This is a genomic window from Nocardia sp. NPDC058058 (genome assembly GCF_042885355.1).
Taxonomy (GTDB): Bacteria; Actinomycetota; Actinomycetes; order Mycobacteriales; family Mycobacteriaceae; genus Nocardia.
Map to the genome: position 1 here is coordinate 1 of NZ_JBHVSA010000007.1, position 56,021 is coordinate 56,021.

The 56,021-nt window shown below is 66.3% G+C and carries 56 protein-coding genes and 4 tRNA genes (1 of these 60 running past the window's edge); 27 read left to right on the plus strand and 33 right to left on the minus strand.

Translation table 11 applies throughout. From position 1 onward, the window contains the following. Positions 1-146 precede the first annotated feature (146 nt). The 11 genes from ACFVUS_RS42445 to rplJ all read right to left on the minus strand — a co-directional run bounded on the left by ACFVUS_RS42445 (position 147) and on the right by rplJ (position 11,440). Positions 147-1,409 (minus strand): MlaD family protein, encoded by a 1,263-nt coding sequence (locus ACFVUS_RS42445; protein WP_387780810.1) that lies wholly within the window; start codon positions 1,407-1,409, stop codon positions 147-149. Then, entirely contained in the window at positions 1,406-2,668 is a 1,263-nt protein-coding gene (locus ACFVUS_RS42450; protein WP_387780813.1) for an MCE family protein, read from the minus strand. Before ACFVUS_RS42450 ends, ACFVUS_RS42445 begins: the two co-directional genes overlap by 4 nt. Continuing rightward, positions 2,665-3,924: an MCE family protein gene (locus tag ACFVUS_RS42455; protein WP_387780816.1), complete on the minus strand. Its 1,260-nt coding sequence runs from the start codon at positions 3,922-3,924 to the stop codon at positions 2,665-2,667. Before ACFVUS_RS42455 ends, ACFVUS_RS42450 begins: the two co-directional genes overlap by 4 nt. Positions 3,925-3,926: 2 nt before the next feature. Then, positions 3,927-4,934, minus strand: a complete 1,008-nt coding sequence (locus ACFVUS_RS42460; protein WP_387780819.1) for an MCE family protein — start codon at positions 4,932-4,934, stop codon at positions 3,927-3,929. Next, positions 4,934-6,022, minus strand: coding sequence for an MCE family protein (locus ACFVUS_RS42465; protein ID WP_387780822.1), 1,089 nt, complete (start codon positions 6,020-6,022; stop codon positions 4,934-4,936). Before ACFVUS_RS42465 ends, ACFVUS_RS42460 begins: the two co-directional genes overlap by 1 nt. Continuing rightward, a complete protein-coding gene (locus tag ACFVUS_RS42470; RefSeq protein ID WP_387780825.1) occupies positions 6,019-7,374 on the minus strand; it encodes an MCE family protein in 1,356 nt (451 codons plus the stop codon). The genes ACFVUS_RS42465 and ACFVUS_RS42470 overlap by 4 nt, the downstream gene beginning before the upstream one ends. Beyond that, positions 7,371-8,237 (minus strand): MlaE family ABC transporter permease, encoded by an 867-nt coding sequence (locus ACFVUS_RS42475; RefSeq protein ID WP_387780828.1) that lies wholly within the window; start codon positions 8,235-8,237, stop codon positions 7,371-7,373. The genes ACFVUS_RS42470 and ACFVUS_RS42475 overlap by 4 nt, the downstream gene beginning before the upstream one ends. Before the next feature lie 3 nt (positions 8,238-8,240). Next, on the minus strand, positions 8,241-8,948 hold the full coding sequence (locus tag ACFVUS_RS42480) for an ABC transporter permease (protein WP_364642997.1): 708 nt from the start codon (positions 8,946-8,948) through the stop codon (positions 8,241-8,243). Between the two features lie 97 nt (positions 8,949-9,045). Continuing rightward, on the minus strand, positions 9,046-10,104 hold the full coding sequence (locus ACFVUS_RS42485; RefSeq protein ID WP_364642811.1) for an ABC transporter ATP-binding protein: 1,059 nt from the start codon (positions 10,102-10,104) through the stop codon (positions 9,046-9,048). A 328-nt stretch (positions 10,105-10,432) separates the two neighbouring features. Beyond that, positions 10,433-10,810, minus strand: a complete 378-nt coding sequence (rplL, locus tag ACFVUS_RS42490; RefSeq protein WP_387780831.1) for a 50S ribosomal protein L7/L12 — start codon at positions 10,808-10,810, stop codon at positions 10,433-10,435. Positions 10,811-10,873: 63 nt separating this feature from the next. After that, positions 10,874-11,440 carry a 50S ribosomal protein L10 gene (gene rplJ / locus ACFVUS_RS42495; protein ID WP_364642815.1) on the minus strand — a complete coding sequence of 189 codons (567 nt, stop codon included), beginning with the start codon at positions 11,438-11,440 and terminating at the stop codon, positions 10,874-10,876. Between the two features lie 371 nt (positions 11,441-11,811). Between rplJ and ACFVUS_RS42500 the strand changes: the two genes are divergently transcribed. After that, positions 11,812-12,078, plus strand: a complete 267-nt coding sequence (locus tag ACFVUS_RS42500; RefSeq protein WP_387780834.1) for a hypothetical protein — start codon at positions 11,812-11,814, stop codon at positions 12,076-12,078. A gap of 77 nt (positions 12,079-12,155) precedes the next feature. Here the strand turns inward: ACFVUS_RS42500 and rplA are convergent, their stop codons facing one another. The 10 genes from rplA to ACFVUS_RS42550 form a co-directional block, all read right to left on the minus strand. Continuing rightward, a complete protein-coding gene (gene rplA, locus ACFVUS_RS42505; RefSeq protein ID WP_364642819.1) occupies positions 12,156-12,866 on the minus strand; it encodes a 50S ribosomal protein L1 in 711 nt (236 codons plus the stop codon). Between the two features lie 79 nt (positions 12,867-12,945). Further along, entirely contained in the window at positions 12,946-13,380 is a 435-nt protein-coding gene (rplK, locus tag ACFVUS_RS42510) for a 50S ribosomal protein L11 (RefSeq protein ID WP_364642821.1), read from the minus strand. 41 nt (positions 13,381-13,421) lie between these two features. Next, positions 13,422-14,201 (minus strand): transcription termination/antitermination protein NusG, encoded by a 780-nt coding sequence (gene nusG, locus ACFVUS_RS42515; RefSeq protein WP_387780838.1) that lies wholly within the window; start codon positions 14,199-14,201, stop codon positions 13,422-13,424. 113 nt (positions 14,202-14,314) lie between these two features. Next, entirely contained in the window at positions 14,315-14,689 is a 375-nt protein-coding gene (gene secE / locus ACFVUS_RS42520; protein WP_387780841.1) for a preprotein translocase subunit SecE, read from the minus strand. A 31-nt stretch (positions 14,690-14,720) separates the two neighbouring features. Continuing rightward, a tRNA-Trp gene (locus tag ACFVUS_RS42525) sits at positions 14,721-14,793 on the minus strand. Positions 14,794-14,967: 174 nt separating this feature from the next. Continuing rightward, positions 14,968-15,975, minus strand: a complete 1,008-nt coding sequence (locus ACFVUS_RS42530; RefSeq protein ID WP_387781370.1) for a fused (3R)-hydroxyacyl-ACP dehydratase subunits HadA/HadB — start codon at positions 15,973-15,975, stop codon at positions 14,968-14,970. A gap of 257 nt (positions 15,976-16,232) precedes the next feature. Continuing rightward, on the minus strand, positions 16,233-16,403 hold the full coding sequence (gene rpmG, locus ACFVUS_RS42535) for a 50S ribosomal protein L33 (protein WP_029925945.1): 171 nt from the start codon (positions 16,401-16,403) through the stop codon (positions 16,233-16,235). A 46-nt stretch (positions 16,404-16,449) separates the two neighbouring features. After that, positions 16,450-16,522, minus strand: a tRNA-Met gene (locus ACFVUS_RS42540). Between the two features lie 73 nt (positions 16,523-16,595). After that, positions 16,596-16,668: transfer RNA gene (locus ACFVUS_RS42545), tRNA-Thr, on the minus strand. Between the two features lie 234 nt (positions 16,669-16,902). Continuing rightward, positions 16,903-16,985: transfer RNA gene (locus ACFVUS_RS42550), tRNA-Tyr, on the minus strand. Positions 16,986-17,124: 139 nt separating this feature from the next. Between ACFVUS_RS42550 and ACFVUS_RS42555 the strand changes: the two genes are divergently transcribed. Then, the gene (locus ACFVUS_RS42555) at positions 17,125-17,616 is read left to right on the plus strand and encodes a YajQ family cyclic di-GMP-binding protein (RefSeq protein ID WP_364642827.1); all 492 of its coding nucleotides are present in this window, start codon (positions 17,125-17,127) and stop codon (positions 17,614-17,616) included. A 109-nt stretch (positions 17,617-17,725) separates the two neighbouring features. Here ACFVUS_RS42555 and htpX read toward each other — a convergent pair whose 3' ends face one another. Together htpX and ACFVUS_RS42565 are read right to left on the minus strand one after the other, a co-directional pair. Continuing rightward, entirely contained in the window at positions 17,726-18,628 is a 903-nt protein-coding gene (gene htpX, locus ACFVUS_RS42560) for a zinc metalloprotease HtpX (protein ID WP_387780845.1), read from the minus strand. Positions 18,629-18,705: 77 nt separating this feature from the next. Next, positions 18,706-19,728: a polyprenyl synthetase family protein gene (locus tag ACFVUS_RS42565; protein WP_375964389.1), complete on the minus strand. Its 1,023-nt coding sequence runs from the start codon at positions 19,726-19,728 to the stop codon at positions 18,706-18,708. A 197-nt stretch (positions 19,729-19,925) separates the two neighbouring features. On the opposite strand from ACFVUS_RS42565, the gene ACFVUS_RS42570 reads away from it, so the two are divergent. Continuing rightward, positions 19,926-21,200 carry a geranylgeranyl reductase family protein gene (locus ACFVUS_RS42570; RefSeq protein ID WP_387780847.1) on the plus strand — a complete coding sequence of 425 codons (1,275 nt, stop codon included), beginning with the start codon at positions 19,926-19,928 and terminating at the stop codon, positions 21,198-21,200. Next, complete coding sequence (locus ACFVUS_RS42575) at positions 21,197-21,616, plus strand: helix-turn-helix transcriptional regulator (RefSeq protein WP_387780849.1); 420 nt, start codon at positions 21,197-21,199, stop codon at positions 21,614-21,616. The genes ACFVUS_RS42570 and ACFVUS_RS42575 overlap by 4 nt, the downstream gene beginning before the upstream one ends. A 9-nt stretch (positions 21,617-21,625) precedes the next feature. Here ACFVUS_RS42575 and ACFVUS_RS42580 read toward each other — a convergent pair whose 3' ends face one another. Continuing rightward, on the minus strand, positions 21,626-23,269 hold the full coding sequence (locus tag ACFVUS_RS42580; RefSeq protein ID WP_387780852.1) for a purine-cytosine permease family protein: 1,644 nt from the start codon (positions 23,267-23,269) through the stop codon (positions 21,626-21,628). A 160-nt stretch (positions 23,270-23,429) separates the two neighbouring features. On the opposite strand from ACFVUS_RS42580, the gene ACFVUS_RS42585 reads away from it, so the two are divergent. Next, positions 23,430-23,867 (plus strand): VOC family protein, encoded by a 438-nt coding sequence (locus tag ACFVUS_RS42585; RefSeq protein WP_387780855.1) that lies wholly within the window; start codon positions 23,430-23,432, stop codon positions 23,865-23,867. Positions 23,868-24,007: 140 nt separating this feature from the next. On the opposite strand, the gene ACFVUS_RS42590 is transcribed toward ACFVUS_RS42585, so the two are convergent. Beyond that, positions 24,008-24,511, minus strand: a complete 504-nt coding sequence (locus ACFVUS_RS42590; protein WP_387780858.1) for a DUF2505 domain-containing protein — start codon at positions 24,509-24,511, stop codon at positions 24,008-24,010. Between the two features lie 126 nt (positions 24,512-24,637). Here ACFVUS_RS42590 and ACFVUS_RS42595 point away from each other — a divergent pair, with 126 nt between their 5' ends. From ACFVUS_RS42595 to ACFVUS_RS42610, 4 genes are all read left to right on the plus strand, one after another. Then, a complete protein-coding gene (locus ACFVUS_RS42595; protein WP_387781373.1) occupies positions 24,638-25,069 on the plus strand; it encodes a DUF3592 domain-containing protein in 432 nt (143 codons plus the stop codon). 9 nt (positions 25,070-25,078) lie between these two features. Continuing rightward, positions 25,079-25,792: a demethylmenaquinone methyltransferase gene (locus tag ACFVUS_RS42600; protein WP_387780861.1), complete on the plus strand. Its 714-nt coding sequence runs from the start codon at positions 25,079-25,081 to the stop codon at positions 25,790-25,792. Positions 25,793-25,908: 116 nt separating this feature from the next. Beyond that, the gene (locus ACFVUS_RS42605) at positions 25,909-30,090 is read left to right on the plus strand and encodes a molybdopterin-dependent oxidoreductase (protein WP_387780864.1); all 4,182 of its coding nucleotides are present in this window, start codon (positions 25,909-25,911) and stop codon (positions 30,088-30,090) included. 95 nt (positions 30,091-30,185) lie between these two features. Next, positions 30,186-31,232, plus strand: a complete 1,047-nt coding sequence (locus tag ACFVUS_RS42610) for an alpha/beta hydrolase (protein ID WP_387780867.1) — start codon at positions 30,186-30,188, stop codon at positions 31,230-31,232. A gap of 6 nt (positions 31,233-31,238) precedes the next feature. On the opposite strand, the gene ACFVUS_RS42615 is transcribed toward ACFVUS_RS42610, so the two are convergent. Then, positions 31,239-32,273, minus strand: coding sequence for an aldo/keto reductase (locus tag ACFVUS_RS42615; protein ID WP_387780870.1), 1,035 nt, complete (start codon positions 32,271-32,273; stop codon positions 31,239-31,241). An 83-nt stretch (positions 32,274-32,356) separates the two neighbouring features. Between ACFVUS_RS42615 and ACFVUS_RS42620 the strand changes: the two genes are divergently transcribed. Further along, positions 32,357-32,995, plus strand: coding sequence for a TetR/AcrR family transcriptional regulator (locus tag ACFVUS_RS42620; protein WP_387780873.1), 639 nt, complete (start codon positions 32,357-32,359; stop codon positions 32,993-32,995). A gap of 55 nt (positions 32,996-33,050) precedes the next feature. After that, complete coding sequence (locus tag ACFVUS_RS42625; protein WP_375964366.1) at positions 33,051-33,284, plus strand: hypothetical protein; 234 nt, start codon at positions 33,051-33,053, stop codon at positions 33,282-33,284. Positions 33,285-33,310: 26 nt separating this feature from the next. Here the strand turns inward: ACFVUS_RS42625 and ACFVUS_RS42630 are convergent, their stop codons facing one another. Then, on the minus strand, positions 33,311-33,811 hold the full coding sequence (locus ACFVUS_RS42630; RefSeq protein ID WP_387780876.1) for a hypothetical protein: 501 nt from the start codon (positions 33,809-33,811) through the stop codon (positions 33,311-33,313). A gap of 338 nt (positions 33,812-34,149) precedes the next feature. Between ACFVUS_RS42630 and rox the strand changes: the two genes are divergently transcribed. Together rox and ACFVUS_RS42640 are read left to right on the plus strand one after the other, a co-directional pair. Next, entirely contained in the window at positions 34,150-35,577 is a 1,428-nt protein-coding gene (gene rox, locus ACFVUS_RS42635) for a rifampin monooxygenase (RefSeq protein ID WP_387780879.1), read from the plus strand. Positions 35,578-35,723: 146 nt separating this feature from the next. Beyond that, positions 35,724-35,921 (plus strand): hypothetical protein, encoded by a 198-nt coding sequence (locus ACFVUS_RS42640; RefSeq protein ID WP_387780881.1) that lies wholly within the window; start codon positions 35,724-35,726, stop codon positions 35,919-35,921. Positions 35,922-36,023: 102 nt separating this feature from the next. Here ACFVUS_RS42640 and menD read toward each other — a convergent pair whose 3' ends face one another. Then, positions 36,024-37,658 (minus strand): 2-succinyl-5-enolpyruvyl-6-hydroxy-3-cyclohexene-1-carboxylic-acid synthase, encoded by a 1,635-nt coding sequence (menD, locus tag ACFVUS_RS42645; protein WP_387780884.1) that lies wholly within the window; start codon positions 37,656-37,658, stop codon positions 36,024-36,026. A gap of 88 nt (positions 37,659-37,746) precedes the next feature. Here menD and ACFVUS_RS42650 point away from each other — a divergent pair, with 88 nt between their 5' ends. Further along, on the plus strand, positions 37,747-38,574 hold the full coding sequence (locus ACFVUS_RS42650) for a siderophore-interacting protein (RefSeq protein ID WP_387780887.1): 828 nt from the start codon (positions 37,747-37,749) through the stop codon (positions 38,572-38,574). Between the two features lie 149 nt (positions 38,575-38,723). On the opposite strand, the gene ACFVUS_RS42655 is transcribed toward ACFVUS_RS42650, so the two are convergent. Then, complete coding sequence (locus ACFVUS_RS42655) at positions 38,724-39,167, minus strand: DUF6918 family protein (RefSeq protein WP_387780890.1); 444 nt, start codon at positions 39,165-39,167, stop codon at positions 38,724-38,726. 354 nt (positions 39,168-39,521) lie between these two features. Here ACFVUS_RS42655 and ACFVUS_RS42660 point away from each other — a divergent pair, with 354 nt between their 5' ends. From ACFVUS_RS42660 to menE, 6 genes are all read left to right on the plus strand, one after another. Further along, positions 39,522-40,415, plus strand: coding sequence for a 1,4-dihydroxy-2-naphthoyl-CoA synthase (locus ACFVUS_RS42660; RefSeq protein ID WP_364642869.1), 894 nt, complete (start codon positions 39,522-39,524; stop codon positions 40,413-40,415). Between the two features lie 13 nt (positions 40,416-40,428). Beyond that, a complete protein-coding gene (locus ACFVUS_RS42665; protein WP_387780893.1) occupies positions 40,429-40,815 on the plus strand; it encodes a VOC family protein in 387 nt (128 codons plus the stop codon). A 75-nt stretch (positions 40,816-40,890) separates the two neighbouring features. Beyond that, positions 40,891-42,126: an anion permease gene (locus ACFVUS_RS42670; RefSeq protein WP_387780896.1), complete on the plus strand. Its 1,236-nt coding sequence runs from the start codon at positions 40,891-40,893 to the stop codon at positions 42,124-42,126. Between the two features lie 10 nt (positions 42,127-42,136). Next, positions 42,137-42,406, plus strand: a complete 270-nt coding sequence (locus ACFVUS_RS42675) for a hypothetical protein (protein WP_387780899.1) — start codon at positions 42,137-42,139, stop codon at positions 42,404-42,406. A gap of 81 nt (positions 42,407-42,487) precedes the next feature. Further along, positions 42,488-42,781: a DUF3349 domain-containing protein gene (locus ACFVUS_RS42680; protein ID WP_387780902.1), complete on the plus strand. Its 294-nt coding sequence runs from the start codon at positions 42,488-42,490 to the stop codon at positions 42,779-42,781. Positions 42,782-42,886: 105 nt separating this feature from the next. Then, positions 42,887-44,023, plus strand: coding sequence for an o-succinylbenzoate--CoA ligase (menE, locus tag ACFVUS_RS42685; protein ID WP_387781376.1), 1,137 nt, complete (start codon positions 42,887-42,889; stop codon positions 44,021-44,023). A 111-nt stretch (positions 44,024-44,134) separates the two neighbouring features. Here the strand turns inward: menE and ACFVUS_RS42690 are convergent, their stop codons facing one another. After that, positions 44,135-45,691, minus strand: a complete 1,557-nt coding sequence (locus tag ACFVUS_RS42690) for a hypothetical protein (RefSeq protein WP_387780905.1) — start codon at positions 45,689-45,691, stop codon at positions 44,135-44,137. A gap of 269 nt (positions 45,692-45,960) precedes the next feature. Between ACFVUS_RS42690 and ACFVUS_RS42695 the strand changes: the two genes are divergently transcribed. The 5 genes from ACFVUS_RS42695 to ACFVUS_RS42715 all read left to right on the plus strand — a co-directional run bounded on the left by ACFVUS_RS42695 (position 45,961) and on the right by ACFVUS_RS42715 (position 49,967). Beyond that, positions 45,961-46,971 (plus strand): ATP-binding cassette domain-containing protein, encoded by a 1,011-nt coding sequence (locus tag ACFVUS_RS42695; RefSeq protein ID WP_387780908.1) that lies wholly within the window; start codon positions 45,961-45,963, stop codon positions 46,969-46,971. Beyond that, on the plus strand, positions 46,968-47,807 hold the full coding sequence (locus ACFVUS_RS42700) for an ABC transporter permease (protein ID WP_387780911.1): 840 nt from the start codon (positions 46,968-46,970) through the stop codon (positions 47,805-47,807). Before ACFVUS_RS42695 ends, ACFVUS_RS42700 begins: the two co-directional genes overlap by 4 nt. An 89-nt stretch (positions 47,808-47,896) precedes the next feature. Further along, on the plus strand, positions 47,897-48,286 hold the full coding sequence (locus ACFVUS_RS42705; RefSeq protein WP_387780914.1) for a hypothetical protein: 390 nt from the start codon (positions 47,897-47,899) through the stop codon (positions 48,284-48,286). A 74-nt stretch (positions 48,287-48,360) separates the two neighbouring features. Next, positions 48,361-49,101, plus strand: coding sequence for a DsbA family protein (locus ACFVUS_RS42710; protein ID WP_387780917.1), 741 nt, complete (start codon positions 48,361-48,363; stop codon positions 49,099-49,101). Further along, positions 49,098-49,967, plus strand: coding sequence for a cytochrome c biogenesis CcdA family protein (locus ACFVUS_RS42715; RefSeq protein ID WP_387780920.1), 870 nt, complete (start codon positions 49,098-49,100; stop codon positions 49,965-49,967). The genes ACFVUS_RS42710 and ACFVUS_RS42715 overlap by 4 nt, the downstream gene beginning before the upstream one ends. 18 nt (positions 49,968-49,985) lie before the next feature. Here ACFVUS_RS42715 and ACFVUS_RS42720 read toward each other — a convergent pair whose 3' ends face one another. Then, positions 49,986-53,555 (minus strand): BTAD domain-containing putative transcriptional regulator, encoded by a 3,570-nt coding sequence (locus ACFVUS_RS42720; RefSeq protein ID WP_387780923.1) that lies wholly within the window; start codon positions 53,553-53,555, stop codon positions 49,986-49,988. 80 nt (positions 53,556-53,635) lie between these two features. Here ACFVUS_RS42720 and ACFVUS_RS42725 point away from each other — a divergent pair, with 80 nt between their 5' ends. Together ACFVUS_RS42725 and ACFVUS_RS42730 are read left to right on the plus strand one after the other, a co-directional pair. Next, a complete protein-coding gene (locus tag ACFVUS_RS42725; protein ID WP_387780926.1) occupies positions 53,636-54,091 on the plus strand; it encodes an SRPBCC family protein in 456 nt (151 codons plus the stop codon). 74 nt (positions 54,092-54,165) lie between these two features. After that, positions 54,166-55,035 (plus strand): 1,4-dihydroxy-2-naphthoate polyprenyltransferase, encoded by an 870-nt coding sequence (locus ACFVUS_RS42730; RefSeq protein WP_387780929.1) that lies wholly within the window; start codon positions 54,166-54,168, stop codon positions 55,033-55,035. A 20-nt stretch (positions 55,036-55,055) separates the two neighbouring features. Here the strand turns inward: ACFVUS_RS42730 and ACFVUS_RS42735 are convergent, their stop codons facing one another. Next, positions 55,056-55,442, minus strand: coding sequence for a phage holin family protein (locus ACFVUS_RS42735; protein WP_364642894.1), 387 nt, complete (start codon positions 55,440-55,442; stop codon positions 55,056-55,058). 65 nt (positions 55,443-55,507) lie between these two features. Then, positions 55,508-56,021, minus strand: the 3' portion of a protein-coding gene (locus ACFVUS_RS42740; RefSeq protein WP_387780932.1) for a Clp protease N-terminal domain-containing protein. 71 nt of this gene lie beyond the right edge of the window; the window shows 514 of its 585 coding nt (coding positions 72-585); its start codon lies beyond the right edge, outside the window; its stop codon occupies positions 55,508-55,510.

Genomic DNA, 56,021 nt, shown 5'->3' on the forward strand with positions numbered 1-56,021 from the left:
GGCACCCCCCGCCACCAACCTTCCCCCCCCCCCCCCCCCCCGGGCCGCTTGGCCCATGCCCCCGCCTGGGGGGTGGCCCATGGGGTTCGATGGCACACGCCGGGGTACTGACGGCGGACGCGCGGCCGGGATTACGGCGCGGCGCGTCACCGCTTGGTGGTCACGCCCATGAGCGTGGCCAGCTGATTGGCGACCGGGTTCAGGTTGAGCTTCTCCGGGTCGTACTTGGGCTTGTCGTCCCACGGCTGCGGAACGCTGGGGTCGGCCGTCTCGGCGTGCGCGCCGCCGCGCACGGCGGTCTCACTGCCTTGCGGCGCGGCGCATTTCGCCTCGGTGTTGAAGGGGAAATCGTCGCGCGAATCGTCGAAGTTGGGGTTCTGCGCCTTCATCTGGTCGATGATGGCCTGGGTGCCCTCGTAGCCGACGGTGCAGGCGGGCGGGTTGTTGGTTTCCAGCACCAGGCCGAAGTGCGTGGTGCCGTCACCGGGGGCCGTCGCGGACGCGCCGATGGACAGCAGCGGCAGCATCTGCAGCACCGGTCCGAGCGCGTAGAACTTGGGCGAGATGGTGAGCAGCAGCGTGCGCAGGTTGGTCAGGTCCTGGGTCAGGGCCGGACCGGATTCCTGGATCAGCTTCTGCAATTGCGCGCCCGCGCTGGTGCTGGTACCGATGAGCCGCCGGATATCCGGGTCACTGGAGCGCAGCTGTGCGGTGAGCTTGTCCAGGCCGTCGCTGAAGTTGCGGATGGCCGGACCCTGCTGGGCCTGGGTGGCGAGCACGCCGCGCGCGTCCCGGATCAGGGCCAGGGTCTGCGGCAGCGAGTCGACGCCGGTGGCGGTGAACTTGTTGAGCGAGTCCACCAGCACCTTGAGGTCATTGCCCTTGCCGTCGAAGGCTTTACCCAGTTCGGTGACCGCGGTGCTGAGCGCGGCGAGGTCGGTGGTCTGGGCGAAGTGGTCGACGCTGGCGAGCAGGTCCTCGACCCGGATGGGCAGCACCGCGCCGGTGATGACCGAACCGTCCTTCAGGTACGGCGCACCGTTGCCGGTGGGCTGCAGATCCACGTACTGCTCGCCGATGGCGGAGCGGTCCGCGATGACGGCCTTGGCGCTGAGCGGGACCTTCGGCTTACCGGAGTCCATTTCGAGCGTGATGATCACACCGTCGGGCGTGATGTCGAGATCGCCGACCCGGCCGACGGGTACGCCGCGGTAGGTGACCTCCGCGCCCTTGGACAGGTTGCCGGTACCCGCGGGCTGGTCGGGGGTGTTGTTGACCTGCAGCGTGACCTTGTAGAGCCCGAAGCCGAGCATATTGTTCAGCCGCACGTACTTGGCGCCGACGAAGGTGACGCCGAGTACCGCGATGATCACGAACAGGATCAGCTGGTTGCGTACCAGACGGCTCATCGCGGACCACCCACTCCCAGCTGGTCGAGAATCGATCCCAGCGGATCGAACGGTCCGGGGGCCCCGGTCGGGCGGGCCACGGTGGGCGGCAGCGGCAGCAGCGAGACGGTGGGCCAGCCACCGCGCGGTCCGTTGCCGTTGTAGTACGGGTTGCTCGGATCGACGTTCACCTGACGCCCGTTGGGCGGCAGGTACACCGGATCCGGTTTGCCCACACCGAGATTCGACAGCAGGGTGCCGACCTCGAGGTCCACCGACAGCCAGGTGTTGACCTGACCGCCGAACGCGGACTTGATCGCCTCGTCCGGGAACGGATAGGTCGGGATGAGCGGGAACGCGGTCACCAGATCGCCCGCGGACTTGCCGAGCTCCTGCAGGGTGGGCCGCAGCGAGCTCAGGTCGGTGATCAGGTTCTCCTTGGAGTGATCCAGGACGTCGAATCCGGCCTGGCCCACCCGATCCAGCTGGGTGAGCAGCTGAATCAGTTGCGGCCGTTGCTCATTGAGGATTTTGATGCCCTGCGGCAGTTCGTCGAGGATCTTGCCGATCTGCTCGGTCTGCTGACCGACCCGGCTGCCGAGGGTGTTGAGCCCGTCCAGCGCGCGGGTGATGTCGTCGACCTGCTGATTCAACCCGTTGATGAGGGTGTTGGCCTGTTCCAGCAGCGAGCGCACCTTGGCGTCGCGGCCGTCCAGGGCCTTGTTCAGCTCGACCACGATGGGCTGCAGCTGGGCAACGCCGCCGCCGTTGAGCAGCAGGGAGAGCGCGCCCAGCACCTGCTCCACCTCGGTGGCGGTGCGGGTGTTCTCGACCTTGATGGTGGAACCGTCCTTCAACCGCGCCTGATCGGGATCGTTTGCGGGAGCGGACAATTCGACGAACTTCTCGCCGAGCAGATTGGACTGGCGCACCTCGGCCCGCGCGTTGGCGGGCAGGTTCACCGATTTGTTCACCACGGCCTTGATGCTGGCGGTCCAGCCGTCCGGCGCGAGTTCGATCTTGTCGACCCGGCCGACGGCGACGCCGTCCACCTTCACCGTCGACTGCGGAACCAGGTCCAGCACATCGGAGAAGCGGATATCCAGGTGCATGGGGTGATCGCCCACGTCCGCGCCGCCGGGCAGCGGCACGCTGAAGGCGCCGTTGCCACAGCCCGCGACCGCGAAGGTCGCCGCGCCGAGCGTCGCCGCGAGCGCGACGGTGCTGCGGCGCGCCAGGGCGGCGGTGCGTGCCCGAGCGGCAATGCGCTTGCGGCTCATCGCTGTCCACCTTCCTGCGTCGACGGCGGCTGCTGATCGGACGGCACGCCCGGCACCGAGCCCGGCACCGTATTGCGCTGGATATTGTCACCGCTGAGGATGCCGAACGGCAGCACCAGCGACGGCGTCTTCACGCCCGCGGTGAGCTGATCGGTGAGGATCCCGCAGTTGTCCAGAATCGGCTTGAGCTGGCGCGAGATGGCGTCGAACTTGGGATCGCCCGGTCGCAGTTTGCCCAGATCCAGCATCTTGCAGATCACCCCGAACGGGTTCTGCAGATCGGTGAAGTTGGGCCGCATGTCCAGGGTGCCGGTCTCGCCGTTGTGCACGTTGATCAGGTTGCTCAGCGCGGTCGGGATGAGCGGCAGCGCCTTGGCCAGATCGTCGCGCTGATCGGCGAGGGTCTTGGTGAGCGAGGTCAGCGCATCGGCGTTGGACTGCACCAGTTCCCGATTGTTGTCGATGAACCGGGCGACATCGCCGAGCGCGACGGACAGCAGGCTGAGCGCGTCACCGAGATCGCGGCGCTCATCGGCCAGGAATCCGGCCAGCGAGGACAGCTGCGAATTGAAGGTCCGCACCTGCGCGTCGTTATCGGAGAGCATGCGCACGAACGATTGCAGGTTCTTCACCGTGTCGAAGATGTCGGTGCGTGAATCCGACAGCGTCGCAGCGGCTTTGGACAGCTGCGTGAAGCTGTTGGCGAGCGCGTCGCCATTACCGGCGAGGTTCTGCGCGGCGGTGCGGGCGAGGTCGTTGACCGCGCCGTCCTTGTTCGCGCCGTTGGGGCCCAGGGCATCGGAGAGTTCGGTGATGCTCTTGTACAGCCGATCCACCTCGACCGGGGTCGCGGTGCGATCCTTCGGGATGGTGGCGTCGCGCCCCATCTTCGGACCGCCCTTGTAGGCGGGCGCGAGCTGGATGTACCGGTCCGAGACCACCGACGGGGTGATCTGCGCGGCCTTGGCGTCGGCGGGCACGTCGTATTTGCGGTCGACGTGCAGCACGACCTTGACCTGCTCACCTTCGGGGGTCACCGAGGCGACCTTGCCGACCGGCACGCCGAGGATGCGGACGTCCGAACCCTCGTAGATGCCGACCGACTTGTCGAAGTACGCGGTGATGGTGGTGGTGTTGAGCTTGTCCAGCCCCCACCACACCAGTCCGGCGGCGAGCACGGCAAGTACGGCCACACCGGCGATGAGCTTGCTCTTGGTACTGGACGCCTTAAGGGCGGTCAGCGGATTGGTCGCCATCGCTAGCCTCCCATCTTTCGGATCGGCGCACGGTCGCCCGGCACATCGGGCAGGGCGGGCGGGATCAGGTTGGTGATCACCGCGTCGAACCAGCGGCCGGTGCCCAGCACGTTCGCGTAGAGGCCGTAGAACGGAGCCGCCAGGGTGAGCGTCTTGGAGATGTTCGCCTGGTTCGCGTTCAGCAGATCGATGGTCTTGCGCAGGTTGGTCAGCGCCGGGCCGATCTGTTCCTCGTTGTCGTGCACCAGCGCGCTCAGTTCGGCCGCAATGGTTTTCGCGCCCGACAACAGCTGCGCGATGGACTGCTGACGCATATTCAGCTCGGCGAGCAGCTGCCCGCCGTTGCCGATGAGCCGCTCGAATTCGGCATTGCGGTCCGCGAGCACCTGGGTGGTCTTCTTGGTCGCGCCGAACAGCTTCTTGAGCTGGTCATCGCGCTTGGCGATGGTCTCCGAGAGCCGGGCGACACCGTCGATGGAACCGCGGATATCGGCCGGGGTGCCGGAGAAGGCCTCCGAGAGCACCCGGAAGCTCTGCGCCAGCTGATCGGTCTTGGTGTCCTCGATATCGGCGGCGGCATCGCTGAACGCGTCCACCACATCGTAGGGAGATACGGTGCGGGACAGCGGAATCGCGTCCGAGGGATCGGCCGGATTCGCGCCCTTGGGATCGAGCGCCAGATACTTCTGCCCGAGCAGCGTCTTGATCTGGATGGACGCGGTGGTCTCATTGCCGATCCAGGCGTCCTGGGTGCGGAAGTCGACCAGCACCTTGTCGCCGTCCAGGCGCACATCCTGCACCTGGCCGACCTTGACGCCCGCGATGCGGACCTCATTGCCCTTCTTCAGGCCCGCGGCCTCGGAGAATTCGGCGGTGTATTTGGTTCCGGCGCCCAGGATGGGCAGCTTGTCGAGGCTGAACGCGGACATGGTCACCAACAGCACCATGACCAGGCCCAGCCCGCCCATGAACGCCGGACTGCGCTTACCGAGCACGACCCGGTCATCCATCAGCGGCCTCCCTTTCCATGGCAGCGGGGAGCCGGATTCGTGTAGATCGGCTGATTGACGGTCGGCATGTTCTGGATCGCCGGAGGCAGATTCAGCTGCGGCGCGTCGGCCGTGCCCGGACCCGCGACGATGTCGATACCGCACAGGTAGAACTGGAACCAGGAGCCGTAGCTCGCGGCGCGACCCAGCTTGTCCATCTTGATCGGCAGATTCGCCAGACCCTCGTTGACCTCGTCCGAACGATCGTTCAGCGTTCCGGTCAACTGGTTCAGGCCCGCGATGGCACCCTGCAGGTTCGGCCGCACCGGCACCAGCAGATCGGCGGTGGCCGAGGCCAGATTGCCGAGCGAGGTGACCGCGGAGCCGATGGTGCCGCGATCCGCGTTCAATCCGGTGACCAGCGCTTCGGTATTGACGATCAGCTGATCCAGCTGTCCGTCATGCTGATTCACCGCGTCCAGGATGGCGTTGAGGTTCTTGACCACCTCACCGATGACGGCGTCCTTGTCGGCGAGCTTGTTGGTCAGCGCGGCGGTATTGGCGACCAGATCGGTGATGGTGCCCTTCTCGCCCTGGAACACCTGAATGATGTTGTAGGACAGCTTGTTCACATCATCCGGGGTGAGCGTCTGGAACAGCGGCCGGAAACCGTTGAACAGCTCGGTCAGATTCAGCGCGGGCTTGGTGTGCTCGAGCGCGATGGTGCCGCCCTTGTTGAGCTTGCGCCCCTGCTCCCCCGCACCCTGTTCCAGCGCGATATAGCGCTGGCCGACCAGGTTCCGGTACTTGATGGTCGCGGTGGTCGAGGCGGGCAGCCAATTGCGGTCCGTCACTTCGAATTCCACGTTCGCCAGCCGCTTGTCGACAATGGCGACCTTGGTCACCTTGCCGACGCGCACACCGGCGATGCGCACCTCGTCACCGGGATTCAGCGAGGTCACATCGGTGAAGCGGGCATTGAACTTGGTGCCGCCGCCACCGTAGTTGGCGATGGTCAGCGCCAGCATGCCGGTCGCGAGCACCGTCACCACGATGAAGATGATCAGCTTGGTCAGCGTGCCGCCGAGTCCGCGCAGCAGGTCCCTCATCGGATGGTCACCTCGCTGCCGCGGAAGGCCGGGGCCGCGATGCGCGACATCCAGCTGGGCACCTGCTCCGGTGAAACACCGTTGGCCGCACCGTAGATCGTGTTCAGCGTCTGCTGCTCCTGCGGAGATCCGGCGGTGGTCGGCGCGTGCGGGCCGAACACCTTGTACTGCGGCGCGGGCATGAGCCCGATGGCCTGATCACCGGGGGTGCGGCTGGGCGGCTGGTAGGAGCCGTCATTGGCCGAACCATTGGTGTACTGGCCCGGATCCACGGTGAGCGGGTACTCCGGAATGCACATGGCGCCACGGGGATCGAACCAGCGCGGCTCGTCCTGGTTGGGCACGTAGCGGCCGCGCGGGTTGACGATCTCCACCGTCACGCGTGAACCGGGCAGATCGGTGCCCTTGCCGAACAGTTCGTCGATGCGCGGCTTCATCTGCGCGAAGTTCTTCAGCGCGCAGGTGTAGCCGGGCGAATACTTGGCCAGCGCTTCCAGCGCGGGCCGCGAATCCGCCGCCACATCGATGATGTTGTCGCGGTTGGCCTGCAGGAAATCCGCCAGATCCGCGGAGCTGGGGGTCAGCGTGGCCAGCATCTGATCGATCTGCGGCCGCTTCTGGATGATGGTCGCGTTGGTGGTGCGCAGATTGTCCAGCGCGTCCACCAATTGCGGTGCGGCATCGGAATACACCGCGGCCACATCGGCGAAGCTCTTCAAATCCTCTTGCAGCGTAGGCAGTTCGGTATTCACCTGGGTGAAGATGTCGTCCAGGCGATCGATGGTCTTGCCGAGTTCGGTGCCCTGCCCCTGCAGCGCCTGCGAGATCGCGCCCAGCGTGGAGGCCAGGTACTGCGGCGGCAGCGCCTGCAGCAGCGGCAGCAGATGATCGAGCAGCTGGCTCACCTCGATGGCGTGCCCGCTGGTGTCCTGATGCAGGGTCATGCCCTCGGTGATGAATTTGCCGTCCGGCTGCTCCGGCCACACCAATTCGACATAGCGCTCACCGAAGAGGGTCTTGGGCAGCAGGCGCGCGGTGACATTGGCGGGGATCTTGTCGGCCTTGGCCGGATCCAGCGCCAGGTCCAGCTTCACCTGATGGCCGTCATAGGAACTGGAGCGCACCTCGCCGACCGTCACACCGCGGACCTTCACATCCGCGTTGCGGGTCAAGGCGTTTCCGACGGTATCGGTCAGCAGGTTCACCCGGACGGTGTCCACGAACTGCTTGTTGTAGATGGCGATGGTGCCCCACAGGAACACCGCGACGACCACGAAGAACAGCACGCCCATGGTGCGCTTGCGCAGCTTCTCGGTCCGTCGCCAGAAAAGCACGCGCTCTGGATTACTCATCCGGCCACCCGCACCGTCGTGGTCGTGCCCCAAATGGCAAGGCTGAGGAAGAAATCGAGCACATTGATCAGCACGATGGCGGCGCGCACCGCGCGACCCACCGCCACACCCACGCCCGCAGGGCCGCCACTGGCATTGAAGCCGTAGTAGCAGTGCACCAGGATGATGACGAACGCGAAGACGAGCACCTTCAGGAATGAATAGATGACATCTTCGGGTGGCAGGAACAATTGGAAGTAGTGGTCATAGGAACCACTCGACTGCCCGTTGAAGTAGATACTGATCAACCGCGAGGCCACATACGTGCCCAGCAGGCCGACGATGTAGAGCGGAATCACCGCCATGAAGCCCGCGATGACGCGCGTGGTCACCAGGAACGGCACACCGGGCACCGCCATCACCTCGAGCGCGTCGATCTCCTCGGAGATGCGCATGGCGCCCAATTGCGCGGTGAAACCACAACCGACCGTGGCCGAAAGTGCCAGCGCCGCAACGAGGGGCGCGAGTTCACGGGTGTTGATGTACCCGGTCAGGAAGCCGGTGAGCACACCGGAACCCAGCGAATCCAGGGCCTTGAAACCCTGCAGTCCGACCACCACGCCGACCGACGCCGACATGAAGACGATGACGCCGATGGTGCCGCCGATGACCGCCAGCGCACCCGAACCGAAGGTCACCTCGGCCAGCAGCCGCATGACCTCCTTGCGGTAGTGCACGAGCGTCTTCGGGATCGAGGTGACGGCCCGGGTGTAGAACGACATCTGATCGCCCGCGCGGTCGACCAGGTTGACGGGCGCTTTGACGACACCGGAGAACCGGCGCGCCCCCCGCTGAATCGCGTTGGTGCGCTGCGAAACAACCATGGATCACGCGCCCTTGGCCGGGACGACCTGAAGGTAAATCAGGGTCAGCACCAGGTTCAGGAAGAACAGCACCAGGAACGTGATAACCACGGACTGGTTCACGGCGTCACCTACTCCTTTCGGTCCCCCTTTTGGATGCAGACCCTTGTAGGCGGCGATGACGCCGGCCACGAGTCCGAAGATGAGGGCCTTGATCTCGCCGATCCAAAGGTCGGGCAACTGGGCGAGCGCGGAGAACGATGCCAGATAGGCGCCGGGCGTACCGCCCTGCAGACCCACATTGAAGAAATAGCCGCCGCAGATGCCGACGACCGCGACCAAGCCGTTCATGAGCAGCGCGACCAGCATCATGCCGAGCACGCGCGGAACCACCAGGCGCTGAATGGGATCGATGCCGAGGACCTCCATGGCGTCGATCTCCTCGCGAATGGTGCGCGAGCCGAGATCGGCGGCCACGGCGGAACCGGCGGCGCCCGCGATGATGAGGGCGGTGACCACCGGTGCGGCTTGCTGAACCGTTGCGAGCACGCTGGTGGCACCGGTGAACGCTTCTGCGCCGAGCTGCTTGATGAGCGAGCCGGTCTGCAGGGCGACTACTGCGCCGAACGGGATTGCCACCAGGGCGGCGGGAAGGATCGAAACACTCGCGATGAACCACGACTGTTCGATGAATTCCCGCCACTGGAAGGGCCGGCGGAAAGTCTTGCGCATAACATCCAATAGGAGCGCGAAGATGTTGCCGGCCTGGGCAAGACCCGACTCGACCGGGGTGCGCAGCCGCGTCAGGGTTTGATTCACGGGCGGTATGTTACCCGTTAGTCAGGTTATGGCGAACGGTGGCGTCATACCCGCCCGTGTAGGCGGGCATCACCTGTGTGTCGGCGTCACCGTTCTCCTCCATGGAGTGCCGGATCGCCTCCTGCGCGGCGGGCGGCAGGGTGTGCAGAATCTGGCGCACCCGCTCGCGACGGCGACCCACGGCGGCACGCACGGGCATACCCGGCTGCGCCTTCATCTGCGGGATGATGCCCTCGACCTCTTCCGCGCCACCGGCGTGGTGACCGGCGTCGAACATGGCCTGCTCGCGGGCCATCTGCGATTCGTCCTTCTCCTCGGACATACCGATCGGGCCCTGCATGCGGCCGTTCAGGAACTGCTTCACCACCGGCTCGTCCGAGGTCAGCAGCACCTCGCGGGGGCCGAACATGACCAGGTTGCGGCGGAACAGCATGCCGATGTTGTCCGGCACCGAACGCGCCAGGTTGATGTTGTGCGTGACGATCAGGATCGTCGCGTCGATCTGCGCGTTGATATCGATCAACAGCTGCGAAAGATAGGTGGTACGAACGGGATCCAGACCGGAGTCCGGCTCGTCGACCAGGATGATCTGCGGGTCCAGCACCAGGGCGCGGGCCAGGCCGGCGCGCTTGCGCATACCACCGGAGATCTCACCGGGGAGCTTGCCTTCCGCACCGAGCAGACCGGTGAGCTCGAGCTTCTCCATGACGATCTTCTTGATATCGGATTCGCTCTTCTTCGTGTGCTCACGAAGCGGGAACGCGACATTGTCGAACAGGTTCATCGAGCCGAAGAGCGCGCCGTCCTGGAACAGAACGCCGAACAACTTACGAATCTCGTACAGCTCCTTGTTGGAGCAGGTGGTGATATCGGTGCCGTCGATGTAGATGGAACCGCGCTCCGGCCGCAACAGGCCGATCAGCGACTTCAGGAAGACCGACTTACCGGTACCGGAGGGGCCGAGCAACGCGCTGACTTCCCCCGACGGCAGCGTCAGTGAGACGTCCTGCCAAATCCGTTGCGAACCGAACGACTTGGTGATGCCTTCGGTCCTGACCTCGACGCCCACGCCAACCTCCACAATTTCTCCGACGAGCGCCCCACTGCGGCGACCCTCACTTGCACTAATTGCACTGATGCATTGCGCGGTGTGGCGCATCACAGTAGGTCCGGTCACTGTATCGCATAAGCCCCGTCTCGGACACCGAGACCTGACCGGTCAGTAACGAAACATTCCGGAGCGGGCAATAACGACGTTATTACGAGGACTCGAATACGCGAAAAGAGCGGTCCCCCAAGGGGAACCGCTCTTTTCAAATACTGCATCCTTGGGTTCTCGGGGGTGTGGGGGAAGCCCCCACACCAACTCCGCAGCCCCTCGGGGATACCGGCAAGAATTACTTGACGGTGATCTTGGCGCCGGCCTCTTCGAGCTTGGCCTTGGCGGCCTCGGCGGCCTCCTTGTTGACCTTCTCCAGGATGGCCTTCGGGGCGCTCTCGACGAGGTCCTTGGCTTCCTTCAGGCCCAGGCCGGAGACGATCTCGCGAACGACCTTGATGACCTGGATCTTCTTGTCGCCGGCCGACTCGATGACAACATCGAACTCGTCCTGCTCTTCGGCGGCCTCGACCGGGGCAGCGCCACCGGCGGCGGCGACGGCCACGGGGGCAGCCGCGGTGACCTCGAACTTGTCCTCGAACGCCTTCACGAACTCGGAGAGCTCGAGCAGGGTCATGCCGGAGAAGGTTTCGAGCAGCTCGTCAACGTTAGCCATTGATGTTTCCTTTCGGTGGTTCATCCCCGCGCGAGCGGTGACGAATAGGTTTGGGGTGGTGACTTATTCGGCGTCGGCCGCGGGAGCCTCGGCGGCGGGGGCGGCAGCGCCACCCTCGTTCGCCTTCTTCTCCTCGAGCGCTGCGAACAGGCGGGCAAGCTGGTTGCCGGGGGCTGCGAACAGCGCCGCGGCCTTCGACAGGTTGCCCTTCATGGCGCCGGCCAGCTTGGCCAGCAGGACCTCGCGGGACTCCAGGTCGGCGATCCGCTCAACTTCGGCAACGGACAGCGCGACGCCGTCCATGTAGCCGCCCTTGATGATCAGCGCCTTGTTGTCCTTGGCGAAGGCCTTGAGCGCCTTCGCGGCGTCGACCGGCTCACCCTTGATGAAGGTGATGGCGGTCGGACCGACGAACAAGTCATCCAGGCCTTCGACGCCCGCCTCAGCGGCGGCACGCTTGACCAGGGTGTTCTTGGCGACGGAGTAGCTGACATTGCTGCCGAGCGCACGACGCAGCTCGGTGATCTTGCTGACCGACAGGCCACGGTATTCCGTGACAACAGTCGCCGTCGAGCTCTTGAACTGCTCCGTGATCTCCGCTACCGCGGTGACCTTCTCTGCGTTTGCCATACTTCGCCTCCTCTCTGGATGGTCGGTTCGTGATGAACTACCGACTTCCGCCAGGGGCCAGCGATAAAGCAAACGCCCCGCGGACGCAGAGTCCCGGGGCGCAGAAGAAACACAAGGCGATTGACTCGCAGTGGTTTCCCAACCTCGGCTCTCCCTGCGTGGGCCGCCAGCAGTATCGCTGGACCTTCGACTGCCTCGCGGCAGCAACCAACGGTCTTCGGTAGAACGATTGGGTGGTCATCGAACAGGTCGGTGACCGTGGACCAGCATAGCGGACGTGCATCTATCCGCCAAAACGGGTCCCCTCACAAGCCAGTGAAACTGAGGTATTTCAATTTTCCGGAGCGCGGCTAGGGTTCGACCAACCCAGCATGGAGGTCACCACCATGAGCCAGAAGCTCACCAAAACCCTTGCCGCAGCGGCACTTTGCGTCGGTATCGCGGGAATGGCGGCCGCCCCGGCGAACGCCGACGTCGTCCTGCCGCCGAAGGGCACCGGTTCCGCCGGAGTCGACGCCGGTTCCAGCCTGCTCCAGGCCGGATCCACCGCGTTCGTCAATCCGCTGCCCGCGCTGATCGCCAAGCTGCTGTGCGGGGTGAATCCCGGCAGCGCACTCTGCAATCTGCACGATCTCTGAAAAGCGAAGGGCCGGTACAGGATTCCCTGTACCGGCCCTTCAGGCTTGTGCGTTGCTACGCTCGCCCGTCGAAGAAATCAGTCTTCTTCGGCGAAGTTGCGGGTGCGGTTCGGATCCACCGGGATGCCCGGTCCGGTGTTCGTCGAGAACGTCACCTTCTTGAGGTAGCGGCCCTTCGCGGTGGAGGGCTTGACGCGCAGGATCTCGTCGAGGGCGGCGCCGTAGTTCTCCGCCAGCTTCTTGTCGTCGAAGGACGCCTTGCCGATGACGAAGTGCAGGTTGGCCTGCTTGTCGACGCGGAAGTTGATCTTGCCGCCCTTGATGTCGTTGACGGCCTTGGTCACATCGGGGGTGACGGTGCCGGTCTTCGGGTTCGGCATCAGGCCACGCGGGCCCAGCACGCGAGCGATACGACCGACCTTGGCCATCTGATCCGGGGTGGCGATCGCGGCGTCGAAGTCCAGCCAACCGCCCTGGATGCGCTCGATCAGGTCCTCGGCGCCAACGGCGTCCGCACCAGCGGCCTCGGCCTCGGCGGCCTTGTCACCGACGGCGAACACGATGACGCGGGCGGTCTTACCGGTGCCGTGCGGCAGGTTGACGGTGCCACGGACCATCTGGTCGGCCTTGCGGGGATCGACACCGAGACGGACGGCGACCTCGACGGTCGCGTCGGTCTTCGTGGTGGCGGTCTCCTTCGCGAGCCGCGCGGCGGCCAGCGGTGCGTACAGCGAGTCGCGGTCGACCTTGGCGGCCGCCTCGAGATAAGCCTTGCTTCGTTTTGCCATGTTGTTCTGTCCTGTTCGTAAGTTCAGACGTGGTTTGCGGGCCAGGCGGGCCCTCCCACGGGAGTTGCAGCCGAAAGGGCTACTCCGCGACGGTGATACCCATCGAGCGAGCGGTACCGGCGATGATCTTGGCGGCCTGATCGATATCGTTGGCGTTCAGATCTTCGGCCTTGGTCTTGGCGATCTCACGGATCTGATCCATGGTGACCTGCGCGACCTTGTTGCGGTGCGGCTCGGCGGAGCCCTTCTGCACACCGGCGGCCTTGAGCAGCAGCTGCGAGGCAGGCGGGGTCTTCAGCTTGAAATCGAAAGAACGATCTTCGTAGACCGTGATCTCGACCGGGATGATGTTCCCGCGCTGCGACTCGGTCGCGGCGTTGTAAGCCTTGCAGAACTCCATGATGTTGACGCCGTGCTGACCCAGCGCGGGGCCGACGGGCGGAGCCGGATTGGCCGCACCGGCCTTGATCTGGAGCTTGATAAGCCCAGAGACCTTCTTCTTCTTCGGGGGCATCTTTCTTCCTTGGTTAGGTTCTTGCGGTTTGCAAGTCGGTGTCAGATCTTGGCGACCTGAGTGAACGCCAGCTCGACCGGGGTCTCACGGCCGAAGATCGAGACGAGCACCTTGAGCTTCTGCTGCTCGGCATTGATCTCGGAAATGCTGGCCGGAAGGGTGGCGAACGGACCGTCCATGACCGTGACGGACTCGCCGACCTCGAAGTCCACATCGATGGTGGGCTTGATGATCGGGGTCTCGCCCGAGGTCTCGCCGGAGCCGGAAGCGGTTGCCGCGGTGGGCTTCTGCTGCTTGGCGGCCGGGACCAGGAACTTCACCACATCGTCGATGGACAGCGGCGACGGGCGCGAGGTGGCGCCGACGAAACCGGTCACACCGGGGGTATTGCGGACCGCGCCCCAGGACTCGTCGTTCAGCTCCATGCGGACCAGGATGTAACCCGGCAGCACCTTGCGATTGACGTTCTTGCGCTGGCCGTTCTTGATCTCGGTGACCTCTTCGGTCGGAACCTCGACCTGGAAGATGTAGTCCTCGAGACCGAGGTTCTGCACGCGGGTCTCGAGATTGGTCTTCACCTTGTTCTCGTAACCGGCGTAGGAGTGGATCACGTACCAGTCACCGGGGGCGCGACGCAGCGCGGCCTTCATTTCGGCGACGGGATCGGCGGGCTCGGCATCGACGGGTGCGGCCAGCTCTTCGGCGGTCGGCTCAGCGTCCTCCGTGTCGGCGGGGTCCACGAATTCATCGACGTCGGTGGTCTCCTCCACCAGCTCGTCGACCTGGAATTCGTCGGTTGTGCCGTTCTCCGGGGTGCTCACTGGGGCACTCGCTTCCTTGTCGTCACGTAATCCTGTGCGCGCCGGGGGGTACCCGGCGGATGGCCCCGCGCCCCGCCTCTGCTCGGGGAACGGTTACCGGCGCCGACGGTCAGCTAGCCGAACAGCCAGTTGACACCCTTGATGAACGCCAGATCCAACCCGCTGATGTACGCGATCATGAAGATCACGAACACCAGAACAACGCTCGTATAGGTGACCATCTGCTTGCGGTTCGGCCAGATCACCTTGCGCAGTTCCGCGATTACTTCTTTGAGGAACTTCACCAGGCGCTTGAACGGATTGCCCGTACCGCCACGACCGGCATTGCCGGACTTCTTGCTTGCCTTCGCCGATGACGTGGGTCGATCGATCGTCGCCACGGTCGCGGCCGACGTATTACGACGCCGGGCGGACCGCTTGCCGCTCGGACGAGCCACTGCGGCGGTGTCATCGCCATCTTCGTGGCGAGTATCCCGCTCGTCGCTCACGTCGATCCTTCCTCGTCGCTGGCATTAAGGGCAGGGGCGACAGGACTTGAACCTGCAACCTGCGGTTTTGGAGACCGCTGCTCTGCCAATTGAGCTACGCCCCTTCGGTTGGACGTCGATTGCTCAATGTCCGACCACAGTATCTCTTCAGTTGTACAGCAGGGCCCTCACATACATACGCGCCGCTCCTCGGAGCAGCGCGCAGCGGCTGGTGACCCCAGATTGCCGAGTCTACGTTACCTCGCGCGGCAATCGCCAATCGGGGGTCACCGGTCGAATCAGGCCAATTGGACGGTCGCGGTGGCGCGGCCGAAGATCTTGCGACCCTGCGATTTGGCGACGATGGCGATCACGGCGGTGCGGGTTTCCGGATCGACCGACTTCACCTTGCCGGTGTATTCGATCTCCGCGGCCTGGTCCACGGGCACGTACACGGGGCTGGTGAAACGGACGTTGTATTCCTTCACCGCGCCCGGATCGCCGAGCCAGGAGGTGACGAAGCCGCCACCCAGACCCATGGTCAACATGCCATGTGCCACAACGTTTTCCAGGCCGACGAGCTTGACGACCTCATCGCTCCAGTGGATCGGGTTGGCATCGCCGGAGACGCCGGCGTAGTTCACCAGATCGCCGCGGGTGAGCCGCACCACGCGGGTGGACAGCGGATCGCCGACGGTCACGTCCTCGAAGCGCAGCGCGTGCTTGCTCGGCACAATCTTGCCCGGCAGCGTAACCGGCACCGGCTGGGGCTGCAGATCCGCGACCGCCAGCGTGCGCGGCTTGTGATCCGGGGTCTCCTCGGGGCCGACGCCGTGCATGAGCACATTGCGTACCGCGTCACCGACATTGGGATCGATATCACCGCCGCTGCGGCCGATCAGGGTGGTGTAGGTGGTGAGCACCAGTTCGTCGTGCTGATCGACGACGTCGTTCTTGGTGACGATGATGTCGCCGCCGAACGCCTGCCGGAACGAATGCAGGTAGACGATGCAGGTCAGCTGGTCACCGGCCTTGATGGGGCGGTGGAATTCCAGAATCTGATCGGTCTGCATGATCTGGCTCAGGTCGTAGCCGGTGACGATCTGCTCGAAGAGCTTGCGCTGGGCCAGGATTCCGACCAGGGAGATGAAGCTGAGCGGGGCGACCAGGCTGTCGTAGCCGTATTCCTGGGCGATGTCCTCGTCCCAGTGCACGGGGTGGTAGTCCTGCACGGCGCGGGCGTATTCACGCACCTTCTCGCGGCCGACCTCGTAGTAGTCCTCCACCCGGTAGTGGTGGCCGACCATCGCGGCGGCGTGCGCGGCGGGATCGAAGACCGCACTCGGGTCGAGTGCCTCGGAGTTACCCAATTCGATCTCGATTTCGGTGTTGATTGTCACGGCAGGAAGTCACCTATCTGATCCCGTCACCGGAATCGGCAGAGCGCTGAACCACCGCTATATACACCAAGTGCCGGACCGAGTGCCACTGTCCCCTGGTAGGGAGGACGTAGTGACGAGCCGATCCGGCACTTCTTCCACGCGGTAGAACGCGCGGGGTTAAGTTAGCGAGACTCGCGGTGGGCCCGGTGGGTACCGCAGTTCGGGCAGAACTTCTTGAGCTCGAGACGATCCGGGTCGTTACGCCGGTTCTTCTTGGTGATGTAATTACGGTGCTTGCACTGCTCGCAGGCCAAGGTGATCTTTGGCCGGATATCAGTGGACTTCGCGGCCACGATGCGCCCTCTTTCCGGTAAGCCTGATGTGGTTAATCAGTATGGGTAGCGATGGCCGGACTTGAACCGGCGACACAACGATTATGAGTCGTTTGCTCTACCAACTGAGCTACACCGCCATGCGAGGATTCGCGGCGGCGCGAGCCCGGTCCATCGATCTGGATGCCGAGTGACACCACCGGCAATCCGGCGAGCCCCCTAACGGAATCGAACCGTTGACCTTTTCCTTACCATGGAAACGCTCTGCCGACTGAGCTAAGGGGGCATGTCTGCGTTGCTCCGGTCTTTCGAACCGGGCGCTGAAGACTTGAACGAGGTTACACAACATCTCGCCCACTCTCCAAACCGGCTGGTCATCGGAGGTTTTTACCGCGTTTGGAGTGGGTACTCCAGGGTCAAGGCCGCATGCTGGTCGACAACGGCGTCGACCACACCCGCGACCGAGGGTGAAAAACACGAAACCCCCCGTGACCGGAATCGGTCGCGGGGGGTTTCGCGGTGGCAGATGTAGGATTCGAACCTACGTAGGCTTTCGCCGACGGATTTACAGTCCGCTCCCATTGGCCGCTCGGGCAATCTGCCTGGGTACGCCTTGCAGCGCGGTGACGAGAATACATCGAACACCCGCCCGGAATGCAAACCGGCTGGAAAACGCGGTGCCGGACGGACTACCTTCGGCGGGGCAACCCCCAACTTTCCGATCTCGGACAGGAGCACACGCGTGGCCGATTCGTCGTTCGATGTCGTCAGCAAGGTCGACCGTCAGGAGGTGGACAACGCGCTGAACATCGCGGCCAAAGAGCTGGCCACCCGCTACGACTTCCGCGGCACCGGCGCGAGCATCGAATGGTCGGGCGAGGAGAAGATCATCCTCACCGCCGATTCCGAGGACCGCGTCAAGGCGGCGCTGGACGTGTTCAAGGAGAAGCTGATTCGCCGGGATATCTCCATGAAGGCGTTCGACGCGGGCGATCCGCAGGCGTCCGGCAAGGTGTACAAAATCACAGGCGAGCTCGTGCAGGGTATCACCACCGAGCAGGCCAAGAAGATCACCAAGAAGATCCGCGACGAGGGGCCCAAGGGCGTCAAGGCGCAGATCCAGGGTGAGGAGCTGCGGGTCAGCTCCAAGAGCCGCGATGACTTGCAGGCGGTCCAATCACTGCTGCGCAATGGCGATTTCGAGGTCGCGCTGCAGTTCGTGAATTACCGCTAGCCTCGCCCGTCATCCCGGCGCGTTTTTGGCCGGGATCCACACCCATCAGTGCAGGTACTGGGGGTGTGGATCCCGGCCAAAAGCATGCCGGGATGACGAAAGGTCCTGCTCAGTACTCGCGGGGGCCTGCCGTCGGGCCACTTGCGCCGCCTGCCATCGCTTCCAAACGCGCGATGCGGTCGGCCATGGGCGGGTGGGTGGAGAACCAGCGCGCCATTTTGTCGCCGGCACGGAAGGGGTTGGCGATCATCAGGTGCGACTGTGCGGTCAGCTGCGGCTCCGGCGGCAGCGGGGCGGCCTGCACCCCGCGTTCGAGCTTGCGCAGCGCTGAGGCGAGCGCCAGGGGGTCGCCGGTGAGGGCTGCGCCGTCCTCGTCGGCCTGATATTCGCGGGAGCGCGAGACGGCCAGTTTGATGAGCGAGGCAGCGATCGGGCCGAGCAGCGAAACCAGAAGAATGCCAATGACATTCGGGCCTTCGCCGTCGCGATTGCCACCGAAGGCGCTGGCGAAGAAGGCCAGGTTCGCGAGGCCGGAGATGACCGAGGCGAGCGCGCCCGCGACCGATGAGATCAGGATGTCGCGGTTGTAGACGTGCGAGAGTTCATGACCCAGCACCGCGCGCAATTCGCGCTCGTCCAGGATTTGCAGAATTCCGGTGGTGCAGCAGACGGCCGCATTGCGCGGATTGCGCCCGGTGGCGAACGCATTGGGCGCATTGGTCGGACTGATGTACAGCCGCGGCATGGGTTGCCTTGCGGCAGTGGCCAATTCGCGCACGATGCGGTACATGACCGGGGCCTCGAGTTCGGTCACCGGTTGTGCGTGCATGGCTTTCAACGCGAGTTTGTCGCTGTTGAAATACGCGTAGGCGTTCATGCCCACGGCGATCAGGATCGACAGGATCAGAATCGTCGGACTGCGAAACAGGGCTCCGGCGAACACGATCAGCGCCGACATGCCCACCAACAGCCCGAAAGTCTTCAGGCCATTGGCATACCCGTGCGAGTGCATCCGATCTCCTTTGCCGCGCCCCCTCCATCGTTGCGTTACTCCTGCTCAACGATAGAGGGCGGCTCCGAAGTTCCCTGCTAGCCGACTCGTTCGATCGTGTAACGAACCAGCCGCTCGAGGGCTTCGTTGGCCGGGCCGCCGGGCAGCGCGGACAGTTCGGCGTGCGCGATATCGGCGTAGCCGTGCAGCTTCTCCTTGGCCAGCACCATGCCGCGCGAGCGGGACAGCAGGTCCAGGGCCTCTTCCACCTCGGCGTCGGTCTCCAGCGGGCGGGCCAGCAGTTTGCGCAGGCGATCGCCCTCGGAACCCTCGTCGCGCAGCGCGTAGAGCACGGGCAGGGTGTGCACGCCCTCGCGCAGATCGGTGCCGGGGGTTTTGCCGGACTGCTCGGACACCGAGGAGATGTCGATGATGTCGTCGGAGATCTGGAAGGCGGTGCCGACCGCGTCGCCGAGCCGGGCCAGGCGCTCCACATGGTCCAGGTCCGCACCGGAGAAGGTGCCGCCGAAGCGACCCGAGGCCGCGATGAGCGACCCGGTCTTCTCCCACACCACGCGCAGGTAGTGCTCGACCGGATCCTGGGATTGCCGGGCGCCGATGGTTTCCCGCATCTGGCCGGTGACCAGTTCGGCGAAGGTTTCGGCGATGATGCGCACCGCGTCCGGGCCGAGCGTGGAGACCAGGCGGGAGGCGTGCGCGAACAGGTAGTCGCCCGCCAGGATGGCGACGCTGTTGCCCCAGCGCGAGTTCACGCTGGGGGCGCCGCGCCGGATCGGGGCCTCGTCCATGACGTCGTCGTGGTAGAGGGTCGCCAGGTGCACGAGTTCGACCACCGTGCCCGCGGTGATCAGGTCCGGACTGTCCGGATTCGGGCCGAGCTGTCCGGTGAGAATGGTGAACAGCGGCCGGAAGCGCTTCCCTCCGGCCTTGGCCAGGTGCAGCGCCGCCTCCTGCAGGAAATCCTCGCCGTCGGACAGTTCGGTGATCAGCAGATCCTCTACCTGGACCAGGCCCTTACGCACTGTTACCGCGAGCTCGGGATCGCCGAGATCCACCCCCGCCACCACCGTGCTCTCATCGCTCACAGCCGATGCGCTCATTTCATCTCCCAGTGCCGCGTCCGACCCCACGCCAAAGAACCTAGCGTGTGGACAGCCAGCCCCCTATGGACACCACCGTAGTGCGAGCAACAGAACACTGCAGTATGGCGTCGGTCGCCGTCGCGGGTGTCGATATGCACGTGCACAAGGCGCAGCCGCATCGACACCGATCACGATGGGCTGCAAGTATTGACGCCATGGGTTCAGCGGAAATCGCGCCGGAGCAGGGGCACACGTCGGATGTTCTGCCCGCGCATGCCGATGTGCTGGTGGTGGGGGCGGGTCCGGCGGGGTCGGCGGCGGCGGCGTGGGCGGCGCAGGCGGGACGCGATGTGCTGCTCCTGGATTCGGCGGTGTTCCCGCGCGATAAGACGTGCGGGGATGGGCTGACGCCGCGGGCCACGGCCGAGCTGGAGCATCTCGGGCTCGGGGAGTGGGTGCGCGGGCATACGGTCAATCACGGGTTGCGGATGGCCGGGTTCGGGCGCGAGTCGCTGCTGCCGTGGCCGACGGGATCGTTTCCGGTGTACGGAAGCGCCGTTCCGCGAACCGAACTCGATGACAAGTTGCGCGATACCGCGGTGAAGTTCGGCGCGCGCATGGTCGAGGGCGCGAAGGTCGTTGAGGTGGCGCGGGACGGGGATCGGGTCACCGGGGTCACCGTCAAGACCGAGGGCGGGCTGCGGGCGGTGTCCTGCAAGGTGCTCATCGTGGCGGACGGGGTGCGGTCGCCGGTCGGAAAGCTGCTGGGGCGCACCTGGCATCGCGAGTACGCGTACGGGACCGCGGCGCGGGCGTACATCAAATCCGAGCGGCACGATGATCCGTGGATTTCCTCGCATCTCGAATTGCGGGACGCGAACAATGAATTGGTGCCGGGCTACGGATGGGTGTTCCCGCTCGGCAATGGCGAGGTCAATATCGGCGTCGGTTCGCTGGCCACCGAGAAGCGGCCGTCGCATATCGCCCTGAAACCGCTTTTGCAGCACTATGTCTCGCTGCGTCGCGAGGAATGGGGCTTCGAAGGTGAAGCGCGCGCGGTCGCTTCGGCGCTGCTGCCCATGGGCGGCGCGGTATCCCATGTCGCCGGGCGCAATTGGGTGCTGGTCGGTGACGCGGCGGGCTGTGTGAATCCGCTCAACGGCGAGGGTATCGACTACGGACTCGAAGGCGGCCATATGCTTTCGAACCTGCTGGACGAGCCGGACCTGACCCGGATCTGGCCGGAGCTGCTGCGCGAGCGCTACGGCCGCACCTATTCGGTGGCGCGGCGGCTGGCGGCGCTGGCCACCCATCCGCGCGCGGTGCCGTTCGGCGGTCCGCCGGTGATGCGCTCACAACTGTTGCAGCGCACCGCGGTCCGGGTGATGGGCAATCTGGTGACCGATGAGGATCTGGATCTCACCGCCCGGTTGTGGCGCGGCGCGGGCCGGGCCTCGATGCGATTCGACAAGCTCCAGCCCTTCGCGTGACTCCCCAGCCGGTTCCCGAGGATCTGCTCCCGCATTTGCGGCGGGCACGGGATCTGGCCGACCGGAAGTACGCGGAGCCTTTGGATCTGGCGAGTCTGGCGGCGGCAGCGGGGGTGTCGAAGTATCACTTCCTGCGCTGTTTCGCCGCCACCTACGGTAAGACGCCCGCCCTGTATCTGGCCGAACGCCGGATCGAGCGGGCGCAGGATCTGTTGCGCGCCACCAATATCACGGTGACCGAGGCGTGCATGATGGTCGGTTACAGCAGCCTGGGTTCGTTCAGCAGCAAGTTCACCGAACTGGTGGGGATGTCGCCCTCGGAGTATCAGGCCAAGTTCGCCGCCGAGGGCGCTCCCCATATTCCCGGGTGCTACGTCTTCATGCACGGGCTCTCGGATCGCAAACCGCTGCCGTAGCAGCGGTTCTCACTGCGGCGGCAGCACGTGGATGCCGGTCTTGTCGGTCGAGAGCGCCAGCGAGCTGATGTACTGGATCTCGCCCTCGGGTCCGGGCACCGGGGAGGCGATCATGTCCGGGCGTTCGAAGTCGATGCCGGTGATGTGGCAGGTCAGGGTCTCCCCCGACGGGTTGCCGTGTTCATCGAACATGGGCGCGTCGATGCCGTCGTCGGTGCGGCGCAGGTAGTACCTGCCCTTGGTGAGGATCGCGGTCAGCGGTGTCGCCACGAAGGACACGATGACCGCGATGATCGGCGAGTACGGCTTCAGCGTCTCCCCGAAGAGCCCGAAGAACGTCATGATCGACAGCACCGCGGACAGTCCGAAGCCGACCAGGCCGACCGGGTTGTAGTCGTAGAGCATGCCGCGCCGGAATTCCGGCTGCTTGGGCGAGATCTTCAGCAGGTACTTGTTGACCGCGATATCGGTTGCGACGGTGACGATCCAGGCGATGCCACAGTTGGCGTAGAAGCCGAGGATATTGTTCAGGAAGTCGAACATATTGGCTTCCATCAGGATCAGCGCGATGAGCAGATTGAGCCCGAGGAAGACCAGGCGGCCGGGGTAGTTCTTGGTGATGCGGGTGAAGGAGTTGGTCCAGGCCAGCGAGCCCGAATAGGCGTTGGTGACATTGATTTTGATCTGGCTGATGACAACCAGCACGACGGCGAGGGTCATGGCGAGCCAGGCGGGCATCATGTCCCGGTAGATCTCCAGGAACTGGTGCACGGGCTGATTCGCGATGTCCTGTGCGCCGGGCAGATTCGCGATCAGGTAGACCGCGAGGAACAGGCCGACGACCTGCTTGATGGCGCCGAACAGCACCCAGCCGGGTCCGGCTAGCAGCATCCAGCCCCACCAACTGCGCTTGTTCTCAGGGGTTTTGGGCGGCATGAAGCGCAGGTAGTCGATCTGTTCGGCGATCTGCGCGATGAGCGAGAGGCACACACCGGCGGCGAGCAGCGCGCCGGTCAGGCTCACGCCCTGTCCGTCCTTGCCCCCGTAAGCGAGAAAGGTGCCGACCGAATCCGGATGCCGCACCAGCAGGAATACGAACGGCAGCACCATCAGCAGCAGCCACAGCGGGGTGGTCCACACCTGGAGTTTGGTGAGCGTCTTCATGCCGTAGATGACCAGCGGGAAGATCAGCAGCGTGGAGGCCAGGTAGCCGAGCGGAAGTGGCACGTGCAGGCCGAGTTTGAGGCCCTGCGCCATGATCGAGCCCTCGAGCGCGAAGAAGATGAAGGTGAACGACGCGAACACCACATTGGTGACGATCGACCCCTTGTATCCGAATCCGCTGCCGCGGGTGATCAGATCCAGGTCGATGTTGTAGCGCGCGGCGTAGTAGGCGAGCGGGAAACCGGTCAGCATGATGACGATCGCGAAGATGCCGATGCCGAGCAGCGCGTTGCCGGTGCCGTTGGCGATGCCGATATTCGCGCCGATGGAGAAGTCGGCGAGGTACGCGATGCCGCCGAGCGCCGAGACGCCGACCACCGCCGGACTCCAGGTGCGGTAACTGCGCGGGGCGAACCGGAGGGTGTAGTCCTCCAGCGTCTCCTTGGTCGCCGCGACGGAATTCGTCGCGCGGGTATCGACTTCGACCACCGATAACTCCTCGATCAGGCTCGTGGGTGTGCGGTTTCCGTGGTCGAGACTGGTCGGCTGATGTAGAGCTGGGTTTGCCGACTTATTTCCCACGGGTTACGTCACACTCACCGCAATTTCGGAGAAGCACGGGCGGCGGGCGGGTCCATAGCCTTATCGCATGACGACCATTACGAACGTTTCCCTCACCACCGTCTACGTGACCGATCAGTCCGAGGCCAAGGCCTGGTATGTCGACAAGCTCGGATTCGTCGAGGTCAGCGATGTGACCATGGGCGAGAACGGGTTCCGCTGGGTGACCGTGGCGCATCCGGATCATCTGGAGCTGGAGGTGACCCTGATGGTCCCCGGGCCGCCGCTGGACGAGCAGCTGGCCGAGGCGATCCGGCGGTCGTTGGCCAATGGCACGCACGGTGCGCTGGGGTTGCGTACCGACGACTGCCACAAGACCTTCGAGGAACTCACCGCCAAGGGTGTGGAATTCGTACAGCCCCCGGCCGAGCGGCCGTACGGGGTGGAGGCGATCATTCGCGACAATTCCGGGAACTGGCTGGTGCTGGTGGAGAACCGCGAATTCGATCCCACGCGAGCGCAGTAGCGATTCCACGAGCGCGGTAGCGATTCCACGCGGGCCGTCATGGAATCCCGTGGCTGCGGGTGGGCGCAGCCACGGGGTACCCCTCGAACGTGAGAACCCTTCAGTGGCAATGGTTCTCGGATGGAACAGTTACAACCGGATCAGGCGTTCTGAGCCGCGAACCAGGCCTCGACGGACTTGCGCTCGCTGTTCATCACCTTCTCCAACAGGTTTTCCACCAGCGGCTCGATGGCGCCGCCGACCAGCGGGACCTTGACGGTCACGACGCCCGCGGCCTCCAGCTCGGAACCCTCGGCGGTGGGCCGCAATTCGAAGGTGCCCTGCATTTCGGTGGTGATGCCGCCGGAGGCGCCGGCGAAGGTGCCCTTGGCGATATCGCCGTCGAGTGCGCCCCAGGTGTCGGTGCGCTCGAGTACGAGGTCGCTCTTGAGGACCTTCTTGACCAGGCCGGGAATCTTGTCTTCGGGTGCTTTTTCGGTCATATGGATGCGAATCGTGCCTGGGCCGTCCGGGTGCGACAGGTCCAGTGTTGCCGTGGTGGCGTCCGCGAAGCGGGCGTTCCACATCTCGTCGTTGGTCAGTGCCCGGTGAAGCTCTTCTACCGGAACGCTGTACTGCACGGTGAAGCTGAATTTACGGGACATGGCGGCTACCGTAGTCCAGTCATGGAATAGCCTGGTGAAGTGTCGGAAACCAGCCAGTCTGTCACCGCTCCGGAGGCGAGCGGCGTACAGGCGCAGCCATCGGCGAGTCGCTTCCGGCGCACCCGGATGGTGATCGCCGTCGCGGCCTGCGCGATCAGCGTGCTCTCGGTGCTGCTGGTGCTCGCGGCCTGGCGCGATGACCACCTCATCAGCTCGGATATGGGCACCACCAGCGGCGAAGTGCTGTCGGCGGGACGGCTGCGCTCCGCGGTCACCTTCGTGACCCCCGATGGCGAGACGCACAATCCGAAGGTCGGCGTGCTGTACCCGACCAAGCTGACCGCGGGTGAGCGCATCAATGTCGAGTACCGGCGCAGCGATCCGGATCTGGTGCGTGTCGCGGGCCGCGACGCCCGTGTCGCGATCATCCCGGCGGCCTCGGTGATCGTGGTGACCTGGCTGGTGGCGCTGCCCGCGCTGTGGCTGCTGGGATCGCCTCCGGCGCGCTGGTTCGGCGCGGCGCGCAGGCGTTGGTCGCGTACGCGCGACGCGAGCTAATGTGCGGGTGTGGCGAAAACAGAGCGGCGGGAATTGGTTACGGCTTCGTTGGACAAGCAGCCGCATGAGGTCGCTTCCATGTTCGACGGTGTTGCCAAGCGCTATGACCTCACCAATACGCTGATTTCCGGTGGTCAGGACCGCTATTGGCGGTGGGCCACGCGTAAGGCGCTGGCGTTGCGACCGGGTGAGCAGGTACTGGATCTGGCTGCCGGAACCGGGGTTTCGACCCTGGAGCTCGCCAAGTCCGGCGCCTGGTGCGTGGCCACCGATTTCTCGCAGGGCATGCTGTCCGCCGGGCGGTTCCGCAAGGTGCCGATGGTCGCGGGCGATGCCATGGCGCTGCCGTTCGCGGACGAGTCCTTCGACGCGGTGACCATCTCGTACGGGCTGCGCAATGTGTCCGATCCGGATCTGGCGCTGCGCGAGATGCTGCGCGTCACCAAGCCCGGTGGGCGACTGGTGGTCGCGGAGTTCTCCACGCCGACCTTCGCACTGTTCCGGACGGTCTACATGGAGTACCTGATGAAGGCGCTGCCCGCGGTCGCCAAGCGGGTGTCCAGCAATCCCGAGGCCTACATCTACCTCGCCGATTCGATCCGGGCCTGGCCGACCCAGTCGCAGCTGGCGCTGCGCATCGCGGACGCGGGCTGGTCGCAGGTGAAGTGGCGCAATCTCTCCGGTGGCGCGGTGGCCCTGCATCGCGGCTACAAACTGGGCTGACGCCCCGTCCGCTGTGGTCGTTCTCACAGCGTTCGCGCACCTCACGGCGTTGCCGAACGCTTGTGAGGAGAAACGTCACCTGGAGATAACCTTCGGTAAATTCGGCGCAATCGGGGATGACGAAGATCGGAACCATGCCGGATTCCAGCGCACCCTCGACGAGCGTCCGGACCGCGTGCTCGTACTGCGGGGTCGGCTGCGGCATTACCGTGCACACCGGCACCGATGCCGCGGGTGCGCCCGTGATCGCCAAGGTGAGCGGCGACAAACTGCATCCGGTGAACGCCGGTCGACTGTGCACCAAGGGTGCGACGCACGCGGAGATGATGCGCGCGGACGGCCGGATGGAATCGGCCTACCGGCGTCCCGAACGCGGGCAGCCGCCGGTGCCGGTGCCGGTGGACGAGGCCGTGCTGGAGGCGGGCCGGCGGCTGCGCGAGATTCTGGACGCGCACGGCCCGGATGCGGTGTCGCTCTACGTTTCCGGGCAGATGTCGATCGAAGCCCAGTATCTGGCAACGAAATTGGCCAAGGGCTATATCCGGACCGTGCATATGGAGGCCAATTCCCGGCTCTGCATGGCGAGCGCGGCGACCGGGTACAAACAGTCCCTCGGCGCGGACGGGCCGCCCGGATCGTATGACGATCTCGATCACGCGGACCTGTTCTTCGCCATCGGCGCGAATATGGCCGACTGTCATCCGATTCTGTTCCTGCGCATGGCCGATCGGCTCAAGGCGGGCGCGAAACTCATCGTGGTGGATCCGCGCCGCACCGATACCGCGGCGCGCGCGGATCTGTTCCTGCAGATCAAACCGGGCACCGATCTGGCGCTGTTGAACGGACTGCTGCACCTGCTGGTCGAAAACGGTGTCGTGGACGGCGAATTCATCGCCGCGCACACCGAGGGCTGGGAGTCGATGCCGGAATTCCTGGCCGACTACTCCCCCGATCTGGTCGCGCAATTGACCGGGGTCGCCGAGGCCGATATCCGCACCGCGGCCGAATGGATCGGCGCGGCGGGCGAATGGATGTCGCTGTGGACCATGGGCGTGAATCAGTCCACGCACGGCACCTGGACCAGCAATGCCATCATCAACCTGCACCTGGCCACCGGGGCCATCTGCCGCACCGGCTCCGGGCCGTTCTCGCTCACCGGGCAGCCCAATGCCATGGGTGGGCGCGAAATGGGCTATATGGGACCGGGATTGCCCGGTCAGCGCAACCTGCTGTCGGATCCGGACCGCACCTTCGTGGAGACCGCGTGGGGCCTGGAACCCGGGACCATTCGCGACGCGGCCGGACCCGGCACCGTCGAGATGTTCCGGGGCCTGGCCGACGGCGATATCAAGGCCTGCTGGATCGTGTGCAGCAATCCCGTTGCCTCCATGGCCAATCGGCGCAATGTGATCGCGGGACTGGAAGCGGCCGAGCTGGTGATCGCCCAGGACGTGTACACCGATACCGCCACCAACGCCTACGCCGATCTGCTGCTGCCCGCCACGCTGTGGGCGGAATCCGATGCGGTGATGGTGAATTCGGAACGCAACCTCACCCTGCTGCGGCAGTCGGTGCCGCCGGTCGGTGACGCGCGGCCGGATTGGCAGTTGATCGCCCAGGTCGCGACGGCCATGGGGTTCCCGGGGTTCGACTACGCCTCTAGCTCCGAGATCTTCGAGGAGATAAGGCAATTCACGAACCCGAACACCGGTTACGATCTGCGCGGCATCACCTACGACGCCCTGAGTGATGGACCGATGCAGTGGCCGTGCCCCGATCCGGCACAGCGGCGCAACCCGATTCGCTATCTGAACGACGGCGTCAGCCAGGAGCTGTACACCGACGCCGACGGCACCCGGCCGCGGCTGGCGTTCGCCACCCCGAGTCGCCGCGCGATCTTCTATCCGCGCCCGCATCTGCTGCCCGCCGAAATGCCGGATGACGATCACCCGTTCCTGCTCAATACCGGCCGCCTGCAACATCAGTGGCACACCATGACCAAGACCGGCAAGGTCGCCAAACTGGTCAAACTGAACGGGGAACCGTTCCTGGAGGTGCATCCGCAGGACGCCGCCGCACTCGATGTCCGCGAGGGCGATCAGCTCGAGATCGCCTCGCGCCGCGGGCGGGCCGTGCTGCCGGTGCGGATCAGCGATCGGGTGCTCCCGGGCAACTGCTTCGCGCCGTTCCACTGGAATGACGAGCAGGGCGAGTACCTGACCATCAACGCCGTCACCAATGACGCGGTCGATCCGGCCTCGCTGCAACCCGAATTCAAGGCGTGCGCTGTGCGGCTGCGCAAGGTCGCCGTGGTGTCGGCTCCGGTGCGGTCCGAACCGGTCGGCGAGCCCGCGCCGGTCACCGCGCCCGAGACGGGCACGCATCCGCTGTCGGCGATGCTGGGTCTGGAGCGTGCCACCGCACCGACCCTGAGCGAAACCGAGCGCATCTATCTCGGCGGGTATCTCGCTGCACTGCAATCGATTCCGGTGAGCGGCGTGCCGGTGCTGCCGGAGACCGCGCCGATCTCCGCGGGCAGCCGGATGTGGATTGACGGACTCCTCGCGGGCATGTATTCGCGCGGCGCGCAACCTATCTCGGCACCGGCGGGCGATAGCGGCGGTGCGACGGGCGGCGTCACCGTCGCCACCCGGACCGTAACGGTGCTCTGGGCCTCGCAGACCGGCACGGCGGAGGAACTCGCCGCCGCGGTCGCGACCACCCTCGCGGACTCCGATTTCACGCCTCGACTGCTGGATATGGATGCCGCCGAACTCACCGATCTGACCGGCGACGTGCTGGTGATCAGCAGCACCTTCGGTGACGGCGGACCGCCGGACAATGGTTCGGACTTCTGGGATCGATTGAGCGACAGCGAAACTCGGCTGAACGGTGTGCGATTCGCGGTATTCGCCCTCGGCGACTCCTCCTATGACGATTTCTGCGGGCACGGCCGCAAACTCGATGAACTCTTCGCCAAGCGCGGCGCGACCCGGCTGCTCCCCCGCGTGGACAGCGAGCCCGACCACGAGGAATTGTCCGAGCGGTGGCTCACCGATGTGACCGCCGCGCTGGCGGACAGCCCGTCCGGACCGGAATCGGCACCGGAACCGGGACCGGGACCGGCGAGCACGCGCCGGAACGGCGGCTCCACGGTGACCGCCACCGCCACCGCACAGTTCACCCGCAATGCCCCGGTTCCGGCCCGGCTGGCGCGCAATGAGCTGCTCTCACGCGGATCCGCGAAAGAGGTGCGGCAGTTCGGCTTCGATCTGCGCGGACTCGACGCCACCTATGAGGTCGGGGATTCGCTCGGGATCCGGCCCGCCAATTCCGAAGCGCTGGTGGCGGAATGGCTGCACGCCACCGGTTTGGACGGCCGCCGCACCATCGAAGCCGATGATCGCGAGATTCCGCTGGCCGAGGCGCTGCGCACCCGATTCGATATCACCAAGGTGAGCACGGATCTGCTGTCCTTCATCGCGGAGCGCAATTCCAGTGTGCGACTGGCGAAATTGCTGCGCCGGGATAATCGCAATGAGCTGGACGGGTATCTGTGGGACCGGCAGCCGGTGGACGTGCTGCGCGATTTTCCGGTCCGGGCGGATCTGGTGGAATGGCTCGGCGTGCTGAAAAAGCTACAGCCGCGCCAGTATTCGATTTCGTCGAGTCCGCTGGTGAGCCCGCACGAGGTGCAGTTGACGGTCGGGGTGGTGCGCTACGGCGCTCCGGTGACCGCCGATTCGGCGCGGCGCGGCGGGGTCTGCTCGACCTTCCTGGCCGATCGCGCCGATGCCGAGGTGCCGATCTTCCTGCAGCGCGCACCACATTTCCGGCCGCCGCTGGATCCGAACGCGCCGATGATCATGGTCGGCCCGGGTACCGGTATCGCGCCGTTCCGCGGTTTCCTGCAGGAGCGGCGGGCGCTGGGCTGCAAGGGCCGCAATTGGCTGTTCTTCGGTGATCAGCACGCGAACGAGCACTTCTACTACCGCACCGAACTGGAGGACATGTTCCGCTCGGGTTTTCTGACCCGATTGGATCTGGCGTTCTCGCGGGATCAGCGCGAGCGAATCTACGTGCAGCACCGCATGATCGAGCACGGTGCGGAATTGTGGTCGTGGCTGCGCGACGGCGGGCACTTCTATGTATGCGGCGATGCCGCCCGCATGGCCAAGGATGTCGATGACGCACTGCTGAAAATCGCTCGTATTCACGGGAAGTTGAGCGAGGACGGCGCACTGGCGTTCAAGAAGCAACTGGTCGCCGAGAAGCGGTACGTGCGCGACGTCTATTGATCGCGCCCGGATTTCTCGGGGCAGCGCGGCGGTGGATTCCCCGGGGTCCCGCCCCTACGATGTGAAACGTTGCGTTTTTCATGGAGGGGCAGGTCTTGAACCCACGAATCACCGGGCGTATCGCAATGGCGGCCCTGGCGGCGACCGTATCGATCGGGCTGGGCGCGTATCCCGCGACCGCGGACACCCCGGTCGCACCGGCGGTGAATATCACGGCGAAATCGGCCGACGGCTCGTATATCAAGAATGTCGAGATCAAGGACGCGCGGAATATCCGTCTCACGGTGTTCTCCGCGGCCATGAACCAGACCTTCCCGGTGGATGTGCTGCGCCCCGAGGACACCTCGGCGCCGCGCCCCACCCTGTACCTGCTCAATGGCGCGGGCGGCGGCGTGGACGACGCCACCTGGCAATTGCGCACGGACGCACTGGAATTCCTGTCCGATAAGAACATCAATGTGGTGCAGATCGTCGGCGGCGCGTTCGCCTGGTACACCGACTGGGTCAAGTCCGATCCCTCGCTCGGGGTCAACCGGTGGAGCACCTACCTCGCCGAGGAACTGCCGCCGCTGATCGACGCCGCGCTGAATACCAACCGGGTCAACGCGATTGCCGGAATCTCCATGGCCGGCCTGCCCATTCTGAACATGGCTATCGCGCATCCCGGCATGTTCCGCAGCGCCGCCTCCTACAGCGGCCTGTATCAAACCACCACCCCGATCGCCCGCGAGGCCGTGAAGGCCGTCACCGAGCTGTACGGCGGCGGCGATGTCACGAATATGTGGGGACCGGAGAACGATCCGCTGTGGGCGGCCAACGATCCCACGCTGAATGCCGAAAAGCTGCGCGGCACCAACCTTTTCATCTCCTCCGGCACCGGAATTCCGGGAATCTGGGATGTCCCGGGCGGGAAGTTCCGGATGGAGAAGCCGTCGGAGACGCCGCAGACGGTGGCGCTCGGCGGCTTCATCGAGGCGAATGTCGAACTGTCCACCATCACCCTGCAGCAGAAGCTGGATTCGCTCGGCATTCCCGCCACCTTCAATTACCGCCCCACCGGGACGCATTCGTGGGGTTACTGGCAGGACGATCTGAAGACGTCCTGGCCGGTGCTGGCGGCGGGCCTGAACTCCGCGCCGTAGTCCGCATCACACGGCGGGCGGGTTGAGCCGCGCGAAGTCCGGCAGCCGGTAGTACGGGTAGTAGGGATACGGCGGGGTCACCGCGCTGGCTTTGTCCAGGCGGGCGATCTGCTCGGCGTCCAGGCTCCAGCCGACGGCGCCGAGGTTCTGCCGCAGCTGCTCCTCATTGCGCGCGCCGACGATGACGGTCGCCACGGTGGGCCGGGACAGCAGCCAGTTCAACGCGAGCTGCGGCACGGTGCGGCCGGTCTCGGCGGCCAGTTCGTCGAGCACGTCGACGATGTCGTAGAGCTTCTCGTCATCCACCGGCGGTCCGGCCGCCGCGGTCTGATGCAGTCGACTGCCCGCCGGAAGTGGTTGCCCGCGACGGATTTTCCCGGTGAGCCGACCCCAGCCGAGCGGGCTCCACACCACCGCGCCGACGCCCTGATCGACACCGAGCGGCATCAGCTCCCATTCGTAATCGCGTCCGGCAAGCGAGTAGTAGACCTGGTGCGCGACATAGCGCGGGAACCCGCTCTTGTCCGCAGCGGCAAGGGATTTCATCAGCTGCCAACCCGCGAAATTGGATGCGCCGACATAGCGGATCTTGCCCGCACGGACCAGATCATCCAGTGCCGCAAGGGTTTCCTCGACCGGGGTACCCGCATCGAAGGCGTGTAGCTGGAACAGATCGATGTACTCGGTGCCGAGTCGTCGCAGCGATCCCTCCACCGCGCCGATCAGCCTGGCCCGGCCGGTGCCCGCGTCATTCGGTCCGGGACCGGTGGGCAGCCCCGCCTTGGCCGAGATCAGCACCCGGTCGCGACGACCCGAGATCGCCTGTCCGAGCACTTCTTCCGACGCGCCGTCGGAGTAGACGTCGGCGGTGTCGAACATGGTGACCCCCGCCTCCAGATTGATGTCCACCAGCCTGCGGGCCTGCGCCACATCGGTATCGCCCCACGCGCTGAACAGTTCACCGCGCCCACCGAAGGTGCCCGCGCCGAAGCTCAACGCCGGAACCAGCAGACCTGACGCACCGAGCCGACGGTATTCCATGACCAACCCCTAACGGGACTACAGTTTCATTAACAAAACAGACAGTACACTCGCCTGGACGCAAATGGAACTGGAGCCCCATTATGACCTCGGACACCACCGCACCCGGCTCGATCCGCCCCGGCGGGCGCACCGCCCGTGTTCGCGAAGCGGTCCTGCGCGCCGCCGGCGATCTGCTCGCCGAACGCGGTTACGCGCACCTGGATCTGGGCGAGGTCGCCGCCCGCGCCGAGGTCGGCAAGACCACCGTCTACCGCCGCTGGCGCACCCCCGCCGGACTGGTCGCCGACCTACTCGTTGATATGGCGGAAACCTCACTGCCGCACAGCAATACGGGTTCACTGCACGGCGATCTGCTGGCCAACGCCCGCCTGGTGACCAAGACGCTCACCGATCCCCGCCAGGGCCGCCTCTTCCGCGCCCTCATCGCCGCCGGAACCACCGACGACACGGCCGCCGCCGCCCTGCACGCCTTCTACGACACCCGCCTCACCGAATGGTCTCCCTGCGTCGAATACGCCGTCACCCGAGGCGAAATCCCACCCGGCACCGACCCGCGCGCAGTCCTGTCCGCCGTCTCCGCACCGCTGTACTATCGCCTGCTCACCAGCTCCGCGCCGCCGGACGAAGCCGCCGCCGTCACCGCCGTGGCGGCCGCCGTAATCGCCGCCGAGGCAGGGGTTTTCACCCCGAACCCACCTGATTCGCAACCCGTTCGTTAGCCGATTTCGAGCCGCTTTCCTCGCGAAAAGCCCTGGTAGCGAGGAGAATTGATAGATGAAGGGTGATCGCGTGGAGATCGTCGTCGATATGGGCGACGGAACCAGAAATTACGAAATAACAGCCAGCCGAGCGGGCCGCCGCGTGGAGGTGCGCATCGCGCGCGGCGTCGTCGAAGTCAGCGAGGTGACCCGCACCGGCACCTCGGTCCGAACCGCCCGGTTCATGGCGGGCCGGGTACTCGCACTCGTGGAGCACCCGGCCGACAATGCGCTACTGCCCGATGAATGAGCGCACCGCTCGATGCCAGATCGGCCTCAGGGCGCGATCATGAGCGGACGGTGCGGGTGCAACTCCACCAGAGCCACCACATCGCCGTAGGGGACCGAGCCGTTGGCGAAACGGTGTGCCATGCGGGCCAGTTTGGTGCGCGCGCCGTATTTGATGCGCATGCCGTCCTGGATGCGGTGGGACAGGCCCGGATCGCCGACGATGCGCGCGGTGCCGTAGTGCTGGCGGGAGCCGATGGCGGGGCGGCCGCGCCAATCACCGGATTGGATGACCACCCGGGGGTCGCGGGCCAATTGCATGGCTTCCTCGCCGTAGGAGGAGAGCAGGAAGGCGAAGCGGCCGAATTCGGCGGGGACCACCAGGTGCGGGGTGGTGGCGATGACGCCCGGCTCGACGGCCCGGGTCACCACGACGCTCTTGGCGTCCCACCAGAGCGAGCCTTCGTACCAGGGACTGGGACTCGGGGGCGGAGTCTCGGTGTGCGGGTGGGGTGCGACGGTCGATGCCGGATGCGTTGCCTTTACCACGTGAGCTCCAAACCTATTGTCCTGCAGTGCCTTTCAAACCCAATCCAGCTGGATTTCGGAAACAGCGCAGCCACTCCCCTGACCTGCGTTGTCCGGCGAGCGCCGCGATTGTCCCGGTTTCGAGGTTAGCGGCGTCCCCGCGCGCGTGCCATAAGACCTGGTCACACGCCCGGCACCGCGGCTATGAGGGGAGGTCATAAGGAAAGGCAAGGAGGTTGGTTCACTCTCTTGCCCCACTCAACATATAGCGCACCCCGGGGCTTGCGGCAAGACCCCATCGATGCCGCACAATCGTCGGCCGAAGCCAGTACCAGCGCAAATGATCGATGGGAGAGCACATGATCGACGTGATCGTGGCCGGGGGCGGACCGACCGGATTGATGGTGGCGAACGAACTGCGACTGCACGGGGTACGCGTGGTCGTACTGGAGCGAGAGGGCGAGCCCAATGCAATCGTGCGCGCGATGGGAATCCACGCGCGCACCATCGAGATCATGGACCAGCGCGGGCTGCTGGATCGCTTCCTGGCGCTCGGCAAGCGATACCCGCTCGGCGGCTTCTTCGCGGGCATCCCCGCACCGCGGCCGGGCGCGCTCGACACCTCGCACGACTATGTGCTGAGCATCATGCAACCCGTCACCGAACGCCTGCTCGCCGAACGCGCCGCCGAACTCGGCGTCGATATCCGGCGCGGCAGTGAGCTGATCGGGTTCGATCAGGATGCCGAGGGCGTCGATGTCGATCTCGCCGACGGCACCCGGCTGCGCTCGCGCTATCTCATCGGCTGCGACGGCGGGCGCAGCACGGTGCGCAAACTGCTCGGCATCGGCTTCCCGGGCGAACCCAGCCGAGTCGACACCCTGGTCGGCGAGGTCGAACTGACCGAACCGCCGGAGACACTCAACGCGATCGTGGCCCAGGTGCGCGAGACCCAGCGGCTGTTCGGCGCGATGCCGCTGGCCGACGGCGCGTACCGGGTGGTGGCCCCCGCCGCCGGCGTGGCCGAGGATCGCACCGTCCCGCCCACCCTGGATGAGTTCCGGCAGCAGTTGCACGCCACCGCGGGCACCGATTTCGGCGTGCACTCACCGCGCTGGCTCTCCCGTTTCGGTGACGGCACCCGCCTGGCCGATGCGTATCGATCGGGTCGGGTACTGCTGGCGGGCGACGCCGCGCACGTCCATCCGCCGATGGGCGGGCAGGGTCTCAATCTCGGTGTGCAGGACGCGTTCAACCTCGGCTGGAAACTGGCCGCGGTCGTAAACGGCTGGGCCCCCGCGGATCTGCTGGATACCTATGAATCCGAGCGCCGCCCCGTCGCCGCCGATGTGCTCGAAAACACCCGCGCCCAAATGCAATTGATGTCCCTGGACCCCAATGCCCGGGCGCTGCGCCGATTGCTGACGAAGCTGATGACCATCGACGAGGTGAACCGCCGCCTGCTCGAGGGCATCATCGCGGTCGACATCCGCTACGACTTCGGCGCCGGCGCGGACCTGATCGGCCGTCGGCTGCGCGATATCCCACTGAAAAGCGGCCGCCTCTACGACCACATGCACACCGGCCGCGGCCTGCTGCTGGATCAGACCGGGCGGCTCTCGGCGGCGCACTGGGCTGATCGCGTCGATCACATCGCCGATGTCAGCACCGAACTCGACGCCCCCGCCGTACTGCTGCGACCGGACGGCCACGTGGCATGGCTCGGTACCGAGCAGCCGGAACTGAATACCCACCTGACCACGTGGTTCGGCGCACCCGCCAACTGAATTCGGGTCCGGCGCGCCGGGCATCGCGACGCGCGTGCCCGGGCGGCCGAATCGCGGGCGGGGTTGCCGTGCCGGGCGATGCGGGGCAGGCTCGAAGCTGCCCGACTTCACCTGGCTTTGCCGATATGGCGGAGAGGAGCATTGTGATGACCGATCGAATCGATGCCGTGCCCGAGGCCGATTATCTGGAGCAGCAGACCGAGGTGATCGAGCCGGAAGCCGAGGTCACACCGCTCCCGGAGGGCGATCTCGGCTGGACCGCCGATGAGGCGGATCTGGTGGAACAGTCCATCTCGGTCCCGCTGGACGACGACTACGACGAGACGGGCGCTACCGACGCCTGATCGGCCCAGCCGTCATCCCGGCGCTTGGCCGGGCCGCGCCATTGGTGCGCGACTCGCGTTGTGGCGGTGCGAACACGCACCGCCACAGCGGTTTTCAGCGTCTCAGGCGGAGATGCCCGCGCGCACGGTGGCGTGCAGTTCACGCAGGCTGGAGCGTTCGGTGGCGACTTCGAGCACCCGGATGCCGTGTGCGTGACCGGTCAGCGCCTCGGCCAATTCGGCCGGGTCGACTTGGCGATGCGGGACGCGATAGGCGGCGCAGAGCGCGGCCAGGTCCATCCCGTGCGGGGTGCCGAAGACCCGTTCGAAGACGCCCGCGTACTGCGGATCGCCCTGTTCCAGGAGTTCGAAGATGCCGCCGCCGTCATCGTTGGCGACCACGATGGTGAGGTCCTCGGGTCGCGGTTCGCCGGGTCCGACCAGCAGGCCGGAGGCGTCGTGCAGGAAGGTCAGGTCGCCCATCAGCGCGACCGTGCGGCCGGGATGGGTGAGCGCCGCGCCGACGGCGGCCGAGACGGTGCCGTCGATACCGGCGACACCGCGGTTGGACAGCACGCGAATCCCGGTGCGCGGGTGCGAGACCAGTGCCGCGTCGCGCACCGGATTGGACGCGCCGAGCAGCAGCTGATCACCTTCGTGCAGGGCGTCCAGTACGACGGCCGCGACGTGTAGGCCGGTCGGTTTCGGATGTCCGGCGAGCTCCGCGCGCACCACCGCGACGGCCTTCTCGTTCAGATCACGGCACTGCTCCAGCCATTGCGCACGCGGTGCGCCCACGGTGACCGCCCGGGTACCGGTGCCCACCACATTGCCCGATACATCGGGCCAGCGTGGACCGGTGGTGAGCGCGTACACCGTCACCTCGGGATCGGCGAGCACCTTGGACACCTGCCGATGCAGCGTCGGCCGCCCGGTGATGATGGCCTGCTTCGGCTGCAACAGGCCCAGTGCCAGCGGATGCAGTGCGGGACCGTGCATGGGCGCGGTCGGTTCGGCGACCGTCGGCAGGGCCGCGAGTTCGGGCCGATGCCCCGCGCCGTGACCGGAGATGACCACGGTGTCGATGCTCAGATCGATATCGAGCGGCACATCCAGGGTCGCGTATTGCGTTGCGGTCCAGGGCCGGTCACCCTCGCGCCCGAGCGGCAGCGGATCACCGGCGGCCATATCGGGCACCAGCGGTTCGCGCAGCGGGATATCGAAGTGCACGGGTCCGGCATTGCCGGAGCGGGTGCCGCGCGCGGCGGCGAGCACCCGGCAGACCGCGGAGCGCCACACGCTGTTCTGGGTGGGATAGAGCGGTTCGCCGGTTTCGGCTTCGGCGAGGCCGAGGCTGATGGCGGCGCGCACCTGGCTGCCGAACAGCCCGAATTGTTCGACGGTCTGATTGGCGCCGGTGCCGAGCATCTCGTACGGCCGGTTGGCGCTGAGCACGATCAGCGGCAGTCGCGCGTAGTTCGCTTCGAGTACCGCGGGGCCGAGATTGGCGACGGCGGTGCCGGAGGTCATCACCACCGGAACCGGCCGGCCACTGGACGAGGCGAGGCCGATGGCCAGGAATCCGGCGCTGCGCTCGTCGATGCGCATGTGCAGCCGAATCCGCCCGGCGGCGTCGGCGGCCTGTAATGCGAAGGCCAGTGGGGCATTTCGCGATCCCGGGCACAGGACCACGTCTCGGACTCCGCCGCGCGCGAGCTCGTCCACGATGACGTGCGCCTGTGCTGTCGAAGGATTCACCCTCCCAGCCTCTCAGACAGTCGAATTCCGCGCTGCGTCAGCCCGCTCACACCTGTCATCTATACTTAGGGTTTGCTAACCTAAGCCCATGTCGAAGCGACCCAAATACGTCAAGCCCGAGCACCGGGAGATCCTCACCGCGCAGGTGCTCGCGAGCAAACGGATCAGCCCGAACTTCGTGCGCGTCACCCTGGGCGGCGAGGGACTGGCGGGCTTCACCGCCATGGGATTCGACCAGTGGTTCCGGCTCTTCATGCCGGGCCGCGACGGCAGCCTGAAATTGCCCACCTCGGCGAGCACGCTCGGCTGGTACGCGCAGTACCTCATGATGGGCAAGGAACACCGGCCGCTGGTGCGCAATTACACCGTGCGCGATTACCGCGCCGCGGGCTTCGGCGAATTCGGCAGCACCGCCGAGATCGATATCGACTTCTTCTCGCACGGCGATGACAGCCCGGCGTCGAGTTGGGCCACCGGCGCGACGCCCGGCGACAAAGTCGGATTGCTGGATGAGGGCATTACCTATCAGGCCCCGGAAAATACCGAATGGTCGCTTTTGGTGGGTGACGAAAGCGCCGTTCCCGGTATCGCGGGCATTCTGCGTTCCGCGCCGCGCGATCTGAAAGGCGCTGCCTACCTGGAGATCCCGAACAGCGAGGATGCCCAGGAATTGGATGCGCCCGCGGGCGTCGAAGTGCACTGGCTGATCCGCACCGACCCGAATGCCGAAGTCGGCTCGGTGGTCGCGGAAGCGGTACGCGGACAGGAGATTCCCGGCACGGGCGTCTACGCCTTCGTCGCGGGCGAACAGAAACTCGCCTCCGGCCTGCGCCGGCACTGGACGCAGGAACGCGGAATCCCCAAGGCGGACATCACCTTCACCGGCTACTGGCGGGTCGGCAAAGCCGCGGGATGAACCCGAACACCCGTCATCCCGGCATGCTTTTGGCCGGGATCCACAGGCGGCGAACTCGCGCCGATATGCGTGGATCCCGGCCAAAAACGCGCCGGGATGACGAGCGATCGTCGGTCCGCGGCCGTATCGGCCGCGGACCGGTCGCTAGATCAGGCGTGACGCTGGACCAGCGCACCGACGCGCGGAAGCGCCTCGGCCACATGCTTCTTCGCCGAGGACCGCATGGAGTTGTAGACCTTGGTCAGCGCGGGACGCGACGACGCCTGGGCGCGCTCGTCGGTGACCGAGAGCAGCGCCTCGGAAACCTCGTCCTGCTTGGCGACCAGCAGGTCGGCGAACGAGCCGGCGCCGGAAGCCTGGTACTCGGACCAGAACGGCTCCAGGGACGCGACGAACTTCGGGATGAAGGACTCCAGCGCATCGCCGACGATGGTCGGGCTGACCTTCTTCACCGCGGCGTAGCCGCCCTTGACGGCCAGACCCGACGCGCCGCCCTTGTCCGACACCTCAGCATCCAGAACCTCTTTGGCGTCGGCCAGGAAGGCCGGACGCTTGGCGTCATCGAGCAGGGATTCAGACAGTGCTGCAACCACTTTCAGGTTCCTCCGGATAGTTTTTCGATGAACGAGCGCACAGAACTATACGCACCGATGTTCCCGCACACATGATGCAGACGCGCCTCGACTGCCAGGGCAGCTACTGCACTGTAAAGCCTCCGCAATCCCTTGGCAGCGTTTCACATTCGCACCATTCACTCGACCAAGCGACCACCTCCGGTGCCCCGGCAGGTTTTTCAGCGCCTTTCCTGGGTACCCCATCGCCTCGCACCGCATGTTCGCAATCGCGTAGCCAGCGAGTTTCGGGCGTACCCCGGAGTAACCATCGATCGACCCGAAATAAGTTGTCACCTTGCGTTACGTCCATAGGGCCCCGCTATGTTCTTGAGGGTGACCTTCAATGAAGCGCTGTGGAAACCCGTCCCTGGATTCGAAGACCTCACCGACATCACGTATCACCGGCATGTGGAGCAGGGCACGGTCCGGATCGCGTTCGATCGGCCCGAGGTGCGCAATGCCTTCCGCCCGCACACCGTCGACGAGCTGTACCGCACGCTCGATCACGCGCGCATGACCTCCGATGTGGGCGCGGTGCTGCTCACCGGTAACGGCCCGAGCCCCAAGGACGGCGGCTGGGCGTTCTGCTCCGGCGGCGATCAGCGGATTCGCGGGCGCAGCGGCTACCAGTACGCCGAGGGCGAGACCGCCGACACCGTCGATCCGGCGCGGGCGGGGCGACTGCACATCCTCGAGGTGCAGCGGCTCATCCGCTTCATGCCCAAGGTGGTCATCGCACTGGTGAACGGCTGGGCCGCGGGCGGCGGGCACAGCCTGCACGTCACCTGTGATCTCACCCTCGCCAGCCGCGAACACGCCCGGTTCAAGCAGACCGACGCCGATGTCGGCTCGTTCGACGGCGGCTACGGCAGCGCGTACCTGGCGAAGATGGTGGGGCAGAAGCGGGCTCGCGAGATCTTCTTCCTGGGCCGGCCGTACACCGCCGAGGAGATGCATTTCATGGGTGCGGTCAACGAGGTCGTGGATCACGATCGGCTCGAGGATGTGGCCCTGGAATGGACCGGGGAGATTCTCGGCAAGTCGCCGCAGGCCATCCGCATGCTCAAGTACGCGTTCAACCTCAGCGATGACGGTCTGGTCGGACAGCAGCTGTTCGCCGGTGAGGCCACCCGCCTGGCCTACATGACCGATGAGGCCGTCGAGGGCCGGGATTCGTTCTTGCAGAAGCGTGACCCGGACTGGTCCCCGTACCCGTACTACTTCTGACACTGTAGAAGCCATGGAGATCCTGAGCAGTCGCTTGATCCTGCGGCCGGTGGACTATCAGCGGACGCTGGAGTTCTACCGCGACACGCTCGGATTGGCGATTGCCCGGGAGTATCCGGGCGGCACGGTGTTCTTCGCGGGGCAGGGGCTGCTCGAAGTCGCGGGGCACGGGCGCGGCGAGGGTCCGGCGGGATTCGCGGGGGCGATCTGGTTGCAGGTGCGCGATTGTTCGGACGCCGCCGCCGAACTCGCACTCGCGGGCGTCGCCATCGACCGCACGCCGACTCGCGAACCGTGGGGCCTGATCGAAATGTGGGTGCGCGATCCGGATGACGTGCCGATCGTGCTGGTGGAGATCCCGGCCGACCATCCGATTCGCCGGGATGTTCGAAAGCCTTAGCACGCGAGTAACTGTGAGGCGTGTCGGGGGGCACCGGTTAACAACAGACAAACGCCGTAGCGCAAACTGAACGGTGTGTCTGCCGAACTGCTCGTTCTGCTGATCGTTGTTCTCACGGCCCTGGTATTCGACTTCACCAACGGATTCCACGACACCGCGAACGCGATGGCCACCTCGATCGCCACCGGTGCGCTCCCCCCTCGAACAGCCGTACTCCTTTCCGGCGGGCTCAATCTCGTGGGCGCCTTCCTGAGTGTCGCGGTCGCCGCGACGGTCGCCGAGGGCATTGTCGACCTCTCCGAAGTCAGCGGGCGGGCACTGCTCGACATCGTCTTCGCGGGCCTGGTCGGCGGCATTCTGTGGAATCTGTTCACCTGGCTGTTGGGTTTGCCGTCGAGTTCCTCGCACGCGCTGTTCGGCGGTCTCATCGGCGCCACCATCGCGGCGCTGGGCTGGGACGGCGTCATCTGGGCGGCGGGCAGCAAGGGCGTACTCGCCAAGATCATCATTCCGGCGCTGGCCGCACCCGTGGTGGCCGCGCTGGTCGCCGCGCTCGGCTCGTGGGCCGTGTACCGAATCACGCGCGGCAGCAATGAGAAAACCGTCGAGGGCGGATTCCGCTGGGGGCAGATCGGTTCCGCGTCCCTGGTCTCGCTCGCGCACGGCACCAATGACGCGCAGAAGACCATGGGCATCATCTTCCTGGCGTTGATCGCGCACGGTTCGGCCAAGGCCAGCGATCCGCTGCCGCTGTGGGTCATCGTGTCCTGTGCGGTCGCCATCGCCGCGGGCACCTGCCTGGGCGGCTGGCGCATCATCCGCACGCTCGGCAAGGGCCTGGTCGATATCGCGCCGCCGCAGGGTTTCGCGGCCGAATCCACCAGTGCGGCGATCATTCTCACCTCCGCGCACTTCGGCCTGCCGCTGTCCACCACGCAGACCGTGACCGGATCCATCCTGGGTTCGGGCATCGGACGGCCCGGCGCCGAAGTGCGCTGGGGCGTGCTCGGCCGCATGGTGGTGGCGTGGGTGCTGACGCTGCCGCTGGCCGGTGTGGTGGGCGCGCTGTGCTGGGCCATCCTGCACGGCATCGGCGGCACCGCGGGCGTCCTCGTGGTGTTCGCGCTGCTGCTCGCGGCGGCCGGGGCGATCTGGCGGCGGTCCAAGCGCACCGAGGTGAACTCGCACAACGTGAATGCCGACTGGCGGGCGGAACAGGCCGCGGCCGGCGACGCCGCGGGTCCGGACGACACCGCGCGCCAGGCCGCCGCGCTGCGCAGCGATGACACCGTCGGCAACGGAATCGGATAGGAGCGACGCCGTGCACACCTTCCTGTCCAATATCAGCGATCTGTGGCGGGTCACGCTGGCCGCCTTGGTCTTCGGGGCCGGACTGCCGGTCATCTTCGCGTTCGGCATTCGGTATCGCTCGCAACTCGACGACGGCGCGACCGGAACCGCGCGCACCACCGCGGTCGCCGTCTCCGCGCTCTGCTTCGCCGTGGTCATGATCGCGGTGGTGGTCGGTGTGCTCTTCATCGCACGCGGCTTCCTCGCCAGCCGGCTCGGCATCCATCTGCTCGGCGCCTGACGCCACGGGAAGAAAGGCACGCAGCTGACTACTCCGGAACAGCCGAACACCGATCCGGCGCGCACCGCGCCGCGCCCGAACGTGCTGCAAAAGGTCCTGGACTGGCTCAAAGCCGGGTATCCGCAGGGCATTCCGCAGTCCGATTACGTGGCGCTGCTCGCGGTGCTGCACCGGCGGCTCACCGATTACGAAGTGCACCTGGTCGTCGAGGAGCTGGTGCGCGAACGCGTCGCCACCGGCGAGATCGAACGCGCCGATATCGAGGCCGCCATTTCCCGAGTTGCCAAGGAACAACCCGGCGAGGACGATATCGCCCGAGTGGCCTCCCGGCTGGCAGCCGGTGGATGGCCGCTGGCGACACCGACGTCCGACTGACCGACCGACCACCATCGACCCCCGGCCTCGGACCCCCACAGGTGCGCGGCCACCCCATCACATGACACGATCGCGAACGTGAGCAATACCCTCCGCACCCTCCCCATGCCCACCGGTGCATCGGTGGGCGATGTATTGCCGCACCTGCGGGAAGCCCTCGAGGGCAACGGCCCCGCCTGGCTGCCCATACCCACCGCCGACCGCCGCGAGGCGCAGCGGCTCAGCAGCAGCCTGCGGCCCGGCGAGGAGATCGACGACGAGGTGGCGCTGGTCGTCACCACCTCCGGCACCACCGGAATCCCCAAGGGCGCCATGCTCTCCGCCGCCGCGCTGCGCGCCAGCGGGGAGGCCACGCACACCCGCCTGGGCGGGCCCGGACAGTGGTTGCTGGCACTGCCGACCCATCACATCGCGGGAATCCAGGTGCTGCTGCGCAGCATTCAGGCCGGGACCGAACCCGCCGTGCTCGATGTGTCCGGCGGCTTCCTGCCCGAGGGGCTGGCCGGAGCCATCGCCGGAATGCGCGGGCCGCGCCGGTACACCTCGCTGGTGCCGACCCAGCTCATCAAGGCGCTGGACGAACCGGCCGCCACGGCCGCGCTGGCACAGCTCGACGCGGTGCTGATCGGCGGCGCGGCCACCCCGAAACCGGTGCTGGAGCGCGCCCGCGCGGCGGGCATCACCATCTTCCGCACCTACGGCATGAGCGAAACCTGCGGCGGCTGCGTCTACGAGGGAATCCCCTTGGACGGCACCGAAGTCCGCATCGAGGACGGGCGCGTCATGCTCGGCGGCGCGACGCTGGCCAAGGGCTACCGCAATCAGCCCGACCATCCGGCGTTCGCCGAACCCGGCTGGTTCCGCACCGAGGACGCGGGCAGCTTCGAGGACGGCGTCCTCACCGTCACCGGGCGACTCGACGAGGCCATCATGACCGGCGGCCTGCTGGTGCTGCCGCAGGTGGTCGAGGCGGTGCTGATCACCCATCCGGCCATCTCCGAATGCGTGGTCCTGGGCCTGCCCGATTCCCGCCTCGGCCAGCGCGTGGTCACCGCGATCGTCACCGCCCCCGGTGCGACCGCCCCCACCCTGGACGAACTCCGCGACCACGTGGTCGCGGAACTCGACGCCATCGCCGCCCCCCGCGAACTGGCTGTGCTGCAAGAACTCCCGATGCGCGGCGTCGGCAAACCCGACCGCGCCGCGCTCCGCGAATACCTGCTCAGCACCTCTCCCAACTGACCACTCAGCTATCCAAGCCCCGTCATCCCGGCGCGTTTTTGGCCGGGATCCACACGCTTGTCATTGCAGCCGTGTGGATCCCGGCCAAAAGCATGCCGGGATGACGAAGTGTTATACCGCCGGGGCGGGCTGGGCAGGCTGGCCGAAGAGCGCGGGTATCGCGTCCGCGATCATCGGGGCCACACTCGCGGCGAGTTGGGTCAGGCCGTCCATCGGCGCGATCGGCGGGGCGTCCTGCGGTGCTTTCAGATCGGCGGCCAATTGCGGGGCCACTGGGGCGATGAAGTCGGCTACGGCCGGAATCAATTGCGGTGGAACGGCTGCGGCGAGTTCGGCTGGGACGCCCGCGGTGATGAGCGGTGACACCTCGGGTGCTTTCGGCGCGGGCAGGAGTTCGGCGATCGGGTTGCGCGCCACATCGCCCTGGAGCTTGAGGGTGTTGTAGGCGTTCACGCCGGAGATGATGCCGACCGGCACACCGATCGCGAGGCTGCCGATGGTGCCGCCCATCGCACCGAGCAGGGCCGCACCGGTGAGGCAGCCGCCCGCGAATCCGGTCGCGGTGCCCGCGAGCGCCGCGGAGAAGGTGCCCGCCGTGCCCGCGCCGATTCCGCCCGCGAGACAACCGATGATGAGCCCGGTCATACCGCCGACCAGACCGCCGACGCTGACCGCGAGACCGAACTGGGTTCCGACCGCGCTGTACGCGTCGTTGATGTCCTTCTGCCGCTGCACCGGATCGGGATTCGGCTTGGCTCCGGGTGCGGGCGGGGCGGCCGGGTCCACCGCCGGATCATCGACGAATCCGGTGATCGGGACACTGGCCGGGGCCTTGCACACCGGATCCGGCAATTCCGCCGCGGTGCGCGGCAGTTTATCGGCCGATGGCAGCTGGGAAATGGGTACGGTGCCGACGGGGCAGGGCACCGCGGCGTTGGGCCACAACGCCATTGGCGAACCCAGCGTCAGGGTATTGCCCATGACGTAGCGGCCGTGCGTGTCCAGCACCTGGAAGTTGTTGAGCAGCTGCAACTCTCGGTCACCACCCGGACCCGGCTGCAACGGATCGGCTCCGGTGCCGGGCGCCTGCACGATGAGCGAACCGATCGGCGTGGTCAGGTAGGCGGACATATCGGTGAGGTCGCCGGTGTAGACGACGCCCTGCATGAGTCCGACCGTCACCCGGGACATGCCCTCGCGCACCGCCTGCTCATGCGGTGTCAGATCGGCGGTATTGCCCGGCAGCGGCGGCGGGATCTCGCGACCGAACGGGACATGGTGCAGGGTGCTGCGATCCTCGCCGAGGATCAGGTTCCCCGAATGATCGCGCAGCTGATAGTGGTTGTTGCCGATCAGGCTGACCGCGACATCCGGGCCGTAGATGGTCGACAACCGCCGATAGGCGTTGCTGCGCAGGTACACATCCCCGGTCAGCTGCATATCGTTCTCACCGCACAGTGGATCGCGCGGCGGAATCGGCGCGAGCGGATCATCGGCGTCCGGTGTCGGCGGGCAGGTCAGCAGCAGCTGATTCGACCCGGGCGCGTCCGCTGAGACGTGCGAATCCGGGGCATCCACCGCAAGCGGCGCGGCATGCGCGGTGACGGTGCTCACGACCGCGGTCAGCGCGGCCAGCGCCGTGGTCAGGGCGACGGGAACGACTCTCAACGGAACCTCGCAATCCATACGCACGGAACGAACCGGGAACGAAAAGCAGGCGAGCAAGAAACGTGTGGCCAGGCTAACAAGCGAGGGTCCGAATGCCTGGGAACGCGCGGCGGTCGCGACGAACACCCAGTTCGAAGCGGGTCGCGTCGGCGCACCGCACCCGCATGCGCGCCCGCGTGACCGGCTTGCACGGGTACCGTCACCGGCTTGCGTGCGCGCGCAATCGCCGTGCAAGGGGCGTGTAAGTACCGGTCCGCAGAGTATGGGTCATGACTTCATACACACCTGCTGAGGCACTCGCCATCGAGGCGAATGACCTGGTCAAGATCTTCGGGGAGCAGCGGGCTGTCGACGGCGTGAGCCTGGCGGTTCCGCGCGGCGCGGTGTACGGCGTACTCGGCCCGAACGGCGCCGGGAAGACCACCACCATTCGCATGCTCGCCACCCTGTTGAAGCCCGATGGCGGCAGCGCCCGCATCTTCGGCCGCGATGTGCTGACCGAACCCACCGCGGTGCGCTCGCTCATCGGCGTGACCGGACAGTACGCCTCGGTCGACGAAAAGCTCACGGCCACCGAGAATCTCATTATCTTCTCGCGGCTGCTCGGCCTGTCCAAGGCCGACTCCCGGCGCAAGGCGGCCGAACTGCTCGAGGAGTTCGGGCTCCAGGAAGCCGCCAACAAGGCCCTGGAGAACTTCTCCGGCGGTATGCGGCGTCGCCTGGATCTGGCCGCCAGCCTGATCTCCACCCCGCCGCTGCTGTTCCTGGACGAGCCGACCACCGGTCTGGATCCGCGCACCCGCGCCCAGATGTGGGAGACCATCCGCCGCCTGGTGCGCGAGGGCTCGACGGTGCTGCTCACCACGCAGTACCTGGACGAGGCCGATCAGCTGGCCGACCGGATCGCGGTCATCGATCGCGGCAAGGTCATCGCCGACGGCACCTCCGACGAGTTGAAGGGTTCGGTCGGCCTGTCCGCGCTGCAACTCACCCTGGAGGACCGCGCCCGCATCGATGAGGCACGGGTGCTGGTCTCGGAGTACCTGTCCCGCGCCGAGGGCAAGGTCGTCGAGGCGACCGTCTCCCCCGAGGCGGGTCGCATCACCGCACCGCTGCCCGATCCCGCCATCACCACCGACATCCTGATCCGGTTGCGCGAGCACGACATTCGGGTCGAAGAAATCAATGTCAGCAAGCCCAGCCTGGATGAGGTGTTCTTCGCGCTCACCGGACACGGTGCCGAAGACGACTCCGCCGATACCGAAAAGAGCGCGGCATGACCACCACTCTCACCTCGCCGGACCTGACCAAACAGGTCACCCCGGCCCCGATTCCCGATGTCAGCAATCACATCAGCCTCAAGAAGACCGCGCAGAACTCGCTGACCATGGCGTACCGCGGCCTGCTCAAGATCCGGCACAATCCGGAACAGCTGTTCGACGTCACCGTGCAGCCGATCCTGTTCACCGCGCTGTTCGCCTACATTTTCGGCGGCTCGATCGGCGGCAGCGTCTCGGGCTATCTGCCGCTGCTCATCCCCGGCATCCTGGTGCAGACGGTGGTGCTGACCTCGGTCGCCACCGGCACCCAGCTGCGTGAGGATATGGACAAGGGTGTCTTCGACCGCTTCAAATCCCTTCCCATCGCCCGTATTTCGGCGCTGGCGGGCGCACTGCTGGCCGATATGGTGCGCTACGGCCTGGCGACCACGCTGACCGTGATCGTCGGTCTCGCGCTCGGCTACCGTCCCGAGGGTGGCGTGCTAGGTGTCGTGGCGGCCGGACTGGTCGTGGTGTTCTGCTCCTTCGCCATCAGCTGGATCTGGGCGCTGGTCGGCGTCACCGGTAAAAGCGCGGCCTCGGTGCAGGGCATCTCGATGATGATCATGTTCCCGCTGACCTTCATGGGCGGCACCTTCGCACCGGTCGAGAAGATGCCGGGCTGGTTGCAGGGCATCAACAAGGCCAATCCGGTCTACTACATGTGCAACACCGCCCGCGAGCTCATGAACGGGACCGGCGTCACCGCCAACCTGGCCTGGTCGCTCATCGGCGGCGTCGTGGTGATCATCGTGTTCGCCCCGCTCGCACTGCGCGCCTACATGCGGCACGCGTAATCCGAATCGCATCTCGATGCCCGTCCACCGAATCCCCGGTGGGCGGGCATTTTGCCGCGCCCGGCAGTTGCCCTGTTATGGTCGGGGCGGTGAATTCCCATCCTGCCCCGCACAGCCGGAAGTCATTCCGGCTGTCCTGTGCTGTGCTGTTGATGGGTCTTTTCGCCATTGTCGGATTGATCGCCGCGGTGGCGGATTGGGGTTCGACGCAACAGGTTTCGGTGCAGGCGACGGTCGCGCCCGCCGATGCCGTGACCGCGATTCACGCACCCTTCTGCGAGCGCCGGGATCAGCAGGGGCAGGACCCGGTCGGCCAGGTCGCCGCACCACCGCGTTCGGCGGCGGATCAGCTGCTCACGCCTGTTTTCGCGGTGCTTCCGGAACTCCCTGCCACCCAGTGGCTTTCGTATGACATGCGGCCGCGCGGGCCGACGCGGGCCGTGGCATCCCCCCATTTGACGACGGTGCTGATCATTTAGGAGACCCGGCGTACAGCCATGTCTTCAAGCACATTTCACATCGATCAGGACCCGAGTCGTCCAGGGGTATTCGCATGTCCAAAAATCGTAAGAAGCGCCCGAGCGGCAATAGGAAGATGTTCGCCGGGCTCGCATTGTTCGCGGCGGCCTGCCTGCTCGCCATTGCCGGATTCCAAATGCTCGGCGGCGAAAAGAAAGCCACACCGGAGGGCGCGGCCGCCACCACCAATCCCATGTTCGCCGAACTCGCGAAACTGGCGCGGCGCGATGCCGGCGATCCGCTCGCGCGCGGCCGCGCCGACGCTCCCGTGGTGATGATCGAGTACTCGGATTTCCAGTGCTCGTTCTGCCGCACCTTCGGCCGCACCATCGAACCGAAGCTCATCGCGAAGTACGTGGATCAGGGTGTGCTGCGCATCGAATGGCGCAATTTCCCGATCTTCGGCCAGGAGTCCGAGAACGCGGCCCGCGCCGCCTGGGCGGCCGCGCGGCAGGGGAAGTTCTGGGAATTCCACGACACCGTGCAGGCGAACGCGCCCGAGAAGAAGAACACCGGCGTGCTGACCCCGGACCGGCTGGCCGAATTCGCCGAACAGGCGGGCGTACCCGATATCGCGAAGTTCCGCGCGGATCAGGACTCCCCCGCCGCCACCGCGGCCGTGCAGCGTGATGCCGCCGAAGCGTATTCGCTCGGCGCGTCCTCCACGCCGACCTTCCTGATCAACGGCCGCCCGGTACTGGGCGCGCAACCCATCGAACAGTTCTCCGCCGTGATCGAGGCGGCGGCGAATATCGCATCGGGTAACACCGAATGAGCGGCACCGTAGGCTTTTTCGCCGCCTTCCTGGGCGGTCTACTGGCCCTGCTGAGCCCGTGCAGCGCCCTGCTGCTGCCCAGCTTCTTCGCCTATTCGTTCACCTCGAGCGGTGCGCTGCTGGCCCGCACCGGCATGTTCTATCTGGGTCTGGCCACCACACTGGTCCCGCTGGGCATCGCCGGATCGTTTGCGGGACAGCTATTCTCGAACAATCGTGAACTGCTGATCAGCATCGGCGGCTGGACCATCATCGCCCTGGGCATCATGCAGATCCTCGGTCGCGGTTTCGGTTTCGGCTTCGCACAGCGCGCGGCGGCGAAGCAGGGCCGCCCCGAACGATCCGGTGCGGTGTATCTGCTCGGCCTGGTCTACGGCCTGGCCGGATTCTGCGCCGGGCCGATTCTCGGTTCCATTCTGGCGGTGGCCGCGGTCGGCGGCTCACCGGTCGAGGGCGGTCTGCTACTGGCGGTCTACGCGCTCGGCATGGCGGCCCCGCTGTTCGCGTTGGCGGCGTGCTGGGACCGTTTCGATCTGGGTCGGCGGAAGTGGTTGCGCGGCAGATCATTCAGCATCGGAAGATTGGAATTGCACACCACCGCACTGATTTCCGGACTGTTCTTCATTCTGCTCGGCACCGTATTCCTGGTCTTCGACGGCACCTCGGGTCTACCGGGCCTGCTGGGCGCGGAAACCGAATTCCACCTGGAAGCGGCGGTGCAGCGCCTGGGTCGAGCGGTGTCCGACACCACCGTGCTGCTGATCCTGGGCGCGGGCGCGTTGGGTCTGATCGGCTGGCGGCTGCTACGCACCCAGGAGCCGACCGGCACCGCCGAGCAAGCTCCGGAATTCGCCGAGAAAGACTGACCTGCAAGGTCATTCGAGTCAGCGGTTTTCGTGTACCTCGCGCATCAGTTCCATGATCCGCTCCGAGGCACCGCGCCGATTCCAGCGGGTCGCCGCACGCGTCGCCGCTTCGAGGCGTTCCGCGCCCACCGCGGGCAGGTTCAGCTCGATGTGCCGCCGCCAGTGCATGGACGGATAGTCCTGCCGCGCGAAGACTTTCGGCGCGAGCACGAGAATCTCCAGCCCCCGATCGAGATCGTGCCCGGACGCGAGTAGATAGCTGCCGACGGCGGTGGCGACGGCGCCGATCTGCGGCAGATCCCAGAACTGCCCGAGCTTGAGCACGGCCAATCCGACCAGCTGCGCGACCAATTCGTCGATCTCGGCCAGATGCCCGTGCAATACGTGCGCGTCGATCACCGCCGAGGCCACCATGAGATCGCCGGGACCGGGTGCGACCGCGCCGTGCGGCCAGGCCATCAGCCGCAGGGCCTGCCGGAAGCGGGCCAATCCGGTATCGATATCGCCCTCGGCCAGTTCGAGTTCGGCCAGCCCGGCGGTCACGGTGGCGCGCCGGTGATTCGGCGGCACGTCGACCTGCACCGCGGCCGGATCGATACCCGCGCCGGGCAGCAGCGGCGCGAGTTCCCGCCGCGCCTGGTCGAGCTGTCCGGTGCCGGTCAACGAGACCGCCAGATAGCTGCGGATCTCCACGCTCTCGTCATAGGCGCGCAGTGTGGTGAGCAGTTCGGCGGCGCGCCGGTAGTACTCCACCGAATCGGTGTAGCGCGCGGACTGCGCGTACATGCCGCCCAGGTGCTGGCACACCATGGCGGTGCCCCACAGATCGTCCTGCGCACCGGTTGTCAAGGCGCGCACCGCATCTCGAATGGAGCCGTATACATCACCGGAGTTCTCCCGGACATTGGCGCGGAACAGCAGCGCCACCACCCGGGTGTGCGCGTCCGGCGAATGCGTGCCCTCGCAGAATTTCCGGCCCAGTTGCACACCGTTCCTGGTCAGCGCCGCCAGTTCGCCGAGGAACCGGAATGCCGGGCTGAGCGGACCTCCGCTGCGCAGCAGTCGCCGTACCCGGGTGCGCACGCGCATGACATCGCGATTGCCCTCACCGCCCAGGAACATCATGTGCAGGCCCAGAATGAGCTGCCCGAACATCTGCAGATCGGCTTCCTCCGCGCCGAGCGCGCCGGTGCGCAGCGGCATGGTCGCCATGCGGGAGGACCAGCTCATCAGTTCCAGGTGCGCGCCGCGCATCATCCACAGCATGGCAAGGACCGGGTACACCGCGTGCGCGGTCGCGGTATCGCCGCGGTCGACGGCGTACCGCAGCACCGCGTTCAGGTTGTCGGCCTCGGCGGCGACGCCGAGCACCACCGCCACCTGATCGTCACCGTGATACCGGCGCGCCGACAGGAGCGCGAATTCCCTTGCCCAGCAGGCCATCCGGTCCATCACCAGATCGGCGTCCCCGGTGACGGCGAACTGTTCCTCACCGTATTCGCGCACCGTCTCCAACATGCGGTAGCGGGTGCCGTCGTATTCGGGATCATCGGATTCCAGCACGGTGAGCAAAGATTGGCCCACCAGACCGTCGACAGCGGCCGCGGCATCGGTGATATCGGATCCGGTGAGCACGATCTCGGCCGCGGCCAGCGTGAATCCTGCCGGGAATCGGCATAGTCGGCGCAGTGCGGCGCGCTGTTCCCCGTCGAGCAGGTTCCAGCTCCACTCGATTACCGCGTGCAGGGTGCGATGCCGTTCCGGGGAACTGCGATCACCGCTGCGCAACAGCGCGAAACGGTGGTCGAGCCGGGACTCGATCTCCTCCACGCTCATGGTGCGGGTGCGCGCGGCGGCGAGTTCGATGGCCAGCGGCAGACCGTCCAGGGTGCGGCACAGTCGCGCCACCACCTCCGGATCCAAGCGCACCGACGGCCGCACCGCGCGCGCCCGCGCGATGAACAGTTCGGTGGCCGGTGAACCCTGCGCGTCGATGGTCAAGGGCGGCAAAGGGTATACCGTTTCCGCCGTGATCTGCAGTGGCGCGCGACTGGTGGTGAGCACCGTCAGCTGATCGCTGGCTCCCACCAGATCGGCGACCAGTTCGGCGACCGCGTCCACCAAATGTTCGCAATTGTCGAGAATCAGCAGGATGGGCCGCGCGGACAGCGCCTCGCGCAATCGCTGCCCCAGATCCCGGGTGCGCGTGGCCCGCAGAATATTGGTGTCCCGGCTGAACTCGCCCACCCCGAGCGTGGTCGCGATGGCGGCCTCGATCTCCACCCGGGTCTCGGCGTCCCCTGCCGGATCCGCGCGCAGCGATGCCAATTCGACCAGCGCCACCGTGCATTCGTGTGCGACGCGCGCGCCGAGCTCATTGGCGACCCGGGTCTTGCCGGTACCGCCGGGCCCGAGCACCGTGGTCACCCGCGACGTGCGCAGCAGTCCTTCCAGCGCATCGATATCGGCTTCGCGGCCGAGCAGCGGATTCGGCGCGGCCCGCAATCCGATCCCCACCCCGACGCCGTCACCGACATCGCGCGTTCCAGCCGCATGCTGCGCCGCCGCCATCCGCCGCAGACTCTGCGCCGTCCCCCAGCCCGTACCGGCGTCCCCCGCTTCGCCCGCACCGCCGCGCCATTCGCCCGATTGCACCGCGGTTGAGCCGCCGTACCCCGGCACCGCATCGGAATTCGGCCGCCCCGGCCGGTCCGCCGACCTGCTACCCGAATATCCTTGTCCGGCAGTGACATTCGCGCTGACGGCGTCCCGCCCGGGCTGTGCGCCCGGTAGCGATTCACCGCGAAGCAGAGCGGTGTTCATGGCGGTCAGCGCCGGGCCCGGGTCCGCGCCGAGTTGATCCACCAAACGAGTTCGGAGCGAGGCGAATACATCCAGGGCCTCGTTGGTCCGCCCGGCGGCGGCCAGCAGGCGCATGAGGGCGCCGTGCGCGGGTTCGTCGAAAGGCTGTGCGACGGCGGCCGATCGGGCCAGTTCGAGGGCTCCGGCCACATCGCCCACGGCTTCGCGGGCGGCGAGTTCGAGGGCGTCCAGCCCCTGGCGGCGGGCGGCCGCGAGCTCGGTGAGCTCGTCCGCGACCGAGCCCGCGGGCAGATCGGCGGCCGGATCACCGCGCCACAGGCCGCGCGCCTCGGCGATCAGGGCCAGGCACCGGTCGTCGTCACCGCGCGTATGCGCTTGGCGGGCTCGGTTTTCCAGCTGCTGTGCCAGGGTCAGGTCGACCTGATCGGGGCGCAGCACCAGGCGGTATCCGGCCGGGCCGATCTCCAGCGCCCCCTCGGGCAGCGTGGAGCGGAGCCGGGAGACCTGGGTGTGCAGCGCGTTCATCGGGGCGCGCGGCGGATCCTCGCCCCAGACATCGTCGATCAGGGCCTGTGCGCTGCGACTGCGGCCGGGATGCGTGGCCAGGGCCGCGACCAGCAGGCGCGCCCGGGCTCCGGGTACGGGTGCGAGCCCGCCGTCGCGACGTACGGCGACCTCGCCCAGCAGGGCCAGCAGGACCGTGTCGCTCGCGGGTGCCGGCCGGGTACTCCCGGCGCCGTTGGCACTGCCTGTTTCCGAAAACATTCCTTGCCAATCCTAGGTGAGCGACGCGGGGGACGCCCGATTCACCGGATCCGTCGGTGCGGTCCCCTACGCTGGCGATCATGGCCGCATTCGACATCCACCGGGAAACGGTCATCAAGGCCGATCCCGCCCGGATCCAAGCACTCGTCGACGACTTCCACCAGTGGCAGCAGTGGTCGCCGTGGGAGGGCCTGGATCCGGCCATGGAACGTACGTACAGCGGGGCCGATCGTGGCATCGGCGCCCGGTATTTCTGGAGTGGCAATCGCAAGGCGGGCCGCGGCGATATGGAGATCACCTCGGTCACCTCGCAGGCCATCGGCATTCGGCTGAATTTCGAGAAGCCGATCCGGAACACGAATCAGGTCACCTTCGAATTCATCGCGCAACCCGAGGGCACCGCCGTCAGCTGGCGGATGACCGGTGAGCGCACCGGCCTGATGTCGTTCATGGCCAAGCTCATGCCGATGGATTCCATGATCGGCAAGGACTTCGAGAAGGGCCTGGCGCAATTGAAGGCCGCCGCGGAAGCGTGAACGCGGCAGCATGAGCGCGGCCCGCGCCGCACGCTGGCGGGTGCGGCCGGAACCCTCGCACTAGGCTGCGATGCATGGCTACAGCAGCACAGTGGATCGAGGGCGCTCGGCCGCGCACTCTGCCGAACGCGATCGCTCCGGTCCTGGCGGGCACGGGGGCCGCCGCCTCGATCGATGCGGCGGTGTGGTGGAAAGCGGTGCTGTGCCTGCTGCTTTCGCTGTCCCTCATTATCGGCGTGAACTACGCCAACGACTACTCCGACGGTATTCGCGGCACCGATGACGAGCGGGTCGGACCGCTGCGCCTGGTGGGTTCGAAGCTGGCCTCGCCCGCCGCGGTGCGCAACGCCGCCATCGGCTGCCTGGCCCTCGGCGCGGTGCTCGGCCTGATCCTGGTCGTGACCAGCGCCTGGTGGCTGCTGATCGTCGGCGCGGCCTGCCTGGCCGGGGCCTGGTTCTACACCGGCGGCCGGAATCCGTACGGCTACAGCGGTTTCGGTGAGATCGCGGTATTCGTGTTCTTCGGCCTGGTCGCGGTGCTCGGCACCCAGTTCGTACAGGCCGGACGCGTCGACTGGGCCGGACTGGCCTGCGCGGTCGCTGTGGGCGCGTTCTCCAGTGCGGTGCTGGTCACCAATAATCTGCGCGATATCCCGACCGATTCGGTGACGGGTAAGACCACCCTGGCGGTGCGCCTGGGCGATACCCGCACGCGCACACTGCATATCGTGCTGCTGGCGGTCCCGTTCCTGGCCACGCTGGCATTGGCCGCCCGCACCCCGTGGGCGCTGGCCGGTCTGCTGGCGCTGCCGTTGGCGATCAAGGCCAATGAGCCGGTCCGCTCCGGCAAGAACGGGCCGGGACTCATTCCCGCCCTTGCCGGTACGGGCCTGGCGCTGTTGATCTGGTCGGTCGTGACCGGACTGGCGCTGGCCTTCGGCTGAGTTGTGCGGTCCCGGGTCGGTCAGTCCTCGTCGGGGACGAGCACGCCGAGCACCCAGTTCACCAGCGTGATGATGATGGCGCCCCAGAAGGCGGCCCAGAATCCGTTCACATGCAGCTGGTAATCGGTGTGCTCGGTGATCTTCGAGGTCAGCCACAGCATGAGCGCGTTCACGATCAGCAGGAAAAGCCCGAGCGTCAGCACCACCAGGGGCAGTGACAACAGTTTCACCAGGGGCTTCACCAGCGCGTTCACGATCGTGAAGATCACCGTGATCACCGCGATGACGAGGATCTTGTCGGTGGTGGTGGCCGGGTCGTCGGGACCGTGGATCTCGATTCCGCCGACCCATACGGACGCGAGCCAGATGGCCACACCGTTGATCAGCAGACGTAGCAGGAGCGTCATGCCCCGATCGTAGGGCGCGAACGCGCTGGAGGGTGATCTTCACACGCGTTCGCACCTCGTCCGCCTCAGGCCGCGCGATCGAGGTAGTCGCCGACGGCGGCGCGCAGCGTCTTGGTCGCGGTCTCGTCACCGAGCAGCCGCCGCGTCGCGGCATTGGGGGCGCGCAGGATGCCCAGCAGCAGATGCCCGGCCTCGATCCGATCGTCGCCGCGAGTGAGCGCTTCGCGCAGCGACAGTTCCAATACCTTCTTGGCGTCGCGGTCGAAGGGGATGTGCCCGTTGGCCATTCCCCAGCCGCGCATGAACCCGCGCTTGGGTTCGGCCACCGGGACGGCGCGTTCGAGCGCGTCCTCACCGAAGGTGGCCTCGAGACTCTCCCGCACGGCGTCCAGGTCGATGCCGATCGAGCGCAGCGCGGCCGCGTCCTCTTCGCCGAGGGGTTCGCTGGTTCGCTTGCGCGCCAATGCTTCTCGTACGCCTTCCGCGGTGTGGCCGTGTTCGGCGAGCAGCTGTTTGAGGCCCGCGTCCGGGCTGACCAGCAGTCCGAGCAGCACATGCTCCATTTCGATTGACGGCGAA

Bases quoted from the DNA above. Each gene is read 5' to 3' on its own strand.
- ACFVUS_RS42445 (WP_387780810.1), bottom strand. From the start codon at position 1,409: ATGAGCCGTCTGGTACGCAACCAGCTGATCCTGTTCGTGATCATCGCG.
- ACFVUS_RS42450 (WP_387780813.1), bottom strand. From the start codon at position 2,668: ATGAGCCGCAAGCGCATTGCCGCTCGGGCACGCACCGCCGCCCTGGCG.
- ACFVUS_RS42455 (WP_387780816.1), bottom strand. From the start codon at position 3,924: ATGGCGACCAATCCGCTGACCGCCCTTAAGGCGTCCAGTACCAAGAGC.
- ACFVUS_RS42460 (WP_387780819.1), bottom strand. From the start codon at position 4,934: ATGGATGACCGGGTCGTGCTCGGTAAGCGCAGTCCGGCGTTCATGGGC.
- ACFVUS_RS42465 (WP_387780822.1), bottom strand. From the start codon at position 6,022: ATGAGGGACCTGCTGCGCGGACTCGGCGGCACGCTGACCAAGCTGATC.
- ACFVUS_RS42470 (WP_387780825.1), bottom strand. From the start codon at position 7,374: ATGAGTAATCCAGAGCGCGTGCTTTTCTGGCGACGGACCGAGAAGCTG.
- ACFVUS_RS42475 (WP_387780828.1), bottom strand. From the start codon at position 8,237: ATGGTTGTTTCGCAGCGCACCAACGCGATTCAGCGGGGGGCGCGCCGG.
- ACFVUS_RS42480 (WP_364642997.1), bottom strand. From the start codon at position 8,948: ATGCGCAAGACTTTCCGCCGGCCCTTCCAGTGGCGGGAATTCATCGAA.
- rplL (WP_387780831.1), bottom strand. From the start codon at position 10,810: ATGGCTAACGTTGACGAGCTGCTCGAAACCTTCTCCGGCATGACCCTG.
- rplJ (WP_364642815.1), bottom strand. From the start codon at position 11,440: ATGGCAAACGCAGAGAAGGTCACCGCGGTAGCGGAGATCACGGAGCAG.
- ACFVUS_RS42500 (WP_387780834.1), top strand. From the start codon at position 11,812: ATGGAGGTCACCACCATGAGCCAGAAGCTCACCAAAACCCTTGCCGCA.
- rplA (WP_364642819.1), bottom strand. From the start codon at position 12,866: ATGGCAAAACGAAGCAAGGCTTATCTCGAGGCGGCCGCCAAGGTCGAC.
- rplK (WP_364642821.1), bottom strand. From the start codon at position 13,380: ATGCCCCCGAAGAAGAAGAAGGTCTCTGGGCTTATCAAGCTCCAGATC.
- ACFVUS_RS42530 (WP_387781370.1), bottom strand. From the start codon at position 15,975: ATGGTCGGCCACCACTACCGGGTGGAGGACTACTACGAGGTCGGCCGC.
- htpX (WP_387780845.1), bottom strand. From the start codon at position 18,628: ATGCACTCGCACGGGTATGCCAATGGCCTGAAGACTTTCGGGCTGTTG.
- ACFVUS_RS42565 (WP_375964389.1), bottom strand. From the start codon at position 19,728: ATGAGCGCATCGGCTGTGAGCGATGAGAGCACGGTGGTGGCGGGGGTG.
- ACFVUS_RS42570 (WP_387780847.1), top strand. From the start codon at position 19,926: ATGGGTTCAGCGGAAATCGCGCCGGAGCAGGGGCACACGTCGGATGTT.
- ACFVUS_RS42585 (WP_387780855.1), top strand. From the start codon at position 23,430: ATGACGACCATTACGAACGTTTCCCTCACCACCGTCTACGTGACCGAT.
- ACFVUS_RS42590 (WP_387780858.1), bottom strand. From the start codon at position 24,511: ATGTCCCGTAAATTCAGCTTCACCGTGCAGTACAGCGTTCCGGTAGAA.
- ACFVUS_RS42595 (WP_387781373.1), top strand. From the start codon at position 24,638: ATGGTGATCGCCGTCGCGGCCTGCGCGATCAGCGTGCTCTCGGTGCTG.
- ACFVUS_RS42605 (WP_387780864.1), top strand. From the start codon at position 25,909: ATGACGAAGATCGGAACCATGCCGGATTCCAGCGCACCCTCGACGAGC.
- ACFVUS_RS42615 (WP_387780870.1), bottom strand. From the start codon at position 32,273: ATGGAATACCGTCGGCTCGGTGCGTCAGGTCTGCTGGTTCCGGCGTTG.
- ACFVUS_RS42620 (WP_387780873.1), top strand. From the start codon at position 32,357: ATGACCTCGGACACCACCGCACCCGGCTCGATCCGCCCCGGCGGGCGC.
- ACFVUS_RS42625 (WP_375964366.1), top strand. From the start codon at position 33,051: ATGAAGGGTGATCGCGTGGAGATCGTCGTCGATATGGGCGACGGAACC.
- rox (WP_387780879.1), top strand. From the start codon at position 34,150: ATGATCGACGTGATCGTGGCCGGGGGCGGACCGACCGGATTGATGGTG.
- ACFVUS_RS42640 (WP_387780881.1), top strand. From the start codon at position 35,724: ATGACCGATCGAATCGATGCCGTGCCCGAGGCCGATTATCTGGAGCAG.
- ACFVUS_RS42650 (WP_387780887.1), top strand. From the start codon at position 37,747: ATGTCGAAGCGACCCAAATACGTCAAGCCCGAGCACCGGGAGATCCTC.
- ACFVUS_RS42665 (WP_387780893.1), top strand. From the start codon at position 40,429: ATGGAGATCCTGAGCAGTCGCTTGATCCTGCGGCCGGTGGACTATCAG.
- menE (WP_387781376.1), top strand. From the start codon at position 42,887: ATGCCCACCGGTGCATCGGTGGGCGATGTATTGCCGCACCTGCGGGAA.
- ACFVUS_RS42695 (WP_387780908.1), top strand. From the start codon at position 45,961: ATGACTTCATACACACCTGCTGAGGCACTCGCCATCGAGGCGAATGAC.
- ACFVUS_RS42700 (WP_387780911.1), top strand. From the start codon at position 46,968: ATGACCACCACTCTCACCTCGCCGGACCTGACCAAACAGGTCACCCCG.
- ACFVUS_RS42710 (WP_387780917.1), top strand. From the start codon at position 48,361: ATGTCCAAAAATCGTAAGAAGCGCCCGAGCGGCAATAGGAAGATGTTC.
- ACFVUS_RS42715 (WP_387780920.1), top strand. From the start codon at position 49,098: ATGAGCGGCACCGTAGGCTTTTTCGCCGCCTTCCTGGGCGGTCTACTG.
- ACFVUS_RS42720 (WP_387780923.1), bottom strand. From the start codon at position 53,555: ATGTTTTCGGAAACAGGCAGTGCCAACGGCGCCGGGAGTACCCGGCCG.
- ACFVUS_RS42725 (WP_387780926.1), top strand. From the start codon at position 53,636: ATGGCCGCATTCGACATCCACCGGGAAACGGTCATCAAGGCCGATCCC.
- ACFVUS_RS42730 (WP_387780929.1), top strand. From the start codon at position 54,166: ATGGCTACAGCAGCACAGTGGATCGAGGGCGCTCGGCCGCGCACTCTG.
- ACFVUS_RS42735 (WP_364642894.1), bottom strand. From the start codon at position 55,442: ATGACGCTCCTGCTACGTCTGCTGATCAACGGTGTGGCCATCTGGCTC.